Raw genomic sequence first — 57,459 nt, 5'->3', positions numbered from 1 at the left:
TCTCCGAAGTGCTGATGACGCCGGAATACGACGAACACAAGTCCACCGTGCCGCTGGCCCTGGGCCACGACATCGGCGGCAACCCGATCATCACCGACCTGGCGCGCATGCCGCACCTGCTGGTGGCCGGTACCACCGGCTCCGGTAAATCGGTGGGGGTGAACGCCATGCTCCTGTCGATCCTGTTCAAGTCCACGCCGGAAGAGGCGCGGCTGATCATGATCGACCCGAAGATGCTCGAACTGTCGATCTACGAAGGCATCCCGCACCTGCTCTGCCCGGTGGTCACCGACATGAAGGAGGCCGCCAACGCCCTGCGCTGGAGCGTGGCGGAGATGGAGCGCCGCTACAAGCTGATGGCCGCCATGGGCGTGCGCAACCTCGCCGGCTTCAACCGCAAGGTGAAGGACGCGGAGGAGGCCGGCGCGCCGCTGAGCGACCCGCTGTACCGCCGCGAGAGCATGGAAGACGAGGCGCCGCTGCTGCAGACGCTGCCGACCATCGTGGTGGTGGTGGACGAATTCGCCGACATGATGATGATCGTCGGCAAGAAGGTGGAAGAGCTGATCGCCCGTATCGCCCAGAAGGCGCGTGCGGCGGGCATCCACCTGATCCTGGCGACCCAGCGTCCGTCGGTGGACGTGATCACCGGCCTGATCAAGGCGAACATCCCGACCCGTATCGCCTTCCAGGTGTCCAGCAAGATCGACTCGCGCACCATCCTCGACCAGGGCGGCGCCGAACAGCTGCTGGGCCACGGCGACATGCTCTACCTGCCGCCGGGCACCGGCCTGCCGATCCGCGTCCATGGCGCCTTCGTCTCGGATGACGAGGTGCACCGCGTCGTCGAGGCGTGGAAGCTGCGCGGCGCGCCGAACTACATCGAGGACATCCTCGCCGGCGCCGAGGAAGGCGGTGGTGGCGGGTCCTTCGAGGGCGGTGGCGGCGAAGGCGGCGAGGGCAGCGAGGACGATCCGCTCTACGACGAGGCCGTGCGCTTCGTCACCGAAAGCCGCCGGGCTTCCATTTCCGCCGTGCAGCGCAAGCTGAAGATCGGCTACAACCGCGCCGCGCGGATGATCGAGGCGATGGAAATGGCCGGCGTGGTCACCCCGATGAATACCAATGGCTCGCGCGAGGTCATCGCGCCGGCCCCGATCCGTGATTGATTCGACTTCGAGGAAATCCATGCGTCTGATCCGCATGCTGTTCGTTGCCGCGCTGGCGCTTGCCGGCGTCCAGGCCCACGCCGACGATGCTTCCGCCCAACGCCTGAGCGGCCTGCTGAGCAAGGCCCAGACCATGACCGCGCGCTTCTCCCAGCTGACCCTGGACGGCAGCGGCACCCGCCTGCAGGAAACCGCCGGCCAACTCTCGCTCAAGCGCCCGGGCCTGTTCCGCTGGCACACCGACGCGCCCCAGGAGCAGCTGCTGATCTCCAACGGCGAGAAAATCTGGCTGTACGACCCGGACCTGGAACAGGTGACCATCCAGAAGCTCGACCAGCGCCTGACCCAGACCCCGGCGCTGCTGCTTTCCGGCGACATCTCGAAGATCGGCGAGAGCTTCGACATCACCAGCAAGGACGGCGGCAACGTGGTGGACTTCATCCTCAAGCCCAAGTCCAAGGACACCCTGTTCGACAGCCTGCGGATTTCCTTCCGCAACAGCGTGGTGAACGACATGCAGCTGATCGACAGCGTCGGCCAGCGCACCAACATCCTGTTCTTCGACGTGAAGATGAACGAGGCGCTCGACGCCAAGCAGTTCGTCTTCGACGTGCCCAAGGGCGTGGACGTCATCCAGGAATGACCGGCCTCGCGCCGGATTGATCGATAGGTAAGACCGTGGACCTGTTCCGTTCCGAGCCCGTTTCCCAGCCCCTGGCCGCGCGCCTGCGCGCGACCAGCCTGGACGAGTACGTCGGCCAGGAACACCTGCTCGCCCGCGGCAAGCCGCTGCGCGAGGCGCTGGAGCAGGGCGCGCTGCACTCGATGATCTTCTGGGGCCCGCCCGGGGTCGGCAAGACCACCCTGGCGCGGCTGCTGGCGCAGGTCACCGATGCGCACTTCGAGACCATCTCGGCGGTGCTTTCCGGGGTGAAGGAAATCCGCCAGGCGGTGGAAGTGGCCAAGCAGCATGCCGCGCAGTACGGCCGCCGCACCATCCTCTTCGTCGACGAGGTGCACCGCTTCAACAAGAGCCAGCAGGATGCCTTCCTGCCGTACGTCGAAGACGGCACCCTGATCTTCATCGGCGCGACCACCGAGAACCCGTCCTTCGAGCTGAACAACGCGCTGCTGTCCCGCGCCCGCGTCTATGTGCTGAAGAGCCTGGACGAAGCCGCCCTGCGCCGGCTGGTACAGCGCGCGCTCACTGAGGACAAGGGCCTGGGCAAGCGCAATCTGGGCCTGCCCGAGGAGAGCTTCGCCATCCTCATGGCCGCCGCCGACGGCGATGGCCGGCGCCTGCTCAACCTGCTGGAGAACGCCGCCGACCTCGCCGAGGACAACGGCGAGATCAGCCCGGAGCTGCTGCAGAACCTGCTGGGCGACTCCCGCCGGCGCTTCGACAAGGGCGGCGAAGCCTTCTACGACCAGATCAGCGCGCTGCACAAATCCGTGCGTGGCTCCAGCCCGGACGGTGCGCTGTACTGGTATTCGCGCATGCTCGACGGCGGCTGCGACCCGCTCTACATCGCCCGCCGCGTGGTGCGCATGGCCAGCGAGGACATCGGCAACGCCGACCCCCGCGCGCTGACCCTGTGCCTCAACGCCTGGGACGTACAGGAGCGCCTGGGCAGCCCGGAAGGCGAGCTGGCGATCGCCCAGGCCATCGTCTACCTGGCCTGCGCGCCGAAGAGCAACGCCGTCTACAACGCCTACAACACGGCCCGCCGTGACGTGGCGGAGAGCGGTTCGCTGGAGGTGCCGCTGCATCTGCGCAACGCGCCGACCAAACTGATGAAGAACCTGGGCTATGGCGACGAATACCGCTATGCCCACGATGAGCCGGACGCCTATGCGGCCGGGGAGGACTACTTCCCCGAGTCCATGGAGCCGCGCCAGTATTACCAACCCGTGCCGCGCGGGCTGGAGCTGAAGATCGGCGAGAAGCTGCGCCACCTGGCGGGCCTCGACCAGGCCAGCCCGCGCAAACGCAGAAAACCCTGAGAGCCGGCTTATGGACCGCCGCGCCAAGGCCATGCCGCGTTGGAAACAGGCTCGGAATGCTCATTTGGCGGATGTAAACTCCGCATCCTCACCTGTTTCTGCCTTGCATGGCCCCGGCTAGCAAACTCATAAACTGGCTCTCGCGGCGCCCGAGCGCCGCCTGACACTAGACACGAGAAGACAGCATGCTCGATTCCAAACTGGTTCGTACCCAGCCGCAGGAAGTTGCGGAACGCCTGGCCACCCGTGGCTTCACCCTGGACGTGGCGCGCATCGAAGCGCTGGAGAGCCAGCGCAAGTCCGTGCAGACCCGCACCGAGACCCTGCAGGCCGAGCGCAACTCGCGCTCCAAGGCGATCGGCCAGGCCATGAAGAATGGCGAAGACGTCGAGCCGCTGAAGGCCGAGGTCAACCGCATGGCGCAAGAGCTGGAATCCGGCAAGCGCGAACTGGACGCCATCCAGGCCGAGCTGGACAGCCTGCTGCTGATGATCCCGAACCTGCCGCACGAATCCGTGCCGGTCGGCGAGGATGAAGAGCAGAACGTCGAAGTCCGCCGCTGGGGCACCCCGCGCACCTTCGATTTCGCGATCAAGGACCACGTCGCCCTGGGTGAGCAGCACGGCTGGCTGGACTTCGAGACCGCCGCGCGCCTGTCCGGCGCCCGCTTCGCCCTGATGCGCGGCCCGATCGCCCGCCTGCACCGCGCCCTGGCGCAGTTCATGATCGACCTGCACACCCGCGAGCACGGCTACGAGGAAGCCTACACCCCGTACCTGGTGCAGGCCTCTGCGCTGCAGGGCACCGGCCAGCTGCCGAAGTTCGAGGAAGACCTGTTCAAGATCCGCCGCGAAGACGAGGCCGACCTGTACCTGATCCCGACCGCCGAAGTGTCGCTGACCAACATCGTCGCCGGGCAGATCCTCGACGCGAAGGAACTGCCGCTGAAGTTCGTCGCCCACACCCCGTGCTTCCGCAGCGAAGCCGGCGCCTCGGGCCGCGATACCCGCGGGATGATCCGCCAGCACCAGTTCGACAAGGTCGAGATGGTGCAGATCGTCGAGCCGTCGAAATCCTGGGAAGCCCTGGAAAGCCTGGTCGGCAACGCCGAGAAGGTCCTCCAGGCCCTCGAACTGCCGTACCGCGCCCTGGCGCTGTGCACCGGCGACATGGGCTTCGGCGCGGCCAAGACCTACGACCTGGAAGTCTGGGTGCCGAGCCAGGACAAGTACCGCGAGATTTCCTCCTGCTCCAACTGCGGCGACTTCCAGGCCCGCCGCATGCAGGCGCGCTACCGCAACCCGGAAACCGGCAAGCCGGAGCTGGTGCACACCCTCAATGGCTCGGGCCTGGCCGTGGGCCGCACCCTGGTCGCCGTGCTGGAGAACTACCAGCAGGCCGACGGCTCGATCCGCGTGCCGGAAGTGCTCAAGCCCTACATGGCCGGCATCGAGGTGATCGGCTGAGATGGACTTCCTGCCGCTGTTCCACATCCTGCGCGGACGTCGCGCGCTACTGGTCGGCGGCGGTGATGTCGCACTGCGCAAGGCGCGCCTGCTGAGCGACGCCGGCGCGGTGCTGCGGGTCGTCGCGCCCGAGGTGCATGCCGAGTTGCGCGAGCTGGTCGAACAGGGGCAGGGCGAGCTGCTGCTGCGCCCCTACGCCTCCGGCGATCTGCAGGATTGCGTGCTGGCCATCGCCGCGACCGACGACGAGCCGCTCAACGCCCGGGTTTCCCGCGAAGCCAACGAGCGCGGCGTGCCGGTCAACGTGGTCGACGCGCCGGCCCTGTGCAGCGTGATCTTCCCGGCCATCGTCGACCGTTCGCCGCTGGTGGTGGCCGTCTCCAGCGGCGGCGACGCGCCAGTGCTGGCGCGCCTGCTGCGGGCCAGGCTGGAAACCTGGATTCCCGCGACCTATGGCCAGCTCGCCGGCCTCGCCAGCCGCTTCCGCGAGCGCGTGAAGCAGCGCCTGCCGGACCTGCAGCAGCGCCGCAAGTTCTGGGAAGAAGTGTTCCAGGGCCCGGTCGCCGAGCGCATGCTGTCCGGCCAGCCGAACGAGGCTGAGCGCCTGCTGGCGGACAAGCTGGAGTCGCCCCGGCCCGAATCCCGCGGCGAGGTCTATCTGGTCGGCGCAGGGCCGGGCGATCCCGACCTGCTGACCTTCCGCGCGCTGCGCCTGATGCAGCAGGCCGACGTGGTGCTCTACGACCGTCTGGTCGCGCCGGCCATCCTCGAACTGTGCCGCCGCGACGCCGACCGCCTGTATGTCGGCAAGCGCCGCGCGGACCACGCCGTGCCGCAGGACGAGATCAATCGCAAGCTGGTGGAGCTTGCCCTGCAGGGCAAGCGCGTGCTGCGCCTGAAGGGCGGCGACCCGTTCATCTTCGGCCGTGGCGGCGAGGAGATCGACGAACTGGCGGCCAATGGCATTCCGTTCCAGGTCGTGCCGGGCATCACCGCGGCCAGCGGTTGCGCCGCCTACGCCGGCATCCCGCTGACCCATCGCGACTATGCGCAATCGGTGCGCTTCGTCACCGGCCACCTGAAGGACGGGACTACCGATCTGCCGTGGAACGACCTGGTCGCGCCGGGGCAGACCCTGGTGTTCTACATGGGCCTGGTCGGCTTGCCGGTGATCTGCGAGCAACTGGTGCGCCACGGCCGTTCCGCCGACACCCCGGCGGCGCTGGTGCAGCAGGGCACCACGGTGCACCAGCGGGTGTTCACCGGCACCCTGGCCAACCTGCCCGAGCTGGTGGCGGAGCACGAGGTACACGCTCCGACGCTGGTGATCGTGGGCGAGGTCGTGCAACTGCGGGACAAGCTCGCCTGGTTCGAAGGCCAGCAATGAATACGCTGCGTGACGCGACACCGGGCGTTGCTTGTGCCCGGGATCGCGTCGCGCCGCCGGAGCGCTGACCGGCTTTCGTAGGAGCGGACCTTGTCCGCGATGCTCTTCATAGGGTGGATACGCGCAGCGTTATCCGCCGTGATGGGTATCGCTTCGCTCCACGCCATCCTACGAAGCGCAAATCCTTCATTCAGCTACGGCCGTCGCATCAAAGCGCCGCATGAGAGCATCGCGGACAAGGTCCGCTCCTACGCAAGCCGATCTCGTCGTAGGAGCGGACTTCGTCCGCGATCAGCCCCGGTTCGCGAGCCGGAACGGCCGGGTCAGGCGTGGCTGTTCTGTGTCTCGCGCAGCGGGCGTCTCGGGGCGGGGGCGTGGTGTTCGTCGTGGTCGTCGCTGATCAGCGGGACTTCCTTGCCGTCGCAGTCGTACAGCTTGCCGTTCTGGAAGTAGTCGCCCTCGTTCAGCGCGGCGATGTCGCGGTAGCGCAGGGTGCGTTCCTCGGCGGCGACGAAGACCGACTGCTGGTCGGAGTTGCCGGTCTTGAAGTGGTTGAACAGCAGGTTCAGGCCGATGGCCATGATCGCCGCCGAGCTGATGCCCGAGTGGAAGATGGTGGCGAACCAGCTCGGGAAGTGCTCGTAGAAGCTCGGCGCGGCGATCGGGATCATGCCGAAGCCGATGGAGGTGGCGACGATGATCAGGTTCATGTTGTTGCGGTAGTCGACGTTCGCCAGGGTGCGGATGCCGCTGGCCGCCACGGTGCCGAACAGCACGATGCCGGCGCCGCCGAGGACTGAGGTGGGCACGGCGGCGATCACCCGGCCCATCACCGGCAGCAGGCCGAGGGTGACCAGGATCAGGCCGCCGGTGGCCACCACGTAGCGGCTCTTCACCCCGGTCACCGCCACCAGGCCGACGTTCTGGGCGAAGGCGCTCTGGGTGAAGGAACCGAAGATCGGCGCGATGATGCTCGACGCCATGTCCGCGCGCAGGCCGTTGCCCAGGCGCCGGGAGTCGACCTTGGTGCCGATGATCTCGCCGACGGCGAGGATGTCCGCCGAGGTTTCCACCAGGGTCACCATGATCACGATGAGCATCGAGACGATGGCGGCGAGGTGGAAGGTCGGCAGGCCGAAGTGGAACAGGGCGGGCATCGCCACCAGCGGGCCTTCGGCCACGCGGGAGAAGTCGGTCATGCCCAGCGCGGCGGCGATCAGGGTGCCGATCACCATCGCCAGCAGGATCGACAGGCGCGAGATCGAGGCGCTGCCCAGCTTGCTCAGCAGCAGCACGATCACCAGGGTCATGGCCGCCAGGCCGATGTTGGCCATGCTGCCGAATTCCGGCGCCTTGGGGTTGCCGCCCATGGCCCAGCGCGCGGCGACGGGCATCAGGGTCAGGCCGATGGTGGTGATCACGATGCCGGTGACCAGCGGCGGGAAGAAGCGGGTGATGCGCGAGAACACCGGGGTGATCAGCAGGCCGATCAGCGACGACGCCATCACCGCACCGAGCACGGCGGGCATGCCGCCGCCCTCGTAGCCGCCGCCGAGGATGGCGATCATGGTCGCCACGCCGGCGAAGGACACGCCCTGCACCAGTGGCAACTGACAGCCGAAGAAGGGGATGCCGAGGGTTTGCAGCAGGGTGGCCAGGCCACCGGCGAACAGCGAGGCGGCGATCAGCATGCCGATCTCGCTGGGCGAGAGGCCGGCCGCCTGGCCGAGGATCAGGGGCACGGCGACGATGCCGCCGTACATGGTCAGAACGTGTTGCAGGCCGTACGCCAGGTTGGCGCCGATACCGAGGTTCTCGTCTTCCGGGCGTGCTCCGACGGACGCTACAGCTGAACGATCATTCATGGCTGAGGACTCGCTTGTTTTTGTTGTGCGGGCACTGTAGACAAAATCCGGTGTGAATATCCACTAATTTGTATACATGTTTTCTGCCGATGGTCCGGAATATGACTGGCCGGTTTTGCGCTGGTGAGTCGTCGGTGGCTCTGGGATGGGAGTTTTCGAGGAATATTGGTGTGGGGCGAAGTGTGCGCTATGGGTGCTTGGATTGCATACAAAGTGTGCGTTGGCGCGTCCGGGGCCTGGGGGCTTGGTGTTGATCCGGGTTCGCGAGCAAGCTCGCTCCTACATGAAGAGCGCAGCGGTGCATGGCTGCAGGAGCGAGCTTGCTCGCGAACCGCACGGCACGGCACCCGATCGCGAACACCGGGCCGCCGAATCCCTGCCGGCGGACGCTTCCCCGCATCCATTACTGAACGTCCTGGCTCCCTCCAACGGCCGTTTTTTTTAATTTACGCGTGTTGTGTATCCTGACCGCTCATGCCAGTGTGTGCGCCCTGGCGGCCGCATTCGCCACAGTGGCCCGCGGGCGCATCCGGTTCGTCCGCCGGGCGCTGAACGTCGCCGCCAGCCGACGGTACACTCACTCCCGTTGCGTAACAGAAGTACAAGAGAATCGAGATGAACACGCACTTTCCGACTTGCGCCGTCCGGGTCCGTCGCGGCGCAGACCTGCTCCTTTCCACCCCCCTTCAGCCGACGGTGACAGCATGATCGAGGTAACCGAAGTTTCCATTGCGCAGCTGCGTGACGCCCTTGAGTCGGGCCGCACCACGGCGGTCGAACTGGTCAAGGCCTACCTCGCGCGCATCGACGCCTACGATGGCCCGCTCAACGCCGTGGTGGTGCGCAACCCCGAGGTCCTGAAGGAAGCCGAAGCCTCCGACGCCCGCCGCGCCCGTGGCGAGAGCCTCGGCCCGCTGGACGGCATTCCCTACACCGCCAAGGACAGCTACCTGGTCAAGGGCCTGACCGCCGCGTCCGGCAGCCCGGCCTTCAAGGACCTGGTGGCCTACCGCGACGCCTTCACCGTCGAGCGCCTGCGCGCCGCCGGCGCCATCTGCCTGGGCAAGACCAACATGCCGCCGATGGCCAACGGCGGCATGCAACGCGGCGTCTATGGCCGCGCCGAGAGCCCGTATAACGGCAAGTTCCTCACCGCGCCCTTCGCCTCGGGTTCCTCCAACGGCGCCGGCACCGCTACCGCCGCGAGCTTCTCGGCCTTCGGCCTGGCGGAAGAGACCTGGTCCAGCGGTCGTGGCCCGGCCTCGAACAACGGCCTGTGCGCCTACACCCCGTCGCGCGGGGTGATCTCGGTGCGCGGCAACTGGCCGTTGACCCCGACCATGGACGTGGTGGTGCCCTACGCGCGGACCATGGCCGACCTGCTGCAAGTGCTCGACGTGGTGGTCGCCGAGGACCCCGACAAGCGTGGCGACCTCTGGCGCCTGCAGCCGTGGGTGCCGATCCCCGCCGTGAGCGAGGTGCGCCCGGCGTCCTACCTCGACCTCGCCGCCGGCCCCGAGGCCCTCAAGGGCAAGCGCCTGGGCGTGCCGCGCATGTTCATCAACAAGGACGAGCTGGCCGGCACCAGCGAGAAGCCCGGCATCGGCGGCCCGACCGGCCAGCGCATCAACACCCGCGCCTCGGTCATCGAGCTCTGGGAAGCCGCCCGCAAGGCCCTGGAAGCAGCCGGCGCGGAAGTGGTCGAAGTGGACTTCCCGCTGGTCTCCAACTGCGAGGGCGACCGCCCCGGCGCGCCCACCGTGTTCAACCGCGGCATCGTTTCCGAGCAGTTCCTCCATGACGAGCTGTGGGACCTGTCCGGTTGGGCCTTCGACGACTTCCTGCGCGCCAACGGCGATCCCAGGCTGAACAGGCTGGCCGACGTCGACGGCCCGCAGATCTTCCCCCACGAGCCGGGCACCCTGCCGAACCGCGAGGGCGACCTCTGCGCCGGCATGGACGAGTACGTCAACATGGCCCGGCGCGGCCTGAAGAGCTGGGACCAGATCGAGACCCTGCCCGACGGCCTGCGCGGCCTGGAGAAGACCCGCAAGCTCGACCTGGAAGACTGGATGGACGGCCTGAAGCTCGACGCCGTGCTGTTCCCCACCGTGGCCGACGTGGGCCCGGCGGACGCCGACGTGAACCCGGAATCCGCCGATATCGCCTGGAGCAACGGCATCTGGGTCGCCAACGGCAACCTGGCGATCCGTCACCTGGGCGTGCCCACCGTCACCGTGCCGATGGGCGTGATGGCGGACATCGGCATGCCGGTGGGCCTGACCTTCGCCGGCCGCGCCTACGACGACTCGGCGCTGCTGCGCTTCGCCGCGGCCTTCGAGGCCACCGGCAGCAAGCGCCTGGTGCCGCCGCGCACGCCGCCGCTGCCGCGCGCCTGAGCCGGATGAAGATGCCCGCCCTGTGCGGACATTTTCATAAAAAAATCCCCCGGGTGTCGCCACGGCCGGGGGAGGCAATGCCCGCGCGGGGGAGTGCGCGGGCGAGGTAGACCCGCAGGGTCTTACAGACGGATCAGCACCGATTTCAGCTCGGTGTAGTGCTCGATGGCGGCGGCGCCCATTTCGCGGCCCAGGCCGGACATCTTGTAGCCGCCGAAGGGCAGCGCCGGGTCCAGCGCGCTGTGGCAGTTGACCCACACCGAGCCGGACTTGATCCGCGGCACCATGCGGTGCACCGCCGCCAGGTCGTTGGACCAGACGCTCGCGCCGAGGCCGTAGGGGCTGTCGTTGGCCAGGCGCAGGGCCTCGTCGATGTCGTCGAAGGGCATGGCGACCAGCACCGGGCCGAAGATTTCCTCCTGCACCAGCGGATTCTTCTGGTCGACGTCGACGATCACCGTCGGCTTGACGAAGTAGCCGGGGCCGAACTGCTCGCCGCCGCAGGCGATGGTGGCGCCCTTGTCGCGGCCCAGCTCGATGTAGTCGAACACGCGCTTCTGCTGCTTGGCGGAGATCAGCGGGCCCATGTCGATGCTCGGGTCCAGGCCGTTGCCCAGTTTCATGCCGTTGGCGATGCCGGCGATGTCGGCGATCACGTTGTCGAAGTGCTTGCGCTGCACGTACAGGCGCGAGCCGGCGCAGCAGACCTGGCCCTGGTTGAAGAAGATCGCCTGCGCGGCGCCGGCGGCGGCGGTGGCGAGGTCGGCGTCGGCCATCACGATGGTCGGCGACTTGCCGCCCAGCTCGAGGGTCACGCGGGTCATGTTGTCCATGGCCGCCTTGCCGATTTCCTTGCCCACTGGCGTGGAGCCGGTGAAGGTCAGCTTGTCCACCAGCGGGTGGTGGGAGAGGGCGGCGCCGGCGGTGATGCCGGTGCCGGTGACGACGTTGAACACGCCCGCCGGGTAGCCGGCTTCGAGCACCAATTCGGCGAGCTTGAGGGCCGACAGCGGGGTTTCGTCGGCCGGCTTGAGTACGACCGAGCAGCCGGTGGCCAGCGCCGGGCCGAGCTTCCAGCAGGCCAGCAGCAGCGGGAAGTTCCAGGCGACGATGGCGCCGACCACGCCGACGGCTTCGCGGCGGATGTAGCCATGGAAGTCGCCGTCGGGCATCAGCGGCATGGACACGTCCACCGTGCTGCCTTCGATCTTGGTGGCGTAGCCGGCCATGTAGCGCAGGAAGTCGATGGCCAGTTGCACGTCCATGACCCGGGCGACGGCGGCGCTCTTGCCGTTGTTCAGGCATTCCAGTTCGGCCAGCAGGTCGGCGTCGCGCTCCATCAGCTCGGCGAGCTTCCACAAAAGGTTCTGCCGCTCGCGCGGGCGGGTGCGGCTCCAGGCAGAATCGTCGAAGGCCTGGCGCGCGGCGCGCACGGCGCGGTCGACGTCGGCGGGGGTGCCGGCCGGGACCTGGCACAGCACTTCGCCGGTGGCCGGGTTGCGCAGGTCCATCCGGTTGCCGTCACTGGCGGAGGTCCAGTCGGCGCCGATCAGCATTTTCGGCGCGCGCTGCAGGAAGGCGCGGGATTCGGGCTTGATGGGCAGGGAAGCGAGCATTGCGATGGCCTCTTGTTGGTCTGTTCGTGTGGTCTGTCCGAGAACAGCGTGAGGTGGACCATCGCAACGGCTGTGCCAAGGCCGATGCTTTTATGCAACGTATTGAATCAAAAGGATTTTATTGATTGGATGGGCCGTCAGGGAAGAAGCCGCTGTCGCACATTGCGACAGCGGCTGAGACGGCCAGGCGGTATATCCGCTTCAGCCGTGGTGGATCTCCCGGTCCTTGGTTTCCGGCAGGAAGAAGGTGCCCAGGACCGCCGTCATCGCGGCGATCACGATGGGGTACCAGAGGCCGTAGTAGATGTCCCCGGTGGCCGCCACCATGGCGAAGGCGACGGTGGGCAGGAAGCCGCCGAACCAGCCGTTGCCGATGTGGTAGGGCAGCGACATCGAGGTGTAGCGGATGCGCGCCGGGAACAGCTCCACCAGCCAGGCGGCGATCGGCCCGTAGACCATGGTGACGTAGATCACCAGCACGGTCAGGAGCAGCAGCATGACCGTGTGGTTGATCTGCGCCGGGTCGGCCTTCTCGGGGTAGCCGGCGTCCCTGAGGGCGGTGCCCAGCTGCGCGGTGAGGGCTTCGGACTGCGCCTTGAAGTCCGCCGCGGGCATGCCGCCACCCTCGAAGCTGCTGATGACCGTTTCGCCGATGCGCACCTGGGCCACGGCGCCGGGCTCGGCCCGGACGTTCTCGTAGGGGATGGCCTTCTTCGCCAGCAGGCTCTTGGCCAGGTCGCAGGAGCTGGTGAAGCGGGCCTTGCCCACCGGGTCGAACTGGAACGAGCAGCGGGACGGGTCGGCGATCACCACCACCGGGTTCTGCTCCTGGGCGGCGAACACCGCCGGGTTACCGAACTCGGTCAGGCCCTTGAAGATCGGGAAGTAGGTCAGCGCGGCGAGGATGCAGCCGGCCATGATGATCTTCTTGCGGCCGATGCGGTCGGAGAGGGCGCCGAAGAACACGAAGAACGGCGTGCCCAGCAGCAGGGAGCCGGCGATCAGGAAGTTGGCGGTCTGCGCGTCGATCTTCAGCGTCTGCAGCAGGAAGAACAGCGCGTAGAATTGCCCGGTGTACCAGACCACGGCCTGCCCGGCGGTGCCGCCGAGCAGCGACATGATCACCACCCTGAGGTTGTCCCAGCGGCCGAAGGATTCGGTCAGCGGCGCCTTGGACGCCTTGCCTTCCTCCTTGATGCGCAGGAACACCGGCGACTCGGAGAGTTGCAGGCGGATGTACACCGAGACGATCAGCAGCAGGATCGACAGCAGGAACGGCACGCGCCAGCCCCAGGACTCGAAGGCTTCGGTGCCCAGCGCGGTGCGGCAGGCCATGATCACCAGCAGCGAGAGGAACAGGCCGAGGGTGGCGGTGGTCTGGATCCACGAAGTGAAGAAGCCGCGCTTGCCCTGTGGCGCGTGCTCCGCCACGTAGGTCGCCGCGCCGCCGTACTCGCCGCCCAGGGCGAGGCCCTGGAGCAGGCGCAGGGTGATCAGGATGAACGGCGCCGCCACGCCGATGGTGGAATAGGCCGGCAACAGGCCGACCACGGCGGTGGAGCTGCCCATGATCACGATGGTGATGAGGAAGGTGTGCTTGCGTCCGATCATGTCGCCCAGGCGGCCGAACACGATGGCGCCGAAGGGGCGCACCGCGAAGCCGGCGGCGAAGGCCAGCAGGGCGAGGATGAAGGAGGTGGTCTCGTTGACGCCGGCGAAGAAGTGCTTGGCGATGATCGCCGCCAGCGAGCCGTAGAGGTAGAAGTCGTACCACTCGAAAACGGTGCCGAGGGAGGAGGCGAAGATGACCTTGCGCTCCTCCCGTGTGATGCCGCTGTGGGGTGCGTTGCCCGCGGCGGGGCTGTAGGTCTGCGCCATGTTCTTCTCCGTCTTGTTGTCGTTGCAGGCCGGAGTCACTCAATTACCGTTGCCGCACTCAGGCCCAGGGGCTGATGACAGGGTCATACGGATTTCGCGAAGCGTGGAAACAGGCGGCCCTGCACTGCTGCAAGGTCATCGCAGAGCATAACCGGCATGCCCCGGATATCCACCGCGATGCCCCGCAAACCTACGGCCGGCGCGGATCTGGGCCGTTTTTCCGACGCGCGGGCCTGCGCGCGGCGGCGGAATTCGCCTCGTCCGGCCATCGTCTAGAACTGTCCGGGGTGTCTCAGGCTGATACAGCCGTCGCGAATTGCCACGGCCCCGTGCCCCCGGAAACGGGGCAACGGATTGTTCCCCAAGGGATTTCGCCGCTGGCACGGATTGTGTGAGGGCAGGGTTTTGTCCGCCTGTCGCGTCAGGCGCCGCCAGACAGGAGGTTCGCTTGAAGAGGATGTCGTCATCGCTTTGCGGCTGGGGTGCCGCGCTGGCGGCGTGCGCGGCGCTCTGGCTGCTGCCGTGGCTCGGCGACGGCCTGCTCTGGGCAGTCGCCGCGCTGATCGCCCTGGGGGCGGTGCGCCCGGGCCTGCGCCCGGCGGCCTGGCCGGTCGCCCTCGGGGTGCTGTGCGGGGCCAGCCTGGCGCTGGCGCTGCACCTGCTCGCCGACCATTTCCAGCTGCGCTACGTCTGGCTGTACAGCAGCGCGGCGCTGCCGGCCTACCTGAAGTTCTCCAACCTCTGGGGTGGCGACGAAGGCACGGTGCTGCTGCTGGCGACCTTCTGCATGGTCGCCGCCCTGAACACCCGCCAGCTGGACGGCTGGGGCGGACGCGGAACGGCGCTGATCGCCGCCTGGTACACGGCCACCGCCGCCTGGCTCGGGCCCTTCGGCGCGACGCCGGCGGACTGGCTGGCGAGCCAGCCCAGCCAGGGCATGAACGCGCACCTGCAGACCTTCTGGATGTCCTTCCACGCGCCGCTGATCCTCTGCGCCTACGCCTGGACCCTGGCGCCCGCCGGCGCCGCGCTCGGCGCGCTGGGGCAGGGCGGCGGCGCCTATGCCTGGGTGATGCCGCGCTACAGCCGGCGCGCCTGGCTGGTGCTCAGCGCCGGGATCGGCGCGGGCATGGCCTGGGCCATGGAGGACTTCACCTTCGGCCAGCTCTGGCACTGGGACCCGGTGCAGACCTCGGCCTTCGTCATCTGGGCGCTGCTCGGCGCGGTGCTGCACGGTGCCCGCCGCTGGCGCGCGGACGGCGCCAACCGGCGCCTGCTGCCGCTGCTCAGCCTGCTGGCGGCGGCCATGGCCTGCGTGGCGATGGCGGTGACCCGCAGCACGGTGCTGGCCAGCTCGCACCGCTACATCGGCACCACGTCCTGGCTCAGCCACCTGACGCTGGCGCTGCTCCTGCTGGTGCTGGCGGCGTTCGGGCTCATCGCCGGCCGCCGCGCCGGGAGGGCGCCGGGGCGGCGGCGCGGGGCGTCGGACTGGACGCTGGACCTGGCCATCTACCTGTTCGCCGGCACCGGCCTGCTGGCCCTCGGCGCGCTGGTCCAGGCGCATCTCTATGAATGGCTGGGGCTGGAGCGGCCGGGCGAGCTCAAGCCCTTCTTCGAGACCCTGACCGCCTGGGCCACCACCGAGGAGATGGACAGCCTGCGCCGCGCCTTCGACCAGTGGGACGTCGACGGCTACGGCCTGGCGAAGGGGCTGCTGCCGCTGCTCGGGTTGCTCGGGCTGGTCGGCGGCTACAGCTTCCTGCGCCGCTGCGGGCGCTCCCGGCCGGCGCTGCTGGCGACCCTGGCGATGGCCGCGGTGATGCTCTGGGTCGGCTGGCGCGGCGGCTGGCTGAGCGGCGGCTACGACGGCGAGGGCATGCTCTCGCAGAGCGTGGTGGCGGTGCTGCCCTGGCTGGACGCGGCGCTGCTCGGCGGCGCCTTCCTGATGGCCTGCTGCCTGTTCTGGGGCGCGCTGGGCCTGTGGCGCAGCCGGCGCCTGGGCACCCTGCGCTACAGCGGCGGACTGGCGCTGGTGCACGGCGGCGCGGTGGTGGCGCTGCTGGGCGGGCTGGCGGCCACCGCGCTCAACAGCTACCAGCAGGTGACCATCGCCCCGGACACCTCGCTGGAGCAGTGGCATGCGCTGGCCGGCGGCATGCAGGTGCGCGTGCTGCCCGATTCCAGCCGCCCGGACTTCTCCGGCTACCACGCGGTGGCCCGGGTGGAGCTGCGCGACGGCGAGCGCACGCTCGCCGGCCACGCGCTGTTCCAGGACAGCCGCGGCAACCCGCCGGCCTACCAGGGCCCGGTGCGCCAGCTCTGCGAAATCCTCGATTACCATTACGCGCGCTTCGCCGCCGACCGTGGCTACGTGCTGCATCCATTCATCCTGCGCGGCTGGAGCGGCGACCTGCAGGTCTGGGTGCCGGCCTCGGCGCGCCTGCTCAGGCAGCCGGGCGACGAGATCGAAAGCGTGGTGGTGATCCGCCGCTTCCCGTTCCTCTCGTTCGTCTGGATCGGCCTCCTGGCGATGCTCTCCGGCGCCCTGTTGCTGCCGGCGGGCGGCGCTTTGCGAAAGGGCGGCCATACTGCTTCTGGCGGTGTCGCGCCGGCCGTGTCTCAGAGTTAGACAGCAATCGCGAAATTAGACGCATGGAACCTCGGCGGGAGTGCCGAGGGGGCCGCCGCAAGCCTGATGCGGCGGGACTTGCAAGGGAGTGGCACGCAATCTGCTAAATCACTTCGCAGCGCTCCACGCAATTGCGCTTAGCCCATCGGTGGGCAGAAATAACCAACAAGAATACCGAGGAGGCCTGACCTTGAAGATGACACGACTTCGGCACTGTCTGGGTGCCGGAACCCTGGCCGCTCTGGCCTTTGCGCTGCACCAGCCGGCCAACGCCGCCGATGGCCAGGCGATCGTCAACGCCAAGTGCAAGGCGTGCCACACGCCCGAAGGCAACAATGCCCTGAGCCGCATCAGCCACCAGCGCAAGACCCCCGAGGGCTGGCTGATGAGCATCGCGCGGATGCAGGTGATGTACGGCCTGAAGATCACCGACGAGGAACGCCGTTCGGTGGTCAAGTACCTCGCCGACAAGCAGGGCCTGGCGCCCAGCGAGGCCGACGGCGTGCGCTACGCCATGGAGCGCCGGCTGAACACCGTCGAGAAATTCGATACCAACTTCGAGCAGATGTGCGCCCGCTGCCACTCCGGCGCGCGCGTCGCCCTGCAGCGCCGCCCGGCGGCGGAATGGGAGAAGCTGGTGAACTTCCACCTGGGCCGCTGGCCGACGCTGGAGTACCAGGCGCTGTCCCGCGACCGCGACTGGTTCGACCTGGCGAAGAAGGACATGGTCCCCGAGCTGGCCAAGCGCTACCCGCTGGACAGCAAGGCCTGGAGCGACTGGCAGGCGAGCCGGCCGAAGGCCGAGGCGCTGGCCGGTGACTGGAGCTTCGCCGGGCACATGCCGGGCAAGGGCGACCTCGCCGGCACCATGAGCGTGGCCAAGAGCGGCGACGATGCGTTCAAGGTCAGCCTGAAGGGCCGGTACGCCGACGGCGAACCGTTCGAGGGCGAAGGCAGCGCGGTGCTCTACAACGGCTACGAGTGGCGCGGCAACGTCACCGTGGGCGACCTGTCCATGCGCCAGGTGTTCGCCGCCCTGGATGGCCGGATGCAGGGCCGCATGTTCGACAAGGCCCACGACGAGCGCGGCCTGGACTTCGTCGCCGCGCAGGGCGGCGGCAGCCGCGTGCTGGCCGTGCAGCCGGCCTACCTGAAGGCGGGCAGCGAGACCGAGGTCAGCGTCATCGGCACCGGCCTGAAGGGCACGCCCGCGTTCGGCGCCGGTGTTGAGGTGGTCTCGGTGGTGTCGCAGACGCCCGAGCGGGTGACCGTCAAGGTCAAGGCTGGCGATGAGGCGGCGGCCGGTGCCCGCGACGTCACCGTCGGCACCGCCGGGGGCGCCAGCCTGGCCGTGTACAAGGACATCGCCGAAGTGAAGGTGGTGCCGGAGTTCTCCATCGCCCGCATCGGCGGCAATGGCGGCTCCACGCCCAAGGTCCAGGGCAGCTTCGACGCCGAGGCCTGGGGCAAGGGCGCCGACGGCAAGCCGTTCCGCATCGGCGTGTTCCCCGCGCAGTGGTCGGTGGAGCCGTTCGACGACCGCGCCAAGGAAGACCAGGACGTGAAGTTCGCCGGCGAGATGGATGCCGACACCGGCATCTTCACCCCGGGCGACGCCGGCCCGAACCCGGAACGCAAGATGATGACCAACAACGCCGGCAACCTGAAGGTGATCGCCGCGGTGGACGACGCGGGCCAGTCGCACAAGGGCGAGGGGCACATGATCGTGACCGTGCAGCGTTGGAACAACCCGCCGATCCCATAAGTCTCGGGCTCGGATGAACTGAACGCATGAACCCCCGCCTGCGGGCGGGTGTACTGAGCAAGTTCCGGGAGGTCGCCATGGGCGCCATCTTGAATCTGGTCGAACGCAACCTGCACGAGGTGCGGGTGGACGCCGACCGCCTGTTGTTCCACATCCCCAGTTCGTCGCTGTTCGCCAGCGACGAACTGACCGGCGGGATCATCGACGCGCTGCGCGGGCAGGCCTGCTCGCCGGACGAGCTGACCCGGCGCCTGGGCGGGCAGTTCGCCGCCGAGGAGATCGACGAGACCCTGCGCGAGCTGATCGCGCTGGAGCTGGTCAGCGACGGCTCGCCGCTGACCCCGGAGATCGGTATCAAAAAAGTCGACCGCACCGCGCTCAACACCGTGGTGCTGAACGTCAACACCGGCTGCAACCTCAGTTGCACCTACTGCTACAAGGAAGACCTGGACAAGCCTTCCGCCGGCAAGAAGATGGGCGCGGAAACCGCCGAGGCTTCGGTGGAGATGCTGCTTCAGGAGTCCCCCGACGAGCCGCGCTACACCGTGGTGTTCTTCGGTGGCGAACCGCTGTCCAACCGCCCGCTGATCGAGCACATGGTCGCCTACTGCGAGCGGCGTTTCGGCGAGCTGGGCAAGACGGTGGACTTCGTCATGACCACCAACGCCACGCTGCTCACCGAGGAGATCGTCGACTGGCTCAACGCCCATCGCTTCGGGCTGTCGATCAGCATCGACGGGCCGAAGACGGTGCACGACCGCAACCGCATCACCGTGGGCGGGCAGGGCACCTATGACGTGGTGCGGCGCAAGGCCGACATGCTGCTGTCGCGCTACACCGCGCGGCCGGTCGGCGCGCGGGTGACCCTGACCACCGGCGTCACCGACGTCGAGACCATCTGGGACCACCTGTTCAACGAGATGGGCTTCGCCGAGGTCGGCTTCGCCCCGGTCACCTCGGGCGACATCAGCAGCTTCAACCTCACCGGGGACGAGCTGAAACAGGTCTTCGCCAACATGAAGGCCCTCGGCCGCCGCTACCTGGACGAGGCGCTGGAAGGGCGCAACATCGGCTTCTCCAACCTGCACCAGTTGATCACCGACATCCACGAAGGGCAGAAGAAGGCCCTGCCGTGCGGCGCCGGGCTGAAGATGCTGGCGGTGGACCACAAGGGCGAGCTGAACCTCTGCCACCGCTTCACCGGTTCCGCGCTGCCGACCTTCGGCAACGTGCATGAAGGGGTGAAGCAGGCCGAGCTGAACGAGTTCCTCTCGCAGCGCCTGGACCGTACCGACACCGGCTGCGCCAGCTGCCGCATCCGCAACCTCTGCTCCGGCGGCTGCTACCACGAGAGCTACGCGCGCTACGGCGATCCGGCGCATCCCACTTACCACTACTGCGAACTGATGAGGGACTGGGTCGACTTCGGCATCGAGGTCTACAGCCGGATCATGGCTGCCAACCCCAGCTTCATCGACCGCCACATCACTCCGCGGAAGGCGCACTGACATGAAACATCTGAAAGCGATCAACACCAAAGCACAGAAGCTCGAACAGGCCGCCGCCGAGGATCGCATCGAGGACGTGGTGGCGATGAACTCCGTGGCCGGCTGCGCGGCGACCACCGACCCGGGCTGGGAAGTCGACGTGTTCGGCGGCGTGTCCTCGCTCTGCCAGCCGATGGAGGCGGACCTCTACGGCTGCTCCGACCCCTGCTGGTGGCCGGCCCAGGTGCCGGACATGATGAGTACCTACCCCGACTGGAACAAGGATGCCCAAGCCTCGGCCGAGGACTGGCGCAACCTGGGCACCGTATTCCCGAACGACAAATGAGCGGACAGAAGAACAAGAGGAAAACCTGCATGTCCAGAAAAGCATTCGCCGCCGCGCTCGGCGGCCTCTCGCTGGCCTGCGCGCTGCAAGCCGTTGCTGCCGACGCCGGCACCGATGTGAGCAAAGCGCTGGAAAGTGGCCACGAGTACCTGATCAGCACCAACTACCCGAACAACCTGCACGTCATCGACATGCAGACCGACAAGCTCTACAAGACCTGCGTCATCCCCGGCGCCTACGGCCCGGGCATGACCCAGCTGTCGCCGGACCGCAAGATCGCCTACATCCTGAGCAACCACTACGCGGACATCTACGGCATCCAGCTCGACGACTGCAAGCCGGTGTTCCACGCCACCCTCGCGCAGAAGTCGGGCGAGAACGCGCGGTCGATCTTCTCCATGACCGTCAGCCACGACGGCAAGGAAATCTACGCCGTCGCCAACCCGACGCTGATCCTCGCCGAGCACTACGAGGTGCAGAAGCCGCGCCTGCAGGTCTACTCGGCGGCCGGCGGGATGAACGCCAAGCCGGTGCGCACCTTCCCGGCGCCGCGCCAGCTGACCATCATGCAGAGCGGCGACGACGGCACCCTCTACGTGGCGGGCCCGGACATCTACAAGGTGGACGTGAAGACCGGCAAGTTCGACGTGGTGATCCCCAGCCGCAACTGGAAGCGCCCGAACTACGCGCCGCCAGATGTGCTCTACGTGTGGAACCAGCAGACCTATCCGCGCGACTTCTCGCTGCTCTACACCACGGCGAAGTTCAAGGACGCCAAGCAGGACCTGGCCACCGCCGACTTCCTCTACGGCTTCTTCAACATCGACCTGGCCACCGGCAAGACCGAGACCGTCGACTTCGGCCCGGTCACCGAGGTGTACTTCAGCGGCATCCGCTCGGCCAAGGACCGCAACATCGTCTACGGCGTGCTCAACCGCCTGGCCAAGTACGACATCAAGGAGCAGAAGCTGGTCAAGGCGGCGAACCTGGACCACTCCTACTACTGCCTGTCGACCAACAAGGCCGGCAACAAGCTGTACCTCACCGGCACCCTCAACGACGTGGCGATCTTCGACGCCGACAGCCTGGAGCGCATCGGCGGTCTGAAGCTGCCCGGCGGCGACATGGCGATCACCACCAGCCAGGCCTTCGTGGCCAACTGACCGGCACTGCCTGGCTGCCCGGGGCGCAAGGCCCCGGGCAGTTTTCCCTGGCGCCTGGATCGATGAACGGGCGCCGTCAGGTTTCCGCCTCCTCGCTCGGTCTTCCGGCAGCCAGGTAACGCTGGGCACCGCAGCGCGCACAGCGCTGGCAGCGCATCGGCACCCGGCCGATCTCGATCAGACTCCCTTCATCCCAAAGGCATCCCAGGAAAAAGCAGCGCAATCGCATGTGTCCTCCTCCGGGCATTCCCGGTGCATAGGCAGGCAGAACGTGCAGTTGGGGCTCCCGGTTTGTTCTTGTGCGGGGTGGTAGCAGACTCGCGCCCGCCGTCTAGACTGGACAATCTAAAGTGCCGGATGGTCCTGCGGCCGTCGTGAGTGGCTTCGGCGACCGTTGCGGAGGCGGCCGGTGCGCGGGCTGATCGACGTCAATAAAATGGCAAGTGATATCGGTGTAATATTTCCTCGACAAATAAATGTCGAATCCATGATGCTTTTTTGCTATTACTGACCCTCAGGTTAAGGACAACTCGCAGAGATTTTCCATGAATACCGCGTCACCCCTGGCCGCTGTGATCGGCAGCGCTTCCTCCCGCTACAGCGGCGCTGAACTGGATCATTTCGCCGACCTGGCCGCCCTGCAGTCGGCATCGACCTACGATGTGCTGCTCCTGGACCTGCCCGGCACCCAGGCGGGGCAGATACTCCGCAGCCTGCGCCAGGACCCACGCTATCGCTTCGCCCTGATCTACTGCTGCCAGGACCTCGACCCCTGGTGCACGGCGCTGGGCGATGGCGCGCCGCCGGCCGAAACGGGCGCCATCACACCGCTCTGGCGCCTGTGGCGCGAGCGTTTCAACCTGTTCAACCGCGGGCAGGCGCCGGCGCGCTTCGAGGAGCGCGTGCTGGCCTGGCTCTGGCTGCGCTCCCGCGGCGACGTGCATGCCGTGCGCGACAGCAGCGTGCCGCAGCATTACCGCTACCCGATTCTCGAAGCCCTGAGCGACAGCGAGGAGGTCCACCCGTTCTCCTGGCTGCAACTGATGGGGCAGCAGGGCTGGCTGGAGGCGGGCGAACTGCTGGACCGCCTGCGCCTGTGCGTCAGCTGCGGTTCGGGACGCCTGAACTATGTGGACGTGTGCCCGGAGTGCCAGGCCCTGGACATCGGCCGTCAGCCGTCGCTGCACTGTTTCACCTGCGGGCACGTCGGGCCCCAGGAGCACTTCCTCAAGGATGGCCTGCTGCTCTGCCCGAACTGCCTGACCCGCCTGCGCCACATCGGCAGCGACTACGACCGCCCCCTGGAGAACTACCGCTGCCGCAGTTGCCAGGCGTTCTTCGTCGACGCCGCCGTGGAGGCGCGTTGCCTGGACTGCGGGCAGAACCACGATCCGGACAAGCTGCGCGTGCGCGAGGTGCGCCACTTCCGCATGGCCGAGGCCGGGCGCCTGCGCTGCCGCGAAGGCTTCAGCGGCGCCTCGGCGAGCATGGACAGCTTCGGCAGCCTCAGCCTGTTGCCGCGTCAGGCCTTCCTCGACCTGCTCACCTGGCAGCTGCAACTGACCACGCGACACCGCAATCCGCCGTTCTCCCTGCTCGGGCTGCGCTACGTCAACCTGCTGGAAACCCTGGCCGACCTGGGCGAGATGCGCGGCCACGCGCTGGTCGACGGGCTGGTGGAACGCCTGCAGGAAGCCGTGCGCGAAACCGATCGCTGCTGCCGCATGAGCGACGAGGTGCTCTGGGTGCTCATGCCCCACACCGACGCCGCCGGGCTGGCGGTGGTGCGCCAGCGCCTGGCCAAGGGCGCCGAGCGTTTGACCCAGGAAAAGGCAACGCGCATCGAAGTCCGCCTGGCGGGCTTCACCGCGCCGGACGACCAACTGGAACAGGAGGACGCCGCCTTGCTGCTGGCCCGGTTGGGCGGACAGCTTGGCTGAGACATGGACGCGTTCACCGAACAATGGCTGCTGCTGATCGGGGAGTTCGCCCGTCCCGACGGGTTCTTCCGGGCAGCCCTCACGCTGCTGCCGGCCTTCCTGCTGCTTGAGGTGCCGCTCAACCTGATGGTGCTGATCGGCGTGCTGCGCTGGTTCGTGCGCAAGCCGTTCGAGCTGCCCAAGGACAACGGCTTCCGCCCGCGGGTGTCGTGCATCATCACCTGCTACAGCGAAGGGCTCGATGTGCAGAAGACCCTGCTGAGCCTGTGCGAGCAGACCTATCCGGGCTACATCGAAATGATCCCGGTGGTCGACGGCGCGGCGGTCAACAAGCCGACCATGCAGGCGGTGCGCGACTTCCGCGTCGATCCGGCGCTGCATCCCCGGCGTCTGCTGCGCCCGATCGCCAAATGGCAGCGCGGCGGCCGGGTCTCGTCGCTCAATGCGGGCCTTGCGCACTGCACCGGCGAGGTGATCATGGCGCTGGACGGCGATACCTCCTTCGACAACGACATGGTCAGCCGCATGGTCCGGCATTTCGCCGACCCCGACGTGCCGGCGGTGGCGGGCAGCCTGCGGGTGCGCAATGCCTGGGCTTCGCTGACCACCGCCATGCAGGCGCTGGAGTACCAGCTGTCGATCCACATGGCCAAGATCGGCCTCAGCGAATGGAACCTGGTGAACAACGTGTCCGGCGCCTTCGGCGCGTTCCGCCGCAGCTTCCTCGACAAGATCGGCGGCTGGGACACCCACACCGCCGAGGACCTGGACATCACCCTGCGGATCAAGAACTACTTCGGCCGCAGGCCCCTGCGCATCCCCTTCGAGCCCGGCGCCATCGGCCATACCGACGCGCCGGTGAAGTTCCTCCAGTTCCTCCAGCAGCGGCTGCGCTGGGACGGCGACCTTTACTTCCTCTACATCCGCAAGCATCGCCACAGCTTCAACCCGCGCCTGCTGGGCTGGCCCAACTTCCTGATGACCCTGGTCACCGGCTTCTTCTTCCAGCTGGTGCTGCCGTTCATCATCTTCGGCTACTGCGTGATCGGTCCGCTGATCACGCCCTGGCCGCGGGTCGTGTCCCTGGCGTTGCTCATCTACCTGGTCTACCTGGGCGTGACCCTGCTGCTGTACCTGACCATGCTGGTGCTGGTTTCCGAGCGTCCGCGGCAGGACCTGAAACTGTTCCCGGTGGTCTTCGTCTTCCCGCTGTTCATGCTGGTCATGCGCCTGTGGAGCGCGGTGGCCATGCTCAACGAGGCACTGCGCCGCGGCCATGAAGAAACCAGCATGGCGCCCTGGTGGGTGCTGCGTAAGGCAAAGAGGTTCTGATCCGATGATGCGTTCCCTGCTCCTTGGCTCCCTGCTGCTGGCCGCCGGCCTGTCCCGGGCCGACGTGCTGCCGTTGTCGCGGGTGCTCGACAGCGCCGAGGACAGTGCCGTCCTGCAGGCCAACGGCGCCGACCTGCGGGCCCTGGACGCGCTCAAGGAGCAGCGCGAGGCCGAAGCGGGCTGGCAGTGGTTCGGCGCGGGCAGTACCGGGCACTATCGCGAGCTGGTGACCGAGGACGTGATCGATACCTACTACGGACGCAGCCTGGCGCTGGGTCTGCGCCATCCCCTGCTGGGCAGCCTGCAGCGCCAGGTGCAGGCGATTTCCGCCGTCGAGCTCGAACAGCAGCGGCAGCGCTCCCGGCGCCTGCTGCAGAAGGCCGAACAGCGGCTGGCACTGCGCAGCGCCTACGCCGACTGGTGGCGCGCGGAGGAGGAAAACCGCTGGTGCCGGACGCTGCTGCCGGACGCCGCAAGCGCCCGCGAGCGCCTGGCCCTGCGCCAGCGCCAGGGCTGGCTGCTGCCGTCCCAGGCGCGCCTGCTGGACGGCCAGTGGCAGACGTTGCAGCGGCGTTGCGCATCGAGCGCGCGGCTGATGGATGACACCCGCGCCAGCCTGGCCGATCTCTCCGGCCTGGACATCACCCCCGGCACGCAGGCCCAGGCGGAAGCGCTGGCCGCGCAGGTGCAGCCCCTGGCCAGCTGGCGCCAGGCGCTGGAAGGCCATCCGCGCCTGCAGGAGCGCCGCGATGAGCTGAAGCAGGCCGAGCGGAACCGCACGTCGCCCTGGTACGACAGCATCGATTCCAGCTTCAGCGTGGCGCAGAGCTACGAGGACCGCAGCGGGGCCACCAGCACTGGCAATGGCCTGGTCGCCAGTCTCAACTTCTCCACGCCCTTCGACCTGATGTCCTACGGCCAGGCCCGCGGGCGGGAAGGGGAGGCGCGGCACCAGGCGGCCGAGGCCAGGCTGAGCGCCGAGCGCCAGCAGTTGCTGCAGGCGCTGGGCAAGGCGCTGCAAGGGCAGCGCCAGGCGGTGGAGGACCTGGAGCGCGAGCGCGAACAACTCGACGTGTCCGCGGTGGCCCTGCGCGAGCAGCGCCTGCGCGCGGAGCGTTCGGCCGAAGGCTCGCTGGCCGAGGAGCAGGCGGCGGCGCTGGCGCGCTACGACAACGGCCTGCGCCTGATCGCCGCGTGGCATGCCGTGTGGTTGCGCGAAGCCGCCTTGCGGATGTTCGTCGACGACGACCAGGCGCTGAGTCCGCTGCTCGGTGCGCAGCAGCTGAGCTGGCAAGCACCGGCGGACGCCCCCGCGAAGACCCGGGAGAAGGCCCGCCCGGCCGGGGGCGCGGCCTGGAGCCAGGGGGTGTACCTGTGGAACAGCCATGCCCTGTTGCAGCCCGGAACCCGGCGCGCCGAACTGAAGGCATTGCGCAGCGCCGGCATGCAGCGCCTCCATGTCGGGCTCGACGCCCGTCAGGTGGCGGATATCCCGACCCTGCGCGGGCAGCTCCAGGGCACCCTGGCCGATGCCCGCGCCCAGGGCATGCAGGTCGTCCTGCTGCTGGGCGACCCGGCGTGGCTGTCGGCCGACGGGCGAAAGGACCTGCTGGCGCTGCTCGGCCAGCTGCGCGAGGTGCGTTTCGACGCCGTGCACCTGGACCTGGAAGTCGAGCAGCTCGGCTGGCCGGTGCCCGACAGCCGCCTGCGGGACTGGCTGGACACCCTGGGCGCGGTCGCCCGGCTCGGTTACTGGCCGCTGGAACTGTCCAGCCACCCGCGCTGGTTCGCCGAACCGGCCGGCGGCACCTGCGTGCCCTGCGCCCTGCCGCAGGTCGGCGTACGGCAGGTCAGCCTGATGATCTACACCCGCAACCCCGAACGCAGCGCGGAACAGGCACAGTCCATCGCCCGGCGCTGGCCGGCGCTGCGTTTCCGCCTGGCGCAGAGTGTCGAGCCGCAATTGCCGGCCGAAGAGTCCTGGGCCGGAGCGTCGCGCGCCCAGTTGCAACGGCAGGTGGAGCGCTGGCGTACACCTCTGCAGGCGGCCGGGGTTTCCGGCATCGACTGGCAGGACTGGTCCCATTACCCGCATTGAGCATCCCATGAAGATTCGATTCTCCAGCCCGAAGGAACAACAGCCCACCCAGGAGCAGGGCCTCAAGGTGCTCTATGCGCCGGGCAAGCGCATGGCGTTCAAGCTGCGCTGGTACCTGATCCTGCTGGTGGTGACCAGTCCGCTGCTGTTCCTGGTGGGGCGCGAAATGCTCGGCCTCTGGCTGATCGAAGCGCCCGCGCAGTTGCACCTGCCGTCCACTGAATTGCGCGCCCGGGAGGCCGGGCAGGTGGCGCAGGTGCTGGTCCGGCCCGGCGACAAGGTGCAGGCCGGCCAGTTGCTGATGCGCATGGACAATCCCGAATGGCGCGCGCGCCTGGCGCTGCTGGCCGACCCGTCGCAGGCGATGCCCGCGGCAAGCGGCCGGCGGACCCTCGGCGAACGCGAGCGCGAGCCCCTGGTGCGCCTGCTGGGCAGTGCGGACAGCCGCCTGCAACAGCTGCGCGGCCTGTTCGCCGCGGGCGCGGCGACCCGCGGTGAAGTGCAGCAGGCGCAGGACGAGCGCGACCGCCGCCAGCGCGATCTGGTGGAATTCGACCGCCGCGAGTCGCAGCCGGGGGACGACACGCTGGATCGCCAGCGCCGGCTGGAAAGCGACTGGCTGCAGTCGCGCCTGCAAGGGCTCGACCTGAAGGCCGGCGACCCCGGGGTCATCAGCGAAGTCCTGGTCGGCGAGGGTGAGAACGTCGGCCCCGGCACCCTGCTGATGCGCCTGCAGCGGCTGGGCGATGCGGAAATCTGGATCTACCTCGACCCGCGCTTCGCCGAATACGCCTCTCCCGGCCAGCCGTTCCGGGTGCGCCTGCCGGACGGCAAGTGGCTGCCGGCGGAGGTGGTGCGCATGGTCGAGGACGCCGCCCCGGTGCCGGTGGAGCTGCGCGAGGCGTTCAGCGCGCCGAACCGCAACCTGCGCCTGCTGGCGCGGGTCAAGGGCGAGTGGCCGGCATTCTGGCGCGTCGACCGCCTGGGCCTGAAGGCGCGCTTCCCGCATCGCTGGAACTGGCTCAACCGCTGGGCCGTTCAGGAGTGACGCCCGCCGGGCGCCGGCCGTGCTGGCGCCTGCTTCCCGAGGCGGTCGCGCAGACGCCGGGCTGGAAAGCGCCAATCTTTTCGCGTCCCGTGTCGCCCGTCCTGTTTCGCGCCTTCGCTTCATCCCTCGCCGAATCCTGACGTCGGAGCGCTGCGTTCCTTCGTCCTTGCCGCCGCCTGTCACCTGCGCGTACGAGGTGTTGACAGGTAATATTACATGCATAATATTAATCGTCAGATGACGGCCGTAATTCAATTCGGGCCGGACACTCCAGACGGCCCCCGGGCCCTGATTTCCCTTGCATGCGGGGCCTGTTGCCCCTGTGGAGAAGAACCATGAATGGCCAATCCGAACTGGGCCGCGCGCTGATCACCGGTGCTTCCTCCGGCATCGGCGCGACCTATGCCCAGCGCCTCGCCGCCCAGGGCTACGACCTGCTGCTGGTGGCCCGCGACCAGCAGCGCCTGGACGCCCTGGCCGCGCGGCTGGGCGCGCAGCATGGCGTCTCGGTGGAGGTGCTCAGGGCCGACCTGACCCGCCGGGAAGACCGCGCCCGCGTCGAGGCCCGGCTGGGCGAGGACCCGGGCATCAGCCTGCTGCTGAACAACGCCGGCGTGGCGCTCAACGGCACCCTGGTGGAAACCGACCTGGACCGCCTGGAAAGCATGATCGAGCTGAACGTCACCGCCACCGCGCGCCTCGCCGGCGCCGCCGCCCGGGCCTTCGCCGGTCGCGGCCGCGGCACCATCATCAACGTCGCCTCGGTGCTGGCCCTGGCGCCGGAGCTGTTCAACGGCAGCTACAGCGCCACCAAGGCCTTCGTGCTCAACCTGACCCTGTCCATGCAGCAGGAGCTTTCGCCCCGGGGCCTGCGCATCCAGGTCGTGCTGCCGGGCGCCACCCGCACCGAGATCTGGGAGCGCGCCGGCACCGATATCTCCGCGCTGCCGGCGGAAATGCTGATGGACGTGAACCACATGGTCGATGCTGCGCTGGCGGGCCTGGCGCAGGGCGAAGTGGTGACCCTGCCGTCGCTGCCGGATGCCGGCGAGTTCGACGCCATGACCGCCGCCCGGATGAAGATGGCGCCCAACCTGTCGCGCAGCGTCCCGGCGCGGCGCTATGGCCTCGCGGTCGACTGAATGATTCGTTGAGTGGCGAAAAGCTTGCCCCGGCCTTGCGCCGGGGCTTTTTTATGCGCGTTCAGGATGGAACCCGACAGGGGCTGATGGCTCTTTGCTCTTTGTAGGAGCGAGCTTGCTCGCGAACCTGTCAGTCCGCAGCTGGGATTGTTCGCGAGCAAGCTCGCTCCTACAGAGGTTTGCAGAGTGTCGGCAATCCGTAGGATGGGTGGAGCGAAGCGATACCCATGCTGCCTGATACTCCGGCAATCAACGCCTCACTCCGCCGCGCCGATCTCGCGCTTGAGGTGGCGGCGGGTGCTGTCCAGGATGCGGTCGGACAGCTGCGGATCGGCCACGCTGCGCGACAGCACCAGCGCGCCGACCAGGGTGGCGAGGAGGGCGATGCTCTCGTCCTCGGCGTGCTCCGCCGGCAAGGCCTCCTCGATGGCCGACATGCGCGCGCGGACGATGGCGTCGGTGGTCGGGCTGGCGTGGCCGCGGGCGCCCAGCTCGGCGGACATGGTCGGCAGCGGGCAGCCCTTGCCCGGCGCGGCGCGGTGGCCGGCGGACAGGTACTGGTCGATGAAGCCGGGCAGCGGGTCGTCCTGCTCGAACTGCCGCTCGACCCGCTCGCGCAGTTGCGCGGCGGCCTGCTGCAGGGCGATCTCCACCAGTTCGTCCTTGGACTTGAAGTGCGCGTAGAACCCACCGTGGGTCAGGCCCAGCGCCTTCATCAGCGTCTGCAACCCGGTGGCGTCGACGCCTTCGCTGCGGAAGCGCTGCGCCGCCTCGTTGATGATGCGCTCGCGGGTCTGGGCCTTGTGGTCTTCGGAGTAACGCATGACCGGGGTCTCCTGCGGATCATGGAATGCCGGGTGTCATTCTAACGCGGGATGGGCAGCGGAGGGTGATTCACGGCAGGCTGCGCGCGGGAGCAATGGTCTTTGGCAGGGCCGTAGGATGGCGTGGAGCGAAGCGATACCCATCGATTACCGCGCGGCCCCGCGGATGGGTATCGCAAGCTCCCCGCCGCCCGCCAGCCCCCGGAATGGTCAGTTGGAAAAAGCCGGCCAGTCAGCGCCCGAGGATCAGGCAGGTGGTGGAGCCGGTGGCATAGAGGCGGCCGTCCACGTCGTAGAGGCGGCCCTCGGCCAGGGCGGTGGAGCGACCGAGGTGGATCAGCGTGCCTTCGGCGCGGATCGGCCCGGTGTCGCGGGTCATCGCGCGGATGTAGCTGATGCGCAGGTCGGTGGTGGTGTAGCCCAGGCCGGGTTCGAGCATGGTGTGCACGGCGCAGCCCATGGCCGAGTCCAGCAGGGTCGCCGCGTAGCCGCCGTGCACGGTGCCCAGCGGGTTGTAGTGGCGCAGGTCCGGGGTGCCCTGGAAGATGAAGCGGCCCTGGCCCCATTCCAGCGGCACGAAGCCGATCAGGTCATTCATTGGCGGCGAGGGCAGCTCGCCGTTGCCGATCCCCTCGAAGAAGGCCAGGGGCGTCTTGCCGCGCAGTTCCTGCAGGGCGATCACGCCGGGCTCGGCCAGGCGCCGGCGCGTTTCGGCGGCGGCCGCCTCCCAGGCGGCGATCTTCTGTTCGCGGGAAATATCGTTCATCGCTCAACTCCTGCTTCCGGCCCGTTCGGCCATGTATATGTCGGTCATCATATTAGCATTCGATGACGGTCGACATATAAGCGGCGAAAGCGCCATCCGGCAGGGGGTAAGCGTCAGCGGGGAGCGGCTGGCGGAGGAGGCTCCGCCAGCGCGAGGGGGATTACTCGGCGGCCTGCACGCTGGCCGCGCGGGCCTGGCTGCGTTGCGCCTTGTATTGCAGGGCGGCGGCGGGTACCGGCGAGGCCTTGCCGGTTTCCACCCAGCGGCGGATGCGGCTGGCGTCGGCGGCGTGGGTGCGCTTGCCGAAGGCGTCCAGCAGGGCCAGGGCGACCGGGCGGCCGTTCATCATGGTGACCATCACCAGGCAGTGGCCGGCGTCGTTGGTGAAGCCGGTCTTGGTCAGGCGGATGTCCCACTTGCCGTTGCGCACCAGCGGGTTGGTGTTGAAGAAGCTCAGCGAGTAGCCGGGCTTGCTGAAGCGCGCGTCGCTGGTCGCCGTGGTGCTCATCTGGCGGATCTGCGGGTAGGTGTAGGCGGCCTTGGCCAGGCGGATCAGGTCCTGGGCGTTGGAGGTGTTGTGGATCGACAGGCCGGTGGGCTCGACGTAGTGGGTGCTGGTCATGCCCAGCGATTTCGCTTTCGCATTCATCGCAGCGACGAAGGCCTTGGAGCCGCCCGGATAGTTGTGGGCGAGGCTGGCGGCGGCGCGGTTCTCGGAGGACATCAGGGCCAGCAGCAGCATCTTTTCGCGGCTGATCTGGCTGCCCAGGTGCACGCGGGAGAACACGCCCTTCATCTCGGCGGTCTCGGAGATGTCGACGGTGATCATCTCGTCCATCGGCAGCTTGGCGTCCAGCGTCACCATGGCGGTCATCAGCTTGGTCACCGAGGCGATGGGCACGACCAGGCCGGGGTTGCTGGAGTAGATGACCTTGTCGGACTGCAGGTCGACCACCAGCGCGCTGCCGGAGGCCAGGACCAGTTGATTGGGTTGTGCCGCCTTGGCGGGCGTGGCGGCGAGGGAGTTCGATGTACAGACAACAGCGGCGCAGGCAAACAGCAGGCTCAGTATCGAACGACGAGTAGTCATGAATGTGATTCGCAGGTGTTAGTGGAAAAGTTCTACATCCCTGTAGGCAATTTCGCGGATTCTAATTCATGCCCCGGTCCGGCGCACGCGGCCGTGCGGGGCGGGGGCTGTATCACTTTGCGACGGCCTGAGACAGCGCCATCGACAATCGCGCAGGTCCGCGGACGGTAATGCCGGCGCAGCGGCGGGCAAGGCGCCGGCTGTTGCGAAATGCAACCGGCACAGGCTACGCCCCGGTAGTTGAAAAACGTGTCAAACCCTTGCCAGCTATGGATTTTTCATCTGATGGCACGTTTTGTGACTGGCTATCCTCCACTGTATGGAGTGGCGGCATGGCATCAAGGGAGAGGTCTTGGGGTTGCGCTTACCTTTACGTTAACGTAAACATGTTCCGCAGCCCGCGACCGGCCAGTCAGCCCGGTTGGCGGCCTGCAAGCAGGCCCGGCCACAGACCCCCGACGTCGATGCCGTCGCCGAACGTTCAGTGTTGATCCCAGAACAAGCACAACAAGGGAAAGCCATGAACCACCTGAGTTACACCCGCGGCCGCCAGGACAAGCCCCTGCTGGCCATGACCGTCGGCGCTGCCTTCGATGCCACGGTCGAGCGATTCGCCCAGCGCGAGGCCCTGGTCGTGCGCCACCAGAACCTGCGCTACACCTGGGCCGAACTGGCCGGGGTGGTCGATGGCATCGCCCGCGCCTTCCTCGCCCTCGGCCTGCGCCCCGGCGACCGCCTGGGCATCTGGGCGCCCAACTGCGCGCAGTGGTGCATCACCCAGTTCGCCAGCGCCAAGGTCGGCGCCGTGCTGGTCAACATCAACCCGGCCTACCGCGGCAACGAGCTGGAATACGCGCTCAAGCAGTCCGGCTGCCGCTGGCTGGTGTGCGCCGATGCGTTCAAGACCTCCGATTACCACGGCATGCTCGCCGACCTGCTGCCCGAGCTGGGGCAGGGGCGTCCGGGCGAGCTGTCCAGCGAGCGCCTGCCGGAGCTGCGCGGGGTGATCAGCCTGTCCGACACGGCCCCCGCCGGCTTCCTCCGCTGGAGCCAGCTGGCGCCGCTGGGCGCGGCGATTTCCGCCGCCGAGCTGGCCGAGCGCCAGGCGCTGCTGCAGTTCGACGAACCGATCAACATCCAGTACACCTCCGGCACCACCGGCTTCCCCAAGGGCGCCACGCTCAGCCACTACAACATCCTCAACAACGGCCTGATGGTCGGCGACAGCCTCGGCCTCACCGAGCACGACCGCCTGGTGATCCCGGTGCCGCTGTACCACTGCTTCGGCATGGTGATGGGCAACCTCGGCTGCCTGACCCACGGCTCCACCATGATCTACCCGGCGCCCAGCTTCGAGCCCGAGGCGACCCTGGCGGCGGTGGCGGAAGAAAAGGCCACCGCGCTGTACGGCGTGCCCACCATGTTCATCGCCGAACTGGACCACCCCAATCGCGGCGACTTCGACCTTTCCAGCCTGCGCACCGGGATCATGGCCGGCGCCACCTGCCCGATCGAGGTGATGCGCCGGGTCATCGACGAGATGCACATGGCCGAAGTGCAGATCGCCTACGGCATGACCGAAACCAGCCCGGTATCGCTGCAGACCGGCCCCGACGACGACCTGGAAACCCGCGTCACCACCGTCGGCCGCACCCAGCCGCACCTGGAAAGCAAGATCATCGACATCGACGGCCGCATCGTCCCGCGCGGCACCATCGGCGAGCTGTGCACCCGTGGCTACAGCGTCATGCTCGGCTACTGGAACAACCCGCAGGCGACCATGGAAGCCATCAGCCCGGCGCGCTGGATGCTCACCGGCGACCTGGCGGAGATGGACGAGGCGGGCAATGTGCGCATCGTCGGGCGCAGCAAGGACATGATCATCCGCGGCGGCGAGAACATCTATCCGCGCGAGATCGAGGAATTCCTCTACACCCACCACGCCGTGGCCGACGCCCAGGTGATCGGCATCCCCGACGAGAAATACGGCGAGGAGCTGGTGGCCTGGGTCAAGTTCCACCCCGGCCACCGCGTCGAGGAGGAGGAACTGCGCGCCTTCTGCAAGGCCGCCATCGCCCACTTCAAGGTGCCGCGCTACTTCCGCTTCTGCGACGAGTTCCCGATGACGGTGACCGGCAAGATCCAGAAGTTCCGCATGCGCGAGATCAGCATCGACGAGGTGTGCAGCAAGCGTGGCTGACCGGACGCCGCCGCCTCACGCCCATGACCGCGAGGCGGCATGGGCGTAGAGAAGGGCACCATCTCCATCCGCCTGGTGGCCGAGGCGCTGGCCGAGTTCCGGCGTCGCGCCGGTGACGAGGGCCCGTTGCTGGCCGCCGCCGGCATTCCCGCCGAGCTGTTCGGCAAGCCCTACGCGCGGGTTTCCAGCCAAGCCTACGCGCGGCTCTGGCGGCGCCTGGCGCGGGAAATGGACGACGAATTCTTCGGCATGAACGCCCGGCGCATGAAGTCCGGCAGCTTCAACTTCATGGCCGCCGCAGCGATCCGCGAGCCGACCCTGGAGGCGGCGCTGAACGCCTCGCTGCGCTTCATCGGCCTGATCTTCGACGACTTCACCCCGCGCCTGACCCGCCGGGACGGCCTCGCCGCGATCGTCCTCGACGAGCCGGACGGCCCGGCGCCGCGCGCCTTCTGCTACTTCACCCTGTGGCTGATGCTGCACGGCCTGGCCTGCTGGCTGGTGGGCCGGCGCATCCCGATCCTCGCCGTCGAGCTGCGCTGCCCGCCGCCGGACTTCATCGCCGACTACCGGGTGATGTTCAGCGAGAACCTCAACTTCGCCCGCCGCCAGTCGCGCCTGCTGTTCAACGCCGAGGCCCTGGACCTGCCGGTGCGCCGCGACGAGCGCGAGCTGAAGCGCTTCCTGAACGGCGCGCCGGCCAACATCCTGGTGCGCTACCGCGACCCGCAGAGCCTCGCCGCGCGCACCAAGGCCTACCTGCGCAGCCTGAAGTTCGAGCGCTGGCCCGACCTCGACGCCCTCGCCGGGCACTTCTACATGGCGCCCTCGACCCTGCGCCGCAAGCTGGCCGCCGAAGGGCAGTCCTACCAGGCGCTCAAGGACCAGCTGCGCCGCGACCTCGCCATCGCCCGGCTGGACAGCGGCGACGGCAACTTCGCCGACCTCGCCGAGGAGCTCGGTTTCGCCGACACCAGCGCCTTCTACAAGGCCTTCCGCAAGTGGACCGGCTCGACCCCGGGGCAATACCGCGCGCTGATCCGCCAGGAGCCCGGGTAAGTCCCGGGGCCGCTCAAGAAAGCCGGCTGGAAGCCGATCACCCTTCAAGAAACCGACGTTTGCCCAAGGACGCCCACGCCATGTTCCTGTCCCGTCTTTCGATCCAGTGGAAAATCACCCTGCTGACCGGCTTCTGCCTGCTCTGCATCGTCAGCCTGCTGGTCGGCCTCTCGCTGCTGCGCATGAACCATGACGCCGGGCTGGTCAAGGCGGCCAACGCCGACATGCTCAAGGACGCCGCCAGGGCGCGGATGCAGGCGCGCAGCGAGCAGCAGGCGGAGATCATCCAGCGCTTCTTCACCGACGTGTACCACTTCGGCAACCAGTTCTCCCGCCAGGTCAGCCAGCTGCGCGAGCAGTCGATCAGGCATGGCGCGGACGCCGCCAGCACGCGCAAGGACCTCAACCTGCTGGTGCGCGACAGCCTGAAGAGCAACCCCGCGCTGCTCAGCCTCTACGTGGTGTTCCAGCCCGACGCCCTGGACGGCCAGGACGCGCGGTTCGTCGACCAGGCCGAGGCCGGCAGCAACGACAAGGGCCGCTTCGGCGCCTACTGGGCGCAGAAGGCCTCCGGCGAGATGACCAGCCTGGCGGTGACCGAGGCGATGATCGCCGACACCTCGGTGATGCTCGACGGCACGCCGTTCAACACCTGGCAGCAGTGCCCGCTGCAGGGCCGCAAGGCTTGCGTGCTCAACCCCTATTTCGACGGCGCCTCCGGCAGCCGCGTGCTGATGACCAGCGTCACCTTCCCGCTGCTCGACCAGGGCAAGGTCATCGCCGTGATCGGCATCGACATCAGCCTGAGCCGCCTGCAGCAGCTCAGCCTCGACGGCAACCGCCAGCTCTACGACGGCGCCGGCAGCGTCAGCATCGTCAGCCCGGCGGGCCTGCTCGCCGGCAACAGCGGCAACGCGGAACTGCTCGGCCAGCCGCTGGAAAAGGCCTTCCCCGGCCAGTCTGGCGAACTGCTCGGCGTACAGGCCGCCGGCCGCCCGCAGGTGCTGGAGAAGGACGGCCGGCTGCGCGTGGTCGAACCGCTGCTGCCGATCCCGGATGCCGGCAAGCCCTGGGCGGTGGTGCTCGACGTGCCCCAGGACGTGCTGCTGGCGCCCGCGCTGCAGCTGCAGAAGCAATTGGATGAGCGCAGCGCCAGCGGTGCGCTGTGGCAGACCCTGATCGGCCTGGTCGCCGCCGTGGTCGGCCTGCTGCTGGTCTGGCTCACCGCCCGTGGCGTGACCCGGCCGATCCTCAATGTCGCCGCCATGCTGCGCAACATCGCCAGCGGCGAAGGCGACCTGACCCGGCGCCTGGACTACGCCGGCAAGGACGAGCTGGGCGAGCTGGCCGGCTGGTTCAACCGCTTCCTCGACAAGCTGCAGCCGATCATCCGCGACGTGAAAGCCTCGGTGCACGACGCCCGCGCCACTGCCGACCAGTCCTCGGAAATCGCCAGCCAGACCAGCGCCGGCATGCAGCAGCAGTTCCGCGAAGTCGACCAGGTCGCCACCGCCTCCCAGGAAATGAGCGCCACCGCCCACGACGTCGCCAACAGCGCGGCGCTGGCCGCCGAAGCCGCCCGCGGCGCCGACGGCGCGACCCGCGACGGCCTCGGCGTGATCGACACCACCACGCGCCTGATCGACGCGTTGGCCAGCGACATGAGCAGCGCCATGAGCCAGGTCGAGGGCCTGGCGGCGAGCAGCGAGCAGATCGGCTCGGTGCTGGAGGTGATCCGCGGCATCGCCGAGCAGACCAACCTGCTGGCGCTCAACGCCGCCATCGAGGCCGCCCGCGCCGGCGAGGCGGGGCGCGGCTTCGCGGTGGTCGCCGACGAGGTGCGCAACCTCGCCAGGCGCACCCAGGATTCGGTGGAGGAAATCCGCCAGGTGATCGAGGGTTTGCAGCACGGCACCCGCGAGGTGGTCGGCGCGATGAGCAACAGCCACCGCCAGGCGCAGGACAGCGTGTCCCAGGTCGAGCAGGCGGTGGCCGCGCTCAGGCGAATCGGCGAGGCGGTCGGCGTGATCACCGACATGAACCTGCAGATCGCCAGCGCCGCCGAGGAGCAGAGCGCGGTGGCCGAGGAGATCAACCGCAACGTGGCGGGCATCCGCGACGTCACCGAATCGCTGTCCGGCCAGGCGCAGGAGTCGGCGCAGGTGAGCCAGTCGCTGAACCAGCTGGCCAACCACCAGCAGGGGTTGATGGATCAGTTCCGCGCCTGATCTGCCGCAGATGGCGCTCCCGTAGGAGCGGACCTTGTCCGCGAAATCCCGGCGAAGCCGGGACAGTCGCCGTGGCCGGCCTGGCGGCCGGATCGCGGATAAGATCCGCTCCTACGAAAAGCCATCTGCCACGCAGCCGGAGCTGTCCAATCCGCTCATCCAGATTGGCGGCTTTCGACATTGCCCGCGCCCCACGGCGGCGGGAATATCAGGGGACTCCACACAAGAACAACCCAGGAGTCCTGCGATGCGTTCCCATACCGCCGCCACGGCCGAGTTCGACTACCGCACCACCGCCGACGCCACCCTGGCCGGCAACCTCGACGCCCTCAACGCCTGCGTCGAATGCTGCGACCGCCACGCCATTCCCGGCCGTGTCGCGCTGTTCTGGGAGGGCAAGGACGGCGACAGCGCCTCCTACACCTTCACTCAGCTCAAGGAACTTTCCGGCCGCTTCGCCAGCTTCCTGCACGGCCTCGGCGTGCGCCCCGGCGACGTCGTCTCCGGCATGCTGCCGCGCACCCCGGAACTGCTGATCACCGTGCTCGGCACCTGGCGCCTGGGCGCGGTCTACCAGCCGCTGTTCACCGCCTTCGGGCCGAAAGCCATCGAGCACCGGGTGAAACTGGCCGGCAGCAAGGTGGTGGTCACCGACGGCGCCAACCGCGGCAAGCTCGACGACGTGCCGGACGCGCCCACGCAAGTGACGGTCGGCGGGCCGAAGGGGCAGGGCATCCGCCACGGCGACTACAGCTTCTGGGCCGAACTGGAGCGCCATCCGGCGGACTTCGAACCGGTCATGCGCAGCGGCGAAGACCCCTTCCTGCTGATGTTCACCTCCGGCACCACCGGGCTGGCTAAGCCGCTGGCGGTGCCGCTGAAGGCCATCGTCGCCTTCGTCGGCTACCTGCGCGAGGCGGTGGACCTGCGTCCCGAGGACTCCTTCTGGAACCTCGCCGACCCGGGCTGGGCCTACGGGCTGTACTACGGCGTCACCGGCCCGCTGGCCATGGGCCACCCGACCACCTTCTACGAAGGCGCGTTCACGGTGGAAAGCACCTGCCGCATCGTGCGCAAGTACGGCATCACCAACCTGGCCGGCTCGCCCACCGCGTACCGCCTGCTGATCGCCGCCGGCGAGGCGGTGTCCAAACCGCTCAAGGGCCGCCTGCGCGCCGTCAGCAGCGCCGGCGAGCCGCTGACCCCGGAGGTGATCCGCTGGTTCGCCGAGCACCTGGGCGTGACCATCCACGACCACTACGGGCAGACCGAGCTGGGCATGGTGCTGGCCAACCACCACGCGCTGGAGCATCCGGTGCACCTGGGTGCGGCCGGCTTCTCCATCCCCGGCCACCGCGTGGTGGTGCTGGACGAGCAGGGCGCCGAGCTGCCCGCCGGCCAGCCCGGCATCCTCGCCATGGACCGCCGCCAGTCGCCGCTGATGTGGTTCGCCGGCTACCAGGGCATGGAAACCAAGGCCTTCGTCGGCGACTACTACCTGAGCGGCGACACCGTGGAACTGAACGCGGACGGCAGCATCAGCTTCGTCGGCCGCGCCGACGACCTGATCACCACCTCCGGCTACCGGGTCGGCCCGTTCGACGTGGAAAGCGCGCTGATCGAGCACCCGGCGGTGGTCGAGGCGGCGGTGATCGGCAAGCCCGACCCGGAGCGCACCGAACTGGTCAAGGCCTTCGTGGTGCTCGGTTCGACCTACCGGCCGAGCACGGAGCTGGCCGAGGAACTACAACAGTACGTGCGCAAGCGTCTGTCGGCGCACAGCTACCCGCGGGAAGTGGAGTTCGTCGACGAACTGCCCAAGACCCCCAGCGGCAAGATCCAGCGCTTCCTCCTGCGCAACCAGGAGATCGCCAAGCAACGCGAAGCAGCCGAGCGATCGGCTGCCCACTGACTTCAGCGGAGAGACTCCATGCAGATCCAGAACAAGGTATTCCTCATCACCGGCGGCGGCTCCGGCCTGGGCGCGGCCACCGCGAAGCTGCTGGTGAGCGCCGGCGCCAAGGTGGTGCTGGCCGACATCAACGCCGAAGCCGGCGCCGCGCAGGCTACCGAGCTGGGCGAGGCCAACGCGCGCTTCGTGCGCACCGACGTGTGCAGCGAGGCCGACGGCCAGGCCGCCGTGCAGACCGCGCTGGACGCCTTCGGCGCACTACACGGGCTGGCCAACTGCGCCGGCGTGGCGCCTGCCGAGAAGGTCATCGGCCGCAACGGCGTACATGCCCTGGAGAGCTTCACCCGCACCATCGGCATCAACCTGATCGGCACCTTCAACATGCTGCGCCTGGCCGCCGACGCCATGGCGAAGAACGAGCCGGACGCCGGCGGCGAGCGCGGCATCATCATCAACACCGCCTCGGTGGCCGCCTTCGACGGGCAGATCGGCCAGGCCGCGTACTCCGCCTCGAAGAGCGGCGTGGTCGGCATGACCCTGCCGATCGCCCGCGAACTGGCGCGCTCGGGCATCCGCGTGATGACCATCGCCCCCGGCATCTTCGAGACGCCGATGATGGCCGCCATGCCCCAGGAAGTGCGCGACTCCCTCGGCGCCAGCGTGCCGTTCCCGCCGCGCCTGGGCCGCCCGGACGAATACGCCGCGCTGGCCCGCCACATCATCGAGAACAGCATGCTCAACGGCGAGGTGATCCGTCTCGACGGCGCCATCCGCATGAACGCGAAGTAACAGGAGCAGAGCCATGAATGATCCCATCGTCATCGTCAGCGCCGTCCGCACCCCCATGGGCGGCTTCCTCGGCGACTTCAAGGACGCCAGCGCCGCCACCCTCGGCGCGGCCGCCATCCGCGCCGCCGTCGAGCGCGCCCGCCTGGGCGCGGAAGAAGTGGACGACGCCGTGCTCGGCTGCGTGCTCTCCGCCGGCCAGGGCCAGGCGCCGGCGCGCCAGGCCGTGCTGGGCGCGGGCCTGGCGCGCGGCACGCCGTGCTCCACGGTGAACAAGATGTGCGGCTCGGGCATGAAGGCCACCATGATGGTCCATGACGCGCTGCTCGCCGGCAGCGCCCGCGTGGCCCTGGCCGGCGGCATGGAGAGCATGTCCAACGCGCCGTACCTGCTGGAGCGCGCCCGCAGCGGCTACCGCATGGGCCACGGCCGGGTGCTCGACCACATGTTCCTCGACGGCCTCGAAGACGCCTACGACAAGGGCCGCCTGATGGGTACCTTCGCCGAGGACTGCGCCGAGAAATTCGGCTTCACCCGCGAGCAGCAGGACGACTACGCCATCGCCTCGCTGACCCGCGCGCAGAAGGCCATGAGCGACGGCCGCTTCGCCGACGAGATCGTCCCGGTGACGGTCAAGGCCGGCAAGGAGACCCGAGAAATCGGCCAGGACGAGCAGCCGCCGAAAGCCAGGCTGGACAAGATCCCGACCCTGAAACCGGCGTTCCGCGACGGTGGCAGCGTCACGGCCGCCAACTCAAGCTCCATCTCCGACGGCGCCGCCGCGCTGGTGCTGATGCGCCTGTCCGAAGCCGAGAAGCGCGGCCTGACCCCGCTGGCGGCGATCCGTGGCCACGCCTCCTTCGCCGACGCGCCGAACCTGTTCCCGACCGCCCCGGTGGGCGCGGTGAAGCGCCTGCTGCAACGCACCGGCTGGGCGCTGGGCGATGTCGACCTGTTCGAGGTCAACGAAGCCTTCGCGGTGGTCGCCATGGCCGCCATGCGCGAGCTGGACATCCCCCACGACAAGATCAACGTCCACGGCGGCGCCTGCGCCCTCGGCCACCCGATCGGCGCGTCCGGCGCGCGGATCATCGTGACCCTGCTGTCGGCGCTCAGGCAGTACGACCTCAAGCGCGGCGTCGCCGCGGTGTGCATCGGCGGCGGCGAAGCCACGGCCATCGCGGTCGAGCGCCTGGCGTAAGGAGCGAAGCATGATTCCCAGTGAAGAAGACATCCAGATCCGCGACGTTGCCCGCCAGTTCGCCCAGGAACGGCTGAAGCCCTTCGCCGCCGAGTGGGACCGCGAGCACCGCTTCCCGGCCGAGGCGCTGAAGGAAATGGCCGACCTCGGCTTCCTCGGCATGCTGGTGGCGGAGGAGTGGGGCGGCGCGCAGACCGGCCACCTGGCCTACGCCATGGCGCTGGAAGAGATCGCCGCCGGCGACGGCGCCTGCTCGACCATCATGAGCGTGCACAACTCGGTGGGCTGCATGCCCATCGCCAAGTTCGGCAACGATGAGCAGAAGCGCCGCTTCCTGATGCCCCTGGCGCGTGGCGAGATGATCGGCGCCTTCGCCCTGACCGAGCCGCAAGCCGGCTCCGACGCCAGCTTCCTGAAGACCCGCGCGCGCCGCGACGGCGACCACTACGTGCTGAACGGCAGCAAGCAGTTCATCACCTCCGGCAGCCACGCCGGGGTGGTGATCGTCTTCGCGGTGACCGACGCGGCGGCGGGCAAGAAGGGCATCAGCGCCTTCATCGTGCCCACCGACACCCCCGGCTACCGCGTGGTGCGCGTCGAGGACAAGCTCGGCCAGCACGCCTCGGACACCTGCCAGATCGCCTTCGACGACGTGCGCATCCCGGCCAGCTACCGGCTGGGCGAGGAGGGGCAGGGCTACGCCATCGCCCTGGCGAATCTCGAAGGCGGGCGCATCGGCATCGCCTCCCAGGCCGTCGGCATGGCCCGCGCGGCGTTCGAATACGCCCGCGACTACGCCCACGAGCGCGAGACCTTCGGCAAGCCGATCATCCAGCACCAGGCGGTGGCCTTCCGCCTGAGCGATATGGCCACCGAAATCGCCGTGGCCCGGCAGATGGTCCACCACGCCGCCAGCCTGCGCGAAGCCGGCCTGCCGTGCCTGACCGAAGCCTCGATGGCCAAGCTGTTCGCCTCGGAAATGGCCGAGCGCGTGTGCTCGGCGGCGATCCAGACCCTGGGCGGCTACGGCTACCTGCAGGACTTCCCGGTGGAACGCATCTACCGCGACGTGCGCGTGTGCCAGATCTACGAAGGCACCAGCGACGTGCAGCGCCTGGTGATCGCCCGCAGCCTGTAAGCCGGCACGCGGTGCTCTTGCAGGAGCGGATCTCATCCGCGATCCGGCCGCCAGGCCGGCGTCTGGTGCCACCGACCGTCCCGGCTTCGCCGGGATTTCGCGGAGAAGCTCCGCTCCTACGAAAGCAGCTCGTCGGACTCCCCCGGCAGGAGCGGGTGGTGCGGAACGACGCGCCCCGCCCTCGGCACGCGGCGCTCTTGTAGGAGCGGATCTTATCCGCGATCCGGCCGCCAGGCCGGCGTCCGGTGCCACCGGCCGTCCCGGCTGCGCCGGGATTTCGCGGAGAAGCTCCGCTCCTACGAGAGCAGGGCGCCGGACTTGTCCCGCAGGAGGGGCACTTCGTAGGATGGCGTGGAGCGAAGCGATACCCATCGCCGGATGGCCGCAGCGCCCCGTGCTCACCCGTCCACCCGCTACTTTCGGAGGTGCCCGGCGCGACCCAAGTAGCATGGGGACACCGCCCCGGCCTTCGTAGAATGCCAGCGTCGATATCCTCACCCGGGCGCGCAGCATGCACGAAACACAAGGAGTCGTTCGCGGCATGTCCAGTGCCCGCGAGTCGGAGGCGGTGGCCCAGGACCTGGCGCGCCAGCTGATCCACCCGCACCTGGGCTTCGTGCTGTTCTTCTGCTCCGCCGAGTACGACCTGCCGGCCCTGGCCGCCGCGCTGGAACAATACTTCGGCGGCATCGAACTGGTCGGCTGCACCACCGCCGGCGAGATCACCCCGCTGGGCTACGGGCGCGGCTGCGTCAGTGCGGTGGGCTTCGACGTGCGCAGCTTCGCGGTGGCCAGCGCGCTGATCGACGAGATGGAGCGCTTCAGCCTGATCGACGCCCAGCAACTGGTGGAAGGCCTGGTGGCCGGCTGCCGCAGCGCCGAGCTGGCGCCGATCAAGGGCCACAGCTTCGTCCTGTCCCTGTTCGACGGCCTCTCCAGCCGCGAGGAGGTGGTGCTGGCGGCGCTCAGCGCGGCGCTCGGCGCCATCCCGCACTTCGGCGGCTCGGCCGGCGACGACAACCACCTGACCCACACCCACGTCTACTACCAGGGCCAGTTCCACACCCGCGCCGCCGTGGTGCTGCTGTTCAACACCTGGCTCGATTTCGAGGTGTTCACCACCCACCACGTGGTGCCGCGCGGCGAGAAGCTGGTGGTGACGAGCGCCGACAGCGCCGGCCGCCGCGTCCACGAACTCAACGCGGAGCCGGCGGCGCTGGAGTACGCGCGGCTGATCGGCGTGCCGCCGCAGGCGCTGAGCTTCGAGCTGTTCTCCGCCCACCCGCTGGCGGTGCGCATCAGGGACCAGTACTACGTGCGCGCGATCCAGCAGGTCCACGACGACCTCAGCCTGACCTTCTACTGCGCGGTGGAGAACGGCATCGTCCTCACCGCCATGAGCACCGGGCCGCTGCTGCCCAACCTGCAGGCGCAGTTCGAGCGCCTGCACGAGCGCCTCGGCCCGCCGCTGCTGACCATCGGTTGCGACTGCTTCCTGCGCCGCCTGGAACTGGAAGCCGCCGGCAGCACCGCGGCGACCTCCGAGTTCCTCCGCCGCCAGCAGGTGATCGGCTTCAACACCTACGGAGAGCAATTCAATGGCATGCACATCAACCAGACCTTCACCGGGGTCGCCATTGGACGCCCCCGTGGCGGAGTCGCCGGCTGAGCTGCGCGCGCGCATCGCCGAGCTGGAGCGCGAGCGCTACAAGCTGCAGCGCATCAACGCCGCGCTGATCGAGCGGGTCGAGTCCGGCGCCTCGCGCGGCGACGATGCCTATGGCGCCTTCGAGCATTCGGTGGTGCTCGCCGAGCAGGTTCGCGAGCGCACCGATGCGCTGAGCCAGGCCATGGCCGAGCTGAAGTCGAGCAACCAGCTGCTCAGTGACGCGCGGCTGCGCGCCGAGACCGCGCACCAGCACCTGCTCGATGCCATCGAGAGCATTTCCGAGGCCTTCGTGCTGTTCGACCCGCAGCAGCGCATCGTGCTGTTCAACGAACGCTTCCGCGCGCTGTGGGCGCCGACCCGCGCGCGCCTGTGCGCCGGCATGCACCTGGCCGAGGTGCGCCGCCTGGCGCAGAGCAGCGGGCTGATCGTCGAGGAACAGAACAGCAGCGCCGACGAACACACCCTCTACCGCCTGCGCGACGACCGCTGGGTGCGCATGAGCGAACGGCCGACCCGCGACGGCGGCCTGGTGGTGCTCTATTCCGACATCACCGAGATCAAGCTCAGCGAGACCGCCCGCCGCGAGCAGGCGGTGGCGCAGAAGTCGCACCTGCTGCAGCGCGCCGTGGACAACCTGTCCCAGGGCGTGGCGATGGTCGGCGCCGAGGGCGCGCTGGAGCTGTGGAACCGGCGCTTCCTCGAACTCTGCGGGCTGGCGCCGATCGGCGCGCACCGGCCGTTCGCCGACGTCATGGCCGAGAGCGGCCTGCCGCTGCTGACTCCGCGCAGCCGCACCGCCGACGGCACCCCGCTGGCGCTGCTGGAGCAGCGCCTGTTCGACGGCCGCATGCTGGAAATCCGCACCCACGCGCTGCCCACCGGCGGCTTCGTCAACACCTTCACCGACATCACCGAGCGCTACCGCCATGCCGAGGCGCTGCGCGAGAGCGAGCGCTGGATCCGCCTGATCACCGACCAGGTGCCGGCGCTGATCGCCTACCTGAGCGCCGACCTCAACTACGAATTCACCAACAAGGTCTACGAGCAGTGGTACCGCTGGCCCAGCGGCTCGATGCTCGGCCGCAGCCTGCGCGACGTGCACAGCGCCGAGCACTGCCAGCGCCTGGAGCCGTATTTCGAGCGGGCGCTGTCCGGCGAGAGCGTGACCTTCGAGATCGCCGAGACCAACCTTGCCGGGCAGGAGCGCTACATGCAGCGCTCCTACGTGCCCAACCGCCAGGCCAACGGCCAGATCGCCGGCCTGTTCGTGCTGATCCGCGACATCACCGAACGCCGGCGCACCGCCGAGGCGCTGCACCAGGCCTACCAGAACCTGGAACAGCGGGTGCGCGAGCGCACCGCCGAGCTGACCAGCCTGAACGACCAGCTCAAGCGCGAGATCGACGAGCGCAGCCAGGTCGAGGCGCGCCTGCGCGAGGCCAAGCGCGAGGCCGAGCAGGCCAACCTGTCGAAGACCAAGTTCCTCGCCGCGGTCAGCCACGACCTGCTGCAACCGCTGAACGCCGCGCGGCTGTTCACCAGCGCGCTGCAGGAGCGCGGCGCCGGCGACGGCCTGGTGCGCAACATCAGCCACTCGCTGGAGGACGTGGAGAACCTGCTCGGCACCCTGGTGGACATCTCCAAGCTCGACGCCGGGGTGATCAAGCCGGACATCAGCGCCTTCGCCGTCGGCGAACTGCTCGGCAACCTCGCCGCCGAATACAGTCAGGTGGCGGCCAGCGAATGCCTGCGGCTGGACTTCGTGGCCTGCGACGCGCCGGTGCGCAGCGACCTGCAACTGCTCGCGCGGATCCTGCGCAACCTGCTGTCCAACGCCATCCGCTACACCCCCAGCGGGCGCGTGCTGCTGGGCTGCCGGCGGCGCCGGCAGAGCCTGTGGATCGAGGTCTGGGACACCGGCGTCGGCATCCCCGCCGACAAGCTCGGCGAGATCTTCCAGGAGTTCAAGCGCGGCGACACCCAGCGCTCGAACCAGGACCGCGGCCTCGGCCTGGGGCTGGCGATCGTCGAGAAGATCGCGCGCATGCTCGGCCACCGCATCCAGGTCAGCTCGGTGCCGGGCAAGGGCTCGCGCTTCGCCGTCGAGGTGCCGCTGGCGCGCGGCGCGGCGCGGGCGCGGCCGGAGCCGGTGCAGCAGGCCGAACAGCTGGTGGAGCGCCTGCGCGGCTCGCGGGTGTGGGTGCTGGACAACGACGCCGCCATCTGCGCCGGCATGCGCACCCTGCTGGAAGCCTGGGGTTGCCGGGTGGTGACGGCGCTGTCGGAGGAGGACCTGGCGCGCCAGGTGGACAACTTCCACGCCGAATCCGACCTGCTGATCGTCGACTACCACCTGGACGACGGCTGCAACGGGGTCGACGCCGTCGCCTCGATCAACGCCCGCCGCGGCACGCCGCTACCGGCGCTGATGATCACCGCCAACTACAGCAACGAGCTCAAGCAGCAGGTCCGCGAGCTGGGCCACACGCTGATGCACAAGCCGGTGCGGCCGATGAAGCTGAAGACCGCGCTCTGCCACCTGCTGGATCGCGCCGACTGAGCCGGCGCCAGGGGGCTGCCTTTGGCGGCGCCGTAGGATGGGTGGAGCTTGTGATACCCATCGACATGGCCTGCACGATCATCGATGGGTATCGCTGCGCTCCACGCCATCCTACAGATCGGCATTGGCGTGCGTCGTTTCCGTAGGAGCGGAGCTTCTCCGCGATCACCGCGAAAGCGGTGCCTCTTCCAACCGCCGGCCTGTCGGCCGGTTTCGCGGAGAAGCTCCGCTCCTACGAAAGCGTTGGTGGCGCCGTAGGATGGGTGGAGCTTGCGATACCCATCGACATGGCCTGCACGATCATCGATGGGTATCGCTGCGCTCCACGCCATCCTACAAATCGGCATTGGCGTGCGTCGTTTCTGTAGGAGCGGAGCTTCTCCGCGATCACCGCGAAAGCGGTGCCTCTTCCAACCGCCGGCCTGTCGGCCGGTTTCGCGGAGAAGCTCCGCTCCTACGAAAGCGTTGGTGATGCGTGAGAAGTCGGAGCGGCAGCGTGCACTCAGAGGGAGAGGGGAACGGGCACGCGCCGAAGCTCCGGGTGGCTGGTAGGAGCGAGCTTGCTCGCGAACAATCCCCGCTGCGGGGCCCCGGTTCGCGAGCAAGCTCGCTCCTACGAAAACCGGTCCGTCAGGCGCGTTGGGCCGCGGGGGCGCGGACCTTGGCCAGCAGGATCAGCGCGATCCCGCCCAGCACCGCCAGCGACACCAGCGCCAGGCGCAGGCTGATCGCCTCGCCGAGCAGGGCGGCGCCGGCGAGGGCGGCGAGGATCGGCACGCTCAGCTGCACCGAGGCGCCCTGGATCGCCGACAGCCCCGGCAGCGCGCTGTACCAGATGGCGTAGCCGATGCCCGAGGCCACCGCGCCGGACAGCACGGCGTAGATCCCCCCGGACGTGTCCAGCCGCAGGTCGGCGTGGAAGACCAGCGCCAGCAGCGCGGCGAAGGCGATGGCGCGGACGAAGTTGCCGGCGCTGATCGCCAGCGGATCGCTGCCGCTGCGGCCGAGCAGCGAGTACAGGCCCCATGCCACGCCCGACAGCAGCATCAGCAGCGCCCCGGCCAGCGGCGGCGCGCTGGCGCTGGGCAGCAGCTGGGCAAGCAGCCCGCCGAGGGCCAGCAGGAAGCCGGCCAGCGCCTGGCCGTGCAGGCGTTCGCCGCGCAGCATGCCGGCGAGGATCATGGTCACCTGCACCGCGCCGAACAGCAGCAGGGCGCCGGTGCCGGCGTCGAGCTGCACGTAGGCGTAGGAGAAGGCCGCGGCGTAGACGAACAGCGCCGCCGCCGCGCGCCAGTTGCCGCCCTGGCTGGCGGCGCGGCCGCGCAGTTTCAGCAGCAGGCCGAGCACCAGCGCGCCGGAGAGGATGCGGATGCCGGTGAAGCCCACCGCGTCGATGCTGGTGGCCTTCAGGGCGAGGCGGCAGAGGATCGAGTTCCCGGCGAAGGCGAGCATCGCCAGGGCGGTGAGGCTCAGGGTGCGGGTGGAGGGCATCGAGGGGTTCCCGGTAGCGGTCCCGGCAGCACGAATCTGTCAGGAAGGATCAGCGCCACGCGCACTTCAGCGGCGCAGGTAGGCGGTGAAGTCGATATCGCTGGCGCTGAGGATGGCCTGCACCCGGTTGTGCACCTTGAGCTTGTGCAGGATCGCCGAGACGTGGGCCTTCACCGTGGTCTCGGCGATTTCCAGGTTGTAGGCGATCTGCTTGTTCGACTCGCCCTTGGTCATCCGTTCTAGCACCAGCAGCTGCTTGCGCGTCAGCGCCTGCAGCAGCTCCGAGGGGATGCTGTGTTCCTCGTGGCTGGCGCGGCGCGGCGAGCTCTTCTGGGTGCGGATGATGTCCGAGGGCAGGTAGACGTTGCCGTTGAGGATCTGCTCGATGGCTTCGGTCATCTGCGCCCGCGGCGAGGACTTGGTGATGAAGCCCACGGCGCCGTAGGTGATGGCCTGCAGCACCACCTGCTTGTCCTGCTCGGCGGAGACGATCACCACGGGGATGGTCGGCGCCTCGTTGCGCAGGCTCATCAGGCCGTTCAGGCCGTGCATGCCGGGCATGTTCAGGTCGAGCAGGATAAGGTCGAGATCGTCGTGCTCCTGGGTCAGGCCCAGGGCGCTGTCGAGGTCGGCGGTCTCCATCACCTCGCTGCCGGGGAATCCGTCGGCGATGACGTTGTGGATGGCCTCGCGGAACAGCGGGTGGTCGTCGGCGATCAGGATCTTGTACATGGCCTACACCTCGTTATTGTCATTATGGGTGACGAGCGGCGAACAGCGGGCGGTGGGCGCTCGCCGGTCACTGGAACGGTTGCGGCTGGGCGTCCTGCAGGGGCAGTCCTGCCTGTTCCCAGGCGTCGATACCGTCACGGTACCAGTAGAGGCTGGCGTAGCCCAGCGCATGTGCGCGGCGGATGGCGTTCCAGCTCAGCCAGCAGTCCGAGCGGCAGTAGAACACCAGCGGGCGCCTGGCGTCACCCTCGGTCAGGCGGGCGAGGTTCCGTTCGAAGTAGGCCTGCCACCGGGGCTCCAGCACGCCGTTGCCGGTGTTGGCCAGCCACAGGCTGCCGGGCAGGTTGCGGTGCTTCTCGTCTTCGATGAACTGGCCGTTCAGCCAGGTGCGGCGGTACACGTCCACCAGCCGGGTCTGCGGCTCGCGCTCGAGCAGCGCCTGCAGGGCGGGGGTGTCGAGGGTGGTGGCGTGGTCGGCGGACGCAGGCGTCGGGCTGCGGTATTGGGTCAGGCGGTAGCCGTCGGCGGAGAACAGCGGCGCGTCCTCGGCCCGCGTGGCCGGGGTGGCGAGCAGCAGCCCGAGCAGGCACGCGGACAGGCAGCCGTTTAGTGCAGTGGCAAGGCGAGACATGGCGGTATCTCTGTCGTTCTTCTTGTGTCGGCCATTACATGACAGGAGCGTGACTTTGGAAATTCGACGTCCGGAGGGGCGAAGCGGTACCAAAGTAGTAGGTTTCAGCCCTTGCGCAGCGCGGCGTGCTGGGGGTTGAAGGTCAGCACCGCGAGGCCGGCGAAGAGCAGCGTCAGCCCCAGGCAGACGCCCGCCGCCAGCGGGTTGAAGCGCTCGTAGAGGGCGAAGCGCACCAGCTCCACGGCATGGCTGAACGGGTTCAGCGCGCACAGCCAGTACAGCCACAGGCTGGCCTCGCGCATCTTCCACAGCGGGTAGAGCGCGGAGGAGAGGAAGAACAGCGGGAAGATCACGAAATTCATCACCCCGGCGAAGTTCTCCAGCTGGCGGATGCCGTTGGACAGCAGCAGCCCCAGCGCGCCCAGCATCAGCGCCGCCAGCAGCAGCGCCGGCAGGGCCAGCAGCAGGCCCGTGGCCGGCGGCCGCACGCCGTACAGCCAGGCGATGGCGAGGAAGGCGTAGACCTGCAGCAGCGATACCAGCGCGGTGGCCAGCAGCTTGCTGGCCAGCAGGAAGGCGCGCGGCAGCGGGCTGGTGAGCAGCACGCGCATGCTGCCCATCTCGCGGTCGTAGACCATCGACAGCGAGCCCTGCATGCCGTTGAACAGCAGGATCATGCAGCACAGCCCCGGCACGATGTAGGTCTCGTAGGTGACGTAGGTGTCGTACGGCTCGATGATCGAGATGCCCAGCGCGGCGCGGAAACCGGCGGCGAACACCAGCAGCCAGAGCAGCGGCCGCACCAGGGCGCTGAGGAAGCGCGAGCGCTGCAGGACGAAGCGCAGCCACTCGCGCACGACGATGCCGCGCAGGCACTGCCAGTAGGCGGCCGGGCCGAAGCGCGGGGTTTCCAGGGCGCTCATGCGCAGGCCTCCAGGCGGGTCAGGCGCTCGAAGGCGCGTTCCAGGCTGCCGGCGTCCGCTGCGCAGATGTCCCGCGCCTCGCCGCGCGCGACCAGACGCCCGCGATCGAGCACCAGCAGCGCGTCCTCGGCGCGTACCTCGTCCAGCAGGTGGGTGGTCCAGAGCACCGCCAGGCCGTCTTCCCGGCACAGCTTGCGCACGTGTTCGTTGAGCGCCTGGCGCGCCGCCGGGTCGAGGCCGACGCTGGCCTCGTCGAGCAGCAGCAGGCGCGGGCGGTGCAGCAGCGCGCGGGCGATCTCCACCCGCCGGCGGTGGCCGCCGTTGAGCGCGCGGACCTTGTCGCGGCGGCGCTCCTGCAACTGCTGGCGGGCCAGTTCGCTGTCGATCCGCTCGTTCGCCACGCTGCGCGGCAGGCCGTGCAGGGCGGCGTGGTAGCGCAGGTTCTGCTCCACGCTCAGGTCCAGGTCCAGGGTGCTCTGCTGGAACACCACGCCGAGCTGGCGCAGCGCCAGGCGCGGCTGCCGGCGCAGGCTGCAGCCGAGCACCTCGATCTCGCCCTGCTGCAGGTCGTAGAGGCGGGTGAGCAGGGCGACCAGGGTGGACTTGCCGGCGCCGTTGGGCCCCAGCAACGCGGTGAAGCGCCCGGCCGGCAGCGCGAAGTCCAGGCCGTCGAGGGCGCGGCGCGGGCCGTAGGCGAAGCTCAGGTCGCGGACGGCCAGGGCATCGCTGGCCGGTGGGTTCGGGGTCGGTGTGTTCATGGCGTCACCACCACGCCCCAGGGATAGCGGCCGACCTTGATCGACTTGGTGACCTTGCGCGAATCCACGTCGATCACCGAGACGTCGCCGCTGACGCCGTTGGTGGCCAGCAGGCTTTTCTCGTCCGGGGTGAACGCCAGGTGCCAGACGCGGCGGCCCACCAGCAGGTAGTCGAGGACCTCGAAGGTCTTCGCGTCGACCACCGCCACATGGTTGGCCGGGCCGAGGGCGACGAAGGCGGTCTTGCCGTCGGCGGTCAGCTTCACGCCCACCGGCTGCACCTTGTCCGGGTGCACGCCGGGGATGGCGAAGCGCAGGGTCTTGAGGATCCTGCGGCCGGCGACGTCGACCACGCTGACGGTGCCGCCGATCTCCGCCGAGACCCAGACCTGCGAGCCGTCGTGGGTGAATTCCGCATGCCGTGGGCGCTGGTCGACCAGGGTGCTGTCCACCAGCGTCTGGGCCTGGGTGTCGATCCAGTGCAGCATGTTGGTGGTCTCGCTGGTGTTCACCGCCCACTTGCCGTCCGGGCTCACCGCCATGCCCTCGGGCTCGACGCCGACGTCGATCTGCCCGAGCACCTGGGCGCTCTGGGTGTCGACCACCGTCACCAGCGCGTCGTCCTCGTTGGAGATGTACAGCCAGCGGTCGTTGGGGTGCAGGGCGAACTGCTCGGGGTCGGCGCCGGAGGGCAGCTGCCTGATGATCTGGCGGGTGGCCAGGTCCATCACCTGCACGGTGTCGGAGTCGCTCGCGCAGATGTACAGCAGCGTGTTGTCGTGGGACAGCGCCAGGCCGCGCGGGCGCTTGCCGGTGTCGAGGGTGCCGGTGACGGTCATGCTGTCCAGGTCGATGACGCTGAGGTTGTTGTCCTTCTCGTTGGACACGTAGGCGGTGGCGGCGAAGGCCGGCGGCGCCAGGTAGAGCGCGGCGCCGAGGCAGGCGAGGGCCAGCAGGGGCGGATGGGGGAGCGTGCGGCGGGGCATCGGCGGAGTCCTCATGGACAATCTTCTCAGGGCTGGGCGTCGGCGAGGTGGCACTGGCTTTCCGGTGCGTCGAGGCCGAGGCTGTCGAGTTCGCTGGAGGGGTGCAGGAAGCCTTCCTGCGGCGAGGTGCTGATCAGGGCGCGCGGCTGCACCAGCGGGATCGGCTGGCGCAGCTGGCCGTCCCAGGGGCGGAAGCCGAGCTTGTAGCCCTTGAAGCCGTCCAGCGGCAGGTCGGGCGACAGGGACAGCCTGCGGATCGCCACGGGGTCGGCGGCGCGCAGGCGGCTCACCGCGCTGGCGATGCTGCGCACGGCGATCCAGGCGGCGAAGTCGCGGTCGTTCATCCAGCGCCCGGCGTGCTCCTCGAAGCGCTTCTGCAACTGGGCGGCGCCGTAGGTCTCGACGGTCTTGTGCCAGCCGGTGGCGACCAGCCCCTGGGTGCCGGCCACCGGGCGCGGCAGCCAGGTGTTGTAGGGCACGTATTCGCCGAAGTCGCCGTGCACATCGGCCACCAGCACGGCGTCGTAGTCCTCGCTGGACTGGGTGAACAGCGGCATGTCGGCCTGGGCGCTGCGGCGCTGGTCGTTGGCGAAGGTGAACGCCTTCTCGTCGACGATCTTCGCCCCGAAGCGCTTCGCCGAGCGGCGCAGGGCGTTGGCATAGGCGGCGTCTTCCGGGCGCTGGCCGACGATCAGCAGCCAGCGCATCCACTTGCGCAGGACCAGGAACTGGGTCAGGGCGTCGGTCAGCATCAGCCGGCTGGGCAGGGTGTGCAGCACGTTCGCCGCGCACTGGCTGGCGCGCAGCTCGTCATCGGCGGCGCCGGCGTTGAACAGCAGGCTGTCCGGCAGCACGGCGGCGAGCTGGCGCAGGCTGTCGGCCGGGGCGTTGACCACGAACAGGCGCAGGCCGGCGTCGTGCAGGCGATGGGCTTCGGCGAGCAGCTTGTCCGGGCTGTCGGTGCTGGCGGCTTCGAGGCTGTAGCGCTGCTTGAGGAAGCGCCCGGTGCTGTTGCTGTCGGTGATCGCCAGCTCGGCGCCGCGCAGGCCGGCGTCGGTGGGTTCGGGGATGACGTTGGAGAGCAGCGGGCCGGGGTCGGGGGTGTAGCCCAGGTAGCCGATGCGTACGTCCAGCGTGGGGGCATCCTCGGCACGGGCGCCGGGGGCGGGCAGGGCGGCGCAGGCAACCGCGAGCAGGCAGGCCACGCCGTGCAATACGAACTGGCGCATGGGCGACTCCTATTTTTGTTGTGCGGCCAGCATAGGAATCGCCCGGGGTGCGGCAAATATGCAGAAAGTACCGATGGGGCAGTACCAAGGTAGTAGGTTGCGCGCCGCGCCCGCGTCCTAGGATGGCGCTACAAGAACCAGAAAGAGAAACGTCGCCATGCGTATCGCCGTCACTCTCGTCCTGCCGATCCTGCTGATGCTCAGCCTGCTCGGCTTCGATTTCCTCTACGCCCGCAACAGCTACCCGGCGCCGGTCGAACTGCATGCGCCGGCCGCGCCCATGGGTTGCATCCTCAGCTGTCGCCGGGGGCCTTAGGCGGACACACGGCTTTAGCGCCCGGTTCGCGAGCAAGCTCGCTGCTGCAGGCGCGGCGGGCACGATCGCTTTTGTAGGAGAGACGGGGGCGCCTAGCCCTTGTCCGCGAAGCTCTTGATCGGGGCCGATCGCGGACAAGGTCCGCTCCTACGAAAAGCACCTTGGCGCAGATCGTCGATCAAATCGCGAACCGGGTCCGATCGCGGACGGAGGCTAGGCGCCCCCGTCTCTCCTACAAAAGCTGATCCCACCGTAGGAGCGGACTTCGTCCGCGATGCTTTTGCTCTTCGTAGGGTGGATAACGCGCAGCGTTATCCCCTGATGGGTATCGCTTCGCTCCACGCCATCCTACGAAGTGCAAATCCTTCAGCTCCGGCTCTGCCTGTCACACCGAAACATCCGGCGCGCGCAGGGTCCCGTCAGGAGGCCGAGTGGAGGTATTGCGCAGAGGGGCGAGCGGCATGGATGCCGCGAGAGGCTTGAAGGGCCAGGGACGGCCCTTGCAAGCCGACCCTCGGAGCAATACCGGAAGGAGGGAAGTCTGAGCGAAGCGAAGACCCGGATGTCGGGGCATAGACCTTTGCCTACTTTGTGGCGTTTGACAAAGTAGGTCGCCCGAGGGGGCGAAACCAAATCTCTCAGCACACGCCGAAGCGGCGCATGAACACCGTACAAAAAGCAGCTCGCCGCCAGAGATTCAGCCACGCCTACCACCGCCCTAGTACGAAGGAACTAGACGCCAGCACCCAAAGCAGGATTCGGCCCACGCCCGGGCGTTCTTACCATCCTCATCACGGCCGCCGTCCCCGGCGCCGAGCCTTGCCAAGCATCTCGATGAGGATGAAGTGATGAACAACAAGAACGTGCTGTGCGGCCTGCTGTTAGTGGCTGGCCTGAGTGTCTCGGGTCTGGCCCTGTCCCACGGCAATGTGACGCCCCAGGCAGTGGACACCACGGGGCTGGAACCTCTGGGCAAGGAATGGCGCGACACCAACCCCTACCGCGAACCCTACGCCAACCACGCCAAGGCCGTGGAAATCGGCTCCTCGGCCTACAACCAGAACTGCGCGCGCTGCCACGGCCTGGAAGCCAAGTCCGGCGGCATCGCTCCCGACCTGCGCATGCTCGACGTCGGCGCCGAGGGTGACGAGTGGTTCAAGGAGCGGGTGATCAACGGCGCGGTGCGCGACGGCGCCGTGTACATGCCGAAGATGGCCGACTACATCAGCCAGGAAGGCCTCTGGGCGATCCGCACCTACCTGGACAGCGTGCACGTGGAAGAGTGACCGCCATGCGCCTGCCCAGCCTGCTGTTCGGCCTGCTCCTGTGCCTGCTGCTGGGGCAGGCGCAGGCCCAGGTCCGCCCCTACGAGGACATGGTCGCCAGCGGCGTGCTGCGGGTCGCCGTATACGAGAATTTCCCGCCCTACAGCTTCATGCAGGACGGGCAGCCGCGCGGCATCGACATCGACCTTGCGACGCGCCTGGCCAGCGGCCTGGGCATGCGCGCGGAATTCCTCTGGGTGACCCCCGGCGAGCGCCTGGACGACGACCTGCGCAACTTCATCTGGAAGGGCCATTACCTGCGCCCCGGCGTGGTCGCCGACGTCATGCTGCGCGTGCCCTACGACCGCGAATACGCCAACCGGCGCAACGATGTCGGCGAGTTCGCCAACGCCCAGGTGGCAATGTTCGGCCCCTACCAGCGCGAGCGCTGGCAGGTGGTCAACGATGACCGCCGGCTGCCGCAGGTGGACACCATCGCCGCGTTCCGCGAGCACCGCATCGGCGTCGAGCTGGACAGCGTGCCGTCCTTCTACCTGACCTCGGTGCTGGGCGGCCAGCTCAGCCGCATGACCGTGCACTTCCCCAGCACCCAGGCGGCCTTCGACGGCATGCGCGCGGGCAAGGTGGACGCGGTGATGGCCCTGCGCGGCGAACTCGACTGGATGCGCGCCCAGGCCGCCGACGAGCACCTGAAGAACGCCGAGAACACCTACCCCAACCTCGGCCAGCCGGAGTGGGACATCGGCATGGCGGTGCACGAAAGCAACCGCCAGCTCTCCAACGCCATCGACGGCGAACTGGAGGAACTGGTGCGCAGCGGCGAGCTGGAAAAGCTCTACGCGGCCTACGGCGTGCGCTACGAACTGCCGGGGCTTTATCAGGACGTGCAATGAGGGAGACATGATGCACAGACGCCATCTGTTGCTCGGGCTGTGCGCGCTGCCGCTGCTGGCGGCGGCGGTGGAGGGCGACCCGATGCCCTCGGTGATGTGGGAGTACCACCACAAGCGCCTGCTCAACGGCGAGCCCTTCGTCTTCGACGAGCGGGTGAAGCTGGGCGTGCCGCCGTTCGCCGAGGACTCCCGGCAGGTGCCGGTGGAAGTCGACGCCCGCGCGCTGCCCGGGCGCTTCGACCGCCTGCTGCTGTGGGCCGAGCTGAACCCGATTCCCCATGTACTGACGCTCTATCCGGGCGAGCACCTGGAGCCGCTGCTGGCGGTGCGCATCCGCATCGAGCAGGCCACGCCGATCCGCGCCGCGCTGCGCGACGAGAAGGGCGTGTGGCACGTCGGCTCGGCCTGGATCGACGCCGCCGGCGGCGGCTGCACCGCACCCAGCGTGGTGCGCGCGCAGCCGGGCTGGGAAGACCGGCTCGGCCAGGTCCACGGCGAGTCCTATCCCCGGGGCGAATACAGCCGCGTGCGCCTGTCGGTGTCGCACCCGATGGACAACGGCCTGGTCGGCGGCATCCCCGAGTTCTACCTCGACCGCGCCGAGCTGCGCGCGCCGGGCGGGGAAGTGCTGGCGCGCCTGGAGCTGTTCCCAGCGGTGAGCGAGAACCCGACCTTCACCTTCCAGGTACGCGGCCATCCGCACACCGAACTCTGGCTGCACGACAACAACGGCAACGAATTCCAGGCCGCTCTGCGCTGACATCGCACTGCGCTAACGAGGTGCCCATGCGTTTCCTCCTGATCGCCCTCGCGTGCCTGTGCCTGCCGGCACTGGCCGACCTGCAGTACCACCTCCAACCCAGGCGGATCGCCGACGGCACCTGGCTGGTGGAAGGCAGTACCGACAACTTCGGCAAGGACAATGGCGGCGCCATCGTCAATGTCGCCTTCATCGACACCGGCGACGGCGTGCTGGTGATCGACACCGGCCCCTCGCGGCTCTACGGGGAGGCGCTGCGCGCGCTGATCCGGCAGACCACCGGCAAGCCGGTGAAGCGCGTGCTGCTGACCCACCATCACCCGGACCACGTGCTGGGCAACCAGGCCTTCAGCGACGTGCCCATCGGCGCCCTGGCCGGCACCGGCAAACTGCTCAAGGAGCAGGGCAACGCCATGGCGGAGAACATGTACCGCCTGGTCGGCGACTGGATGCGCGGCACCGAGGTGGTGCTGCCGACGCAGACGGTGGAGCCGGGCGAATTGCAGATCGGCAGCCACCGCTTCCGCCTGGTCGGCCTGCGCGGCCACACCAGCGCGGACCTGGCGATCCTCGACGAGACCACCGGCGTGCTGTTCGCCGGCGACATCGTGTTCTACCAGCGCGCACTGACCACGCCCAACAGCCCCGGCCTGGACGTCTGGCTGGCGGACCTGGATACGCTGCAGCAACTGCCGTGGAAGCTCATCGTCCCCGGCCACGGCCCGATCGCCACCGACGCCGCGCCCTTCGCCCAGATGCGCGACTACCTCGGCTGGCTCGACGGCGTGATGCGCGACGGCATCGCCCAGGGCGCGGACATGAACGACCTGCTGCGCACACCCATCCCCGAACGCTTCGCCGGCGTCAGCCTGACACGCTACGAACTGATCCGCAGCGTCAGCCACCTCTATCCGCGCTATGAGCAGAAGGCCCTGCCGCGCGTGGACGAGCAGTAGGTTTTCCGCGGAGGTCGGGCATCCCGTCACGCCAACCCTCTCCCGAAAGGCGAGGGGGCCGCCCGGAGCGGTTTTGCTGACCGCCGCTCCGCCCTGATCGTTGCGGGACCTAGAGATCACACCTAGTCCTCTCGGACGATGATCTCAGGTCCGGGCAAATGCGTAACTGCCATCGCTTATCCAACCTGAAAACGAAAAGCGGTGGTCCTATGAGTGAGCAACAAACAGGCCGCGTGGCGGTCATCACGGGAGCGGCGAGCGGCATCGGCCTGGGCCTGGCGCAACACGCGGCGCAGCTGGGGCTGCGCCTGGTGCTGGCCGACCGCGA

At 68.5% G+C, this 57,459-nt stretch carries 45 protein-coding genes (2 of these 45 running past the window's edge); 31 read left to right on the top strand and 14 right to left on the bottom strand.

Annotated features, from left to right (window positions below; translation table 11 throughout):
• The 5 genes from ftsK to cysG form a co-directional block, all read left to right on the top strand.
• Positions 1-1,169, top strand: partial view of a DNA translocase FtsK gene (gene ftsK / locus AC3B6A_RS15520; RefSeq protein ID WP_488398102.1) — the 3' portion only. Its footprint begins 1,246 nt before the window's first position; only the last 1,169 of its 2,415 coding nucleotides appear in the window; its start codon lies beyond the left edge, outside the window; the stop codon is at positions 1,167-1,169.
• A 19-nt stretch (positions 1,170-1,188) separates the two neighbouring features.
• Positions 1,189-1,812 (top strand): outer membrane lipoprotein periplasmic chaperone LolA, encoded by a 624-nt coding sequence (gene lolA / locus AC3B6A_RS15515; protein WP_488398101.1) that lies wholly within the window; start codon positions 1,189-1,191, stop codon positions 1,810-1,812.
• A gap of 35 nt (positions 1,813-1,847) precedes the next feature.
• Positions 1,848-3,173, top strand: coding sequence for a replication-associated recombination protein A (locus AC3B6A_RS15510; RefSeq protein ID WP_488398100.1), 1,326 nt, complete (start codon positions 1,848-1,850; stop codon positions 3,171-3,173).
• Positions 3,174-3,358: 185 nt separating this feature from the next.
• Positions 3,359-4,639, top strand: a complete 1,281-nt coding sequence (gene serS, locus AC3B6A_RS15505; RefSeq protein ID WP_488398099.1) for a serine--tRNA ligase — start codon at positions 3,359-3,361, stop codon at positions 4,637-4,639.
• Position 4,640: 1 nt separating this feature from the next.
• Positions 4,641-6,026: a siroheme synthase CysG gene (gene cysG, locus AC3B6A_RS15500; RefSeq protein ID WP_488398098.1), complete on the top strand. Its 1,386-nt coding sequence runs from the start codon at positions 4,641-4,643 to the stop codon at positions 6,024-6,026.
• Positions 6,027-6,349: 323 nt separating this feature from the next.
• Here the strand turns inward: cysG and AC3B6A_RS15495 are convergent, their stop codons facing one another.
• A complete protein-coding gene (locus AC3B6A_RS15495) occupies positions 6,350-7,891 on the bottom strand; it encodes a nucleobase:cation symporter-2 family protein (protein WP_488398097.1) in 1,542 nt (513 codons plus the stop codon).
• Between the two features lie 704 nt (positions 7,892-8,595).
• Here AC3B6A_RS15495 and AC3B6A_RS15490 point away from each other — a divergent pair.
• The gene (locus AC3B6A_RS15490) at positions 8,596-10,290 is read left to right on the top strand and encodes an amidase (protein ID WP_488398096.1); all 1,695 of its coding nucleotides are present in this window, start codon (positions 8,596-8,598) and stop codon (positions 10,288-10,290) included.
• Between the two features lie 122 nt (positions 10,291-10,412).
• Here AC3B6A_RS15490 and AC3B6A_RS15485 read toward each other — a convergent pair whose 3' ends face one another.
• Both AC3B6A_RS15485 and AC3B6A_RS15480 read right to left on the bottom strand, forming a co-directional pair.
• The gene (locus tag AC3B6A_RS15485) at positions 10,413-11,906 is read right to left on the bottom strand and encodes an aldehyde dehydrogenase family protein (protein WP_488398095.1); all 1,494 of its coding nucleotides are present in this window, start codon (positions 11,904-11,906) and stop codon (positions 10,413-10,415) included.
• A 201-nt stretch (positions 11,907-12,107) separates the two neighbouring features.
• Complete coding sequence (locus AC3B6A_RS15480) at positions 12,108-13,784, bottom strand: MFS transporter (protein ID WP_488398094.1); 1,677 nt, start codon at positions 13,782-13,784, stop codon at positions 12,108-12,110.
• Positions 13,785-14,241: 457 nt separating this feature from the next.
• Here AC3B6A_RS15480 and ccsA point away from each other — a divergent pair, with 457 nt between their 5' ends.
• From ccsA to peaD, 5 genes are all read left to right on the top strand, one after another.
• A complete protein-coding gene (gene ccsA / locus AC3B6A_RS15475) occupies positions 14,242-16,416 on the top strand; it encodes a cytochrome c biogenesis protein CcsA (RefSeq protein WP_488398093.1) in 2,175 nt (724 codons plus the stop codon).
• 196 nt (positions 16,417-16,612) lie between these two features.
• The gene (gene peaA / locus AC3B6A_RS15470) at positions 16,613-18,181 is read left to right on the top strand and encodes a quinohemoprotein amine dehydrogenase subunit alpha (protein ID WP_488398092.1); all 1,569 of its coding nucleotides are present in this window, start codon (positions 16,613-16,615) and stop codon (positions 18,179-18,181) included.
• Positions 18,182-18,258: 77 nt separating this feature from the next.
• Positions 18,259-19,689: a quinohemoprotein amine dehydrogenase maturation protein gene (gene peaB, locus AC3B6A_RS15465; RefSeq protein WP_488398091.1), complete on the top strand. Its 1,431-nt coding sequence runs from the start codon at positions 18,259-18,261 to the stop codon at positions 19,687-19,689.
• A 1-nt stretch (position 19,690) separates the two neighbouring features.
• On the top strand, positions 19,691-20,014 hold the full coding sequence (qhpC, locus tag AC3B6A_RS15460) for a quinohemoprotein amine dehydrogenase subunit gamma (RefSeq protein ID WP_296288163.1): 324 nt from the start codon (positions 19,691-19,693) through the stop codon (positions 20,012-20,014).
• 29 nt (positions 20,015-20,043) lie between these two features.
• On the top strand, positions 20,044-21,177 hold the full coding sequence (peaD, locus tag AC3B6A_RS15455) for a quinohemoprotein amine dehydrogenase subunit beta (protein WP_488398090.1): 1,134 nt from the start codon (positions 20,044-20,046) through the stop codon (positions 21,175-21,177).
• A 76-nt stretch (positions 21,178-21,253) separates the two neighbouring features.
• Here the strand turns inward: peaD and AC3B6A_RS15450 are convergent, their stop codons facing one another.
• Positions 21,254-21,406, bottom strand: coding sequence for a PSPA7_2676 family Cys-rich small protein (locus AC3B6A_RS15450; protein WP_488398089.1), 153 nt, complete (start codon positions 21,404-21,406; stop codon positions 21,254-21,256).
• A 316-nt stretch (positions 21,407-21,722) separates the two neighbouring features.
• On the opposite strand from AC3B6A_RS15450, the gene AC3B6A_RS15445 reads away from it, so the two are divergent.
• The 5 genes from AC3B6A_RS15445 to AC3B6A_RS15425 all read left to right on the top strand — a co-directional run bounded on the left by AC3B6A_RS15445 (position 21,723) and on the right by AC3B6A_RS15425 (position 28,737).
• Positions 21,723-23,117: a TackOD1 domain-containing metal-binding protein gene (locus tag AC3B6A_RS15445; RefSeq protein ID WP_488398088.1), complete on the top strand. Its 1,395-nt coding sequence runs from the start codon at positions 21,723-21,725 to the stop codon at positions 23,115-23,117.
• Between the two features lie 3 nt (positions 23,118-23,120).
• Positions 23,121-24,449, top strand: a complete 1,329-nt coding sequence (locus tag AC3B6A_RS15440) for a glycosyltransferase family 2 protein (RefSeq protein WP_488398087.1) — start codon at positions 23,121-23,123, stop codon at positions 24,447-24,449.
• Between the two features lie 4 nt (positions 24,450-24,453).
• A complete protein-coding gene (locus tag AC3B6A_RS15435; RefSeq protein WP_488398086.1) occupies positions 24,454-26,547 on the top strand; it encodes a TolC family protein in 2,094 nt (697 codons plus the stop codon).
• Positions 26,548-26,554: 7 nt separating this feature from the next.
• On the top strand, positions 26,555-27,595 hold the full coding sequence (locus AC3B6A_RS15430) for an HlyD family secretion protein (RefSeq protein ID WP_488398085.1): 1,041 nt from the start codon (positions 26,555-26,557) through the stop codon (positions 27,593-27,595).
• 335 nt (positions 27,596-27,930) lie between these two features.
• Positions 27,931-28,737 (top strand): SDR family NAD(P)-dependent oxidoreductase, encoded by an 807-nt coding sequence (locus AC3B6A_RS15425; RefSeq protein WP_488398084.1) that lies wholly within the window; start codon positions 27,931-27,933, stop codon positions 28,735-28,737.
• A gap of 257 nt (positions 28,738-28,994) precedes the next feature.
• Here AC3B6A_RS15425 and AC3B6A_RS15420 read toward each other — a convergent pair whose 3' ends face one another.
• From AC3B6A_RS15420 to pbpG, 3 genes are all read right to left on the bottom strand, one after another.
• Positions 28,995-29,561: a TetR/AcrR family transcriptional regulator gene (locus tag AC3B6A_RS15420; protein ID WP_488398083.1), complete on the bottom strand. Its 567-nt coding sequence runs from the start codon at positions 29,559-29,561 to the stop codon at positions 28,995-28,997.
• Between the two features lie 232 nt (positions 29,562-29,793).
• Complete coding sequence (locus AC3B6A_RS15415) at positions 29,794-30,327, bottom strand: PaaI family thioesterase (RefSeq protein WP_488398082.1); 534 nt, start codon at positions 30,325-30,327, stop codon at positions 29,794-29,796.
• Between the two features lie 160 nt (positions 30,328-30,487).
• A complete protein-coding gene (gene pbpG / locus AC3B6A_RS15410) occupies positions 30,488-31,417 on the bottom strand; it encodes a D-alanyl-D-alanine endopeptidase (protein WP_488398081.1) in 930 nt (309 codons plus the stop codon).
• A gap of 520 nt (positions 31,418-31,937) precedes the next feature.
• Between pbpG and AC3B6A_RS15405 the strand changes: the two genes are divergently transcribed.
• From AC3B6A_RS15405 to nahK, 9 genes are all read left to right on the top strand, one after another.
• Positions 31,938-33,617 carry an AMP-binding protein gene (locus tag AC3B6A_RS15405; protein ID WP_488398080.1) on the top strand — a complete coding sequence of 560 codons (1,680 nt, stop codon included), beginning with the start codon at positions 31,938-31,940 and terminating at the stop codon, positions 33,615-33,617.
• Positions 33,618-33,656: 39 nt separating this feature from the next.
• Positions 33,657-34,676: an AraC family transcriptional regulator gene (locus AC3B6A_RS15400; RefSeq protein WP_488398079.1), complete on the top strand. Its 1,020-nt coding sequence runs from the start codon at positions 33,657-33,659 to the stop codon at positions 34,674-34,676.
• Between the two features lie 80 nt (positions 34,677-34,756).
• Positions 34,757-36,904, top strand: coding sequence for a methyl-accepting chemotaxis protein (locus tag AC3B6A_RS15395; RefSeq protein WP_488398078.1), 2,148 nt, complete (start codon positions 34,757-34,759; stop codon positions 36,902-36,904).
• Between the two features lie 247 nt (positions 36,905-37,151).
• Positions 37,152-38,816 carry an acyl-CoA synthetase gene (locus tag AC3B6A_RS15390; protein ID WP_488398077.1) on the top strand — a complete coding sequence of 555 codons (1,665 nt, stop codon included), beginning with the start codon at positions 37,152-37,154 and terminating at the stop codon, positions 38,814-38,816.
• Positions 38,817-38,834: 18 nt separating this feature from the next.
• A complete protein-coding gene (locus AC3B6A_RS15385) occupies positions 38,835-39,605 on the top strand; it encodes a 3-hydroxyacyl-CoA dehydrogenase (protein ID WP_488398076.1) in 771 nt (256 codons plus the stop codon).
• Between the two features lie 13 nt (positions 39,606-39,618).
• Positions 39,619-40,803 (top strand): acetyl-CoA C-acyltransferase, encoded by a 1,185-nt coding sequence (locus AC3B6A_RS15380; RefSeq protein ID WP_488398075.1) that lies wholly within the window; start codon positions 39,619-39,621, stop codon positions 40,801-40,803.
• A gap of 10 nt (positions 40,804-40,813) precedes the next feature.
• A complete protein-coding gene (locus AC3B6A_RS15375; protein ID WP_488398074.1) occupies positions 40,814-41,941 on the top strand; it encodes an acyl-CoA dehydrogenase family protein in 1,128 nt (375 codons plus the stop codon).
• Positions 41,942-42,452: 511 nt separating this feature from the next.
• Positions 42,453-43,610: a nitric oxide-sensing protein NosP gene (gene nosP / locus AC3B6A_RS15370; RefSeq protein WP_488398073.1), complete on the top strand. Its 1,158-nt coding sequence runs from the start codon at positions 42,453-42,455 to the stop codon at positions 43,608-43,610.
• Positions 43,540-46,170, top strand: a complete 2,631-nt coding sequence (gene nahK / locus AC3B6A_RS15365; RefSeq protein WP_488398072.1) for a hybrid sensor histidine kinase/response regulator NahK/ErcS' — start codon at positions 43,540-43,542, stop codon at positions 46,168-46,170. The genes nosP and nahK overlap by 71 nt, the downstream gene beginning before the upstream one ends.
• A 630-nt stretch (positions 46,171-46,800) precedes the next feature.
• Here the strand turns inward: nahK and AC3B6A_RS15360 are convergent.
• From AC3B6A_RS15360 to pedA1, 7 genes are all read right to left on the bottom strand, one after another.
• Positions 46,801-47,661, bottom strand: a complete 861-nt coding sequence (locus AC3B6A_RS15360) for an EamA family transporter (RefSeq protein WP_488398071.1) — start codon at positions 47,659-47,661, stop codon at positions 46,801-46,803.
• A gap of 66 nt (positions 47,662-47,727) precedes the next feature.
• On the bottom strand, positions 47,728-48,393 hold the full coding sequence (gene agmR / locus AC3B6A_RS15355; RefSeq protein WP_488398070.1) for a response regulator AgmR: 666 nt from the start codon (positions 48,391-48,393) through the stop codon (positions 47,728-47,730).
• Between the two features lie 67 nt (positions 48,394-48,460).
• Positions 48,461-49,024 (bottom strand): PQQ-dependent catabolism-associated CXXCW motif protein, encoded by a 564-nt coding sequence (locus AC3B6A_RS15350; protein WP_488398069.1) that lies wholly within the window; start codon positions 49,022-49,024, stop codon positions 48,461-48,463.
• Positions 49,025-49,128: 104 nt separating this feature from the next.
• On the bottom strand, positions 49,129-49,947 hold the full coding sequence (gene pedC, locus AC3B6A_RS15345; protein WP_488398068.1) for a lanthanide ABC transporter permease protein PedC: 819 nt from the start codon (positions 49,945-49,947) through the stop codon (positions 49,129-49,131).
• Positions 49,944-50,705, bottom strand: a complete 762-nt coding sequence (pedB, locus tag AC3B6A_RS15340; protein WP_488398067.1) for a lanthanide ABC transporter ATP-binding protein PedB/LutE — start codon at positions 50,703-50,705, stop codon at positions 49,944-49,946. The genes pedC and pedB overlap by 4 nt, the downstream gene beginning before the upstream one ends.
• Positions 50,702-51,691 carry a YVTN family beta-propeller repeat protein gene (locus AC3B6A_RS15335; protein WP_488398066.1) on the bottom strand — a complete coding sequence of 330 codons (990 nt, stop codon included), beginning with the start codon at positions 51,689-51,691 and terminating at the stop codon, positions 50,702-50,704. Before AC3B6A_RS15335 ends, pedB begins: the two co-directional genes overlap by 4 nt.
• A 26-nt stretch (positions 51,692-51,717) precedes the next feature.
• Positions 51,718-52,920 (bottom strand): lanthanide ABC transporter ABC transporter substrate-binding protein PedA1, encoded by a 1,203-nt coding sequence (gene pedA1 / locus AC3B6A_RS15330; protein WP_488398065.1) that lies wholly within the window; start codon positions 52,918-52,920, stop codon positions 51,718-51,720.
• Between the two features lie 157 nt (positions 52,921-53,077).
• Here pedA1 and AC3B6A_RS15325 point away from each other — a divergent pair, with 157 nt between their 5' ends.
• From AC3B6A_RS15325 to AC3B6A_RS15300, 6 genes are all read left to right on the top strand, one after another.
• A complete protein-coding gene (locus AC3B6A_RS15325) occupies positions 53,078-53,236 on the top strand; it encodes a hypothetical protein (RefSeq protein ID WP_488398064.1) in 159 nt (52 codons plus the stop codon).
• Positions 53,237-54,084: 848 nt separating this feature from the next.
• Positions 54,085-54,522, top strand: a complete 438-nt coding sequence (gene pedF, locus AC3B6A_RS15320) for a cytochrome c-550 PedF (protein ID WP_488398063.1) — start codon at positions 54,085-54,087, stop codon at positions 54,520-54,522.
• Between the two features lie 5 nt (positions 54,523-54,527).
• The gene (locus tag AC3B6A_RS15315) at positions 54,528-55,415 is read left to right on the top strand and encodes a substrate-binding periplasmic protein (RefSeq protein WP_488398062.1); all 888 of its coding nucleotides are present in this window, start codon (positions 54,528-54,530) and stop codon (positions 55,413-55,415) included.
• Positions 55,416-55,422: 7 nt separating this feature from the next.
• Positions 55,423-56,175 carry a quinoprotein dehydrogenase-associated SoxYZ-like carrier gene (locus AC3B6A_RS15310; RefSeq protein ID WP_488398061.1) on the top strand — a complete coding sequence of 251 codons (753 nt, stop codon included), beginning with the start codon at positions 55,423-55,425 and terminating at the stop codon, positions 56,173-56,175.
• Between the two features lie 26 nt (positions 56,176-56,201).
• On the top strand, positions 56,202-57,131 hold the full coding sequence (locus AC3B6A_RS15305; RefSeq protein WP_488398060.1) for a quinoprotein relay system zinc metallohydrolase 1: 930 nt from the start codon (positions 56,202-56,204) through the stop codon (positions 57,129-57,131).
• Between the two features lie 209 nt (positions 57,132-57,340).
• On the top strand, positions 57,341-57,459 hold the 5' portion of the coding sequence (locus tag AC3B6A_RS15300) for an SDR family NAD(P)-dependent oxidoreductase (protein ID WP_488398059.1). 712 nt of this gene lie beyond the right edge of the window; 119 of the gene's 831 nt are visible here — the first part of the coding sequence; the start codon lies at positions 57,341-57,343; its stop codon lies off the right edge, out of view.

Source organism: Pseudomonas sp. B12(2026) (assembly GCF_057767015.1).
This window is presented reverse-complemented; position numbering and strand designations above follow the sequence as displayed.

What these genes read in the sequence shown, in the direction of transcription:
- pbpG (WP_488398081.1), bottom strand. Translation starts at nt 31,417, where the DNA reads ATGACTACTCGTCGTTCGATACTGAGCCTGCTGTTTGCCTGCGCCGCT.
- ccsA (WP_488398093.1), top strand. Translation starts at nt 14,242, where the DNA reads ATGTCGTCATCGCTTTGCGGCTGGGGTGCCGCGCTGGCGGCGTGCGCG.
- AC3B6A_RS15495 (WP_488398097.1), bottom strand. Translation starts at nt 7,891, where the DNA reads ATGAATGATCGTTCAGCTGTAGCGTCCGTCGGAGCACGCCCGGAAGAC.
- pedB (WP_488398067.1), bottom strand. Translation starts at nt 50,705, where the DNA reads ATGAACACACCGACCCCGAACCCACCGGCCAGCGATGCCCTGGCCGTC.
- AC3B6A_RS15350 (WP_488398069.1), bottom strand. Translation starts at nt 49,024, where the DNA reads ATGTCTCGCCTTGCCACTGCACTAAACGGCTGCCTGTCCGCGTGCCTG.
- AC3B6A_RS15415 (WP_488398082.1), bottom strand. Translation starts at nt 30,327, where the DNA reads ATGAACGATATTTCCCGCGAACAGAAGATCGCCGCCTGGGAGGCGGCC.
- AC3B6A_RS15435 (WP_488398086.1), top strand. Translation starts at nt 24,454, where the DNA reads ATGATGCGTTCCCTGCTCCTTGGCTCCCTGCTGCTGGCCGCCGGCCTG.
- AC3B6A_RS15430 (WP_488398085.1), top strand. Translation starts at nt 26,555, where the DNA reads ATGAAGATTCGATTCTCCAGCCCGAAGGAACAACAGCCCACCCAGGAG.
- AC3B6A_RS15390 (WP_488398077.1), top strand. Translation starts at nt 37,152, where the DNA reads ATGCGTTCCCATACCGCCGCCACGGCCGAGTTCGACTACCGCACCACC.
- AC3B6A_RS15490 (WP_488398096.1), top strand. Translation starts at nt 8,596, where the DNA reads ATGATCGAGGTAACCGAAGTTTCCATTGCGCAGCTGCGTGACGCCCTT.
- pedA1 (WP_488398065.1), bottom strand. Translation starts at nt 52,920, where the DNA reads ATGCGCCAGTTCGTATTGCACGGCGTGGCCTGCCTGCTCGCGGTTGCC.
- AC3B6A_RS15310 (WP_488398061.1), top strand. Translation starts at nt 55,423, where the DNA reads ATGATGCACAGACGCCATCTGTTGCTCGGGCTGTGCGCGCTGCCGCTG.
- nahK (WP_488398072.1), top strand. Translation starts at nt 43,540, where the DNA reads ATGGCATGCACATCAACCAGACCTTCACCGGGGTCGCCATTGGACGCC.
- lolA (WP_488398101.1), top strand. Translation starts at nt 1,189, where the DNA reads ATGCGTCTGATCCGCATGCTGTTCGTTGCCGCGCTGGCGCTTGCCGGC.
- AC3B6A_RS15445 (WP_488398088.1), top strand. Translation starts at nt 21,723, where the DNA reads ATGAATACCGCGTCACCCCTGGCCGCTGTGATCGGCAGCGCTTCCTCC.
- AC3B6A_RS15440 (WP_488398087.1), top strand. Translation starts at nt 23,121, where the DNA reads ATGGACGCGTTCACCGAACAATGGCTGCTGCTGATCGGGGAGTTCGCC.
- pedC (WP_488398068.1), bottom strand. Translation starts at nt 49,947, where the DNA reads ATGAGCGCCCTGGAAACCCCGCGCTTCGGCCCGGCCGCCTACTGGCAG.
- AC3B6A_RS15325 (WP_488398064.1), top strand. Translation starts at nt 53,078, where the DNA reads ATGCGTATCGCCGTCACTCTCGTCCTGCCGATCCTGCTGATGCTCAGC.
- AC3B6A_RS15405 (WP_488398080.1), top strand. Translation starts at nt 31,938, where the DNA reads ATGAACCACCTGAGTTACACCCGCGGCCGCCAGGACAAGCCCCTGCTG.
- AC3B6A_RS15425 (WP_488398084.1), top strand. Translation starts at nt 27,931, where the DNA reads ATGAATGGCCAATCCGAACTGGGCCGCGCGCTGATCACCGGTGCTTCC.
- serS (WP_488398099.1), top strand. Translation starts at nt 3,359, where the DNA reads ATGCTCGATTCCAAACTGGTTCGTACCCAGCCGCAGGAAGTTGCGGAA.
- nosP (WP_488398073.1), top strand. Translation starts at nt 42,453, where the DNA reads ATGCACGAAACACAAGGAGTCGTTCGCGGCATGTCCAGTGCCCGCGAG.
- AC3B6A_RS15395 (WP_488398078.1), top strand. Translation starts at nt 34,757, where the DNA reads ATGTTCCTGTCCCGTCTTTCGATCCAGTGGAAAATCACCCTGCTGACC.
- AC3B6A_RS15360 (WP_488398071.1), bottom strand. Translation starts at nt 47,661, where the DNA reads ATGCCCTCCACCCGCACCCTGAGCCTCACCGCCCTGGCGATGCTCGCC.
- peaD (WP_488398090.1), top strand. Translation starts at nt 20,044, where the DNA reads ATGTCCAGAAAAGCATTCGCCGCCGCGCTCGGCGGCCTCTCGCTGGCC.
- peaB (WP_488398091.1), top strand. Translation starts at nt 18,259, where the DNA reads ATGGGCGCCATCTTGAATCTGGTCGAACGCAACCTGCACGAGGTGCGG.
- agmR (WP_488398070.1), bottom strand. Translation starts at nt 48,393, where the DNA reads ATGTACAAGATCCTGATCGCCGACGACCACCCGCTGTTCCGCGAGGCC.
- pedF (WP_488398063.1), top strand. Translation starts at nt 54,085, where the DNA reads ATGAACAACAAGAACGTGCTGTGCGGCCTGCTGTTAGTGGCTGGCCTG.
- AC3B6A_RS15375 (WP_488398074.1), top strand. Translation starts at nt 40,814, where the DNA reads ATGATTCCCAGTGAAGAAGACATCCAGATCCGCGACGTTGCCCGCCAG.
- peaA (WP_488398092.1), top strand. Translation starts at nt 16,613, where the DNA reads ATGACACGACTTCGGCACTGTCTGGGTGCCGGAACCCTGGCCGCTCTG.
- AC3B6A_RS15305 (WP_488398060.1), top strand. Translation starts at nt 56,202, where the DNA reads ATGCGTTTCCTCCTGATCGCCCTCGCGTGCCTGTGCCTGCCGGCACTG.
- qhpC (WP_296288163.1), top strand. Translation starts at nt 19,691, where the DNA reads ATGAAACATCTGAAAGCGATCAACACCAAAGCACAGAAGCTCGAACAG.
- AC3B6A_RS15420 (WP_488398083.1), bottom strand. Translation starts at nt 29,561, where the DNA reads ATGCGTTACTCCGAAGACCACAAGGCCCAGACCCGCGAGCGCATCATC.
- AC3B6A_RS15335 (WP_488398066.1), bottom strand. Translation starts at nt 51,691, where the DNA reads ATGCCCCGCCGCACGCTCCCCCATCCGCCCCTGCTGGCCCTCGCCTGC.
- AC3B6A_RS15485 (WP_488398095.1), bottom strand. Translation starts at nt 11,906, where the DNA reads ATGCTCGCTTCCCTGCCCATCAAGCCCGAATCCCGCGCCTTCCTGCAG.
- AC3B6A_RS15450 (WP_488398089.1), bottom strand. Translation starts at nt 21,406, where the DNA reads ATGCGATTGCGCTGCTTTTTCCTGGGATGCCTTTGGGATGAAGGGAGT.
- AC3B6A_RS15315 (WP_488398062.1), top strand. Translation starts at nt 54,528, where the DNA reads ATGCGCCTGCCCAGCCTGCTGTTCGGCCTGCTCCTGTGCCTGCTGCTG.
- AC3B6A_RS15385 (WP_488398076.1), top strand. Translation starts at nt 38,835, where the DNA reads ATGCAGATCCAGAACAAGGTATTCCTCATCACCGGCGGCGGCTCCGGC.
- cysG (WP_488398098.1), top strand. Translation starts at nt 4,641, where the DNA reads ATGGACTTCCTGCCGCTGTTCCACATCCTGCGCGGACGTCGCGCGCTA.
- AC3B6A_RS15380 (WP_488398075.1), top strand. Translation starts at nt 39,619, where the DNA reads ATGAATGATCCCATCGTCATCGTCAGCGCCGTCCGCACCCCCATGGGC.
- AC3B6A_RS15400 (WP_488398079.1), top strand. Translation starts at nt 33,657, where the DNA reads ATGGGCGTAGAGAAGGGCACCATCTCCATCCGCCTGGTGGCCGAGGCG.
- AC3B6A_RS15480 (WP_488398094.1), bottom strand. Translation starts at nt 13,784, where the DNA reads ATGGCGCAGACCTACAGCCCCGCCGCGGGCAACGCACCCCACAGCGGC.